Raw genomic sequence first — 56,807 nt, 5'->3', positions numbered from 1 at the left:
AACGTAGTTACGCTGGGTAGCGCCCTTGGTTACGAATTGTACTTTGCCGTCGATCAGTGCGAACAGGGTGTGATCCTTGCCCATGCCGACATTTTCGCCTGGATGCGTCTTGGTGCCGCGTTGACGAATGATGATGCCGCCGGCGTTGATCGCCTGGCCACCGTAGACCTTGACGCCAAGTCGCTTTGACTCTGAGTCACGGCCGTTGCGCGTAGTGCCGCCGCCTTTTTTATGTGCCATTTAAAACTCCTGGTATCTAGTTAAGTCAACCGACGCAATTAAGCGTTGATCGAAACGATTTGAATTTCGGTGTAATTTTGACGATGGCCTTGATGCTTCTGATAATGCTTACGACGACGCATTTTGAAGATCTTGACTTTATCGTGGCGACCTTGCGCCAATACCTTAACCGACACCGTAGCACCTTCGACCAGCGGTGCACCAAACTTGATGGTGTCACCAGCGCCAACTGCGAGCACTTGATCAATAGTGAGTTCGGTGCCAATGTCTGCAGGTATCTGTTCTATTTTAAGTTTTTCGCCGGCAACAATCTTATATTGTTTGCCACCGGTTTTTATGACCGCGTACATATGAAACCTCATCGAAATGATTGAAGACTATTAAAAAAATTTCTTTCCTAAAACACCATATTCAGCGACGGAAAAGCTTGAAATCGCTGGGCGGAATCGGGAGAACCTGAGATTGTACATGGACTTGGCGCTTTCGTCAAAATCTCTTGACAAGTGCGGAATTCACCACAGTTCCGCACTTTCGCCGGGCAACTCCGGCCGAATATTGCCATGGAACCACCTGCCGCCGCAGACTCACCAGCAGCACAACAGCCTTTTTCATATAATGGCGGTATTCTGAAACTTTTTAAGGTATTGCCATGAGCGATGTACAAGCGTGGATCAAGGAAACCGTGACCAGCAACCCAGTGGTGCTGTTCATGAAAGGAACCGCGCAATTCCCCCAATGCGGATTTTCCGGCCGCGCCATCCAGCTGTTAAAGGCTAACGGCGCCGAAAACATCGTCACCGTCAACGTCCTGGAAGACCCGACCGTGCGCCAAGGCATCAAGGACTACTCCAACTGGCCGACCATTCCGCAGCTCTACGTCAACGGCGAATTCGTCGGCGGCTCCGACATCATGAACGAGATGTCTGATTCCGGCGAACTGAAAACCTTGCTGACGGCCTGAGACCCTACGTGGTCTCGTCCAGCCGCCCAGCTGCAGACGCCAGCCAGCCGCCGCGCCGCCTGATTGTCGGCATCACCGGCGCCACCGGCGTGATTTACGGCGTGCGGCTGCTGCAGCTGTTGCGCGAGATGCCCGGCGTCGAAACCCACCTGATGATTTCCGATGCCGGCGTGCTGAACCTGCACCAGGAACTGGAGATGCGGCGCAAGCAAGTCGAGGCGCTGGCGCACGTGGTGCACAATGTGCGCGATATCGGCGCGGCCATCGCCAGCGGCTCGTTCCAGTCGGACGGCATGATCGTCGCGCCCTGTTCGATGAAAACCCTAGCGTCGGTCGCCAACGGCCTGTCCGACAACCTGATCACGCGCGCCGCCGATGTTGTCCTCAAGGAGCGCCGGCGGCTGGTTCTGATGGTGCGCGAAACGCCCTTCAACCTGGCGCATCTGCGCAACATGACCAGCGTCACTGAAATGGGCGGCATCATCTTCCCGCCCCTCCCCGGCTTTTACCACAGGCCGCAAAGCATTGCGGAAATGGTCGACCATACGCTGGGACGGGTGCTGGACCTGTTCGCCGTGCAGCACACGCTGACACCGCGCTGGAATGGCTTGAAAGCCGATTAAAAAGGCCGGACAAACAGCGCCGGCCTTCTTTTTTCCATCAGATATAACGCTTAACGACCGCTGCGCCCTGCCAGCCAGGCGGTGCGCAGCGCCGGCACCAGCGCCGGTTTTGCTTCCGCCTTCAAACCGATCTGCGGCGTGCTGTCGGCCAGCAGCCTGACCTTGAACGCCATCAGTTCATCGCGCCGGAAAACATGGATGACGACGCTGTCGCCAACCCGGTAGCGCGCCAGCAGCGCCTCCAGGTTATTGCTCGCCCGGATGCTGTCAATCGCTACCAGCAGGTCGCCCGCCGACAAACCGGCGCGATGCGCCGCGCCGCCTTCATAGACGTTCGCCAGCCTGGTGTCGCCGCCATTGCGCGCGGTCCGCACGCCAAGCGACGGTTTACCCGGCTTGCGGCTGTCGGCCAGCACGATGCCGGTCGGCGCCAGCAATTTCGCCAGCGGCAAGTCATCGGTTGCGCACACATAACGATCGAAGAAACGCTTCAACTTGAGGCCGGTCACTTCATCGAACAAGGCTTCGACCGCGGTTTCGCTGACGCCGCGGCCGCTCAATGCATTGCCGGCGTAAAAATCGCGGCCGTACTTTTGCCACAGGGCGCGCATCACGTCGTCCAGCGATTTGCGGCCCTTGGTTTCGCTACGGATCGTCAGGTCCAGCGCCAGCGCCACCAGCGAGCCCTTGGTGTAATAGCTGACAATCGCGTTTGGCGCGTTTTCATCCTGGCGATAATATTTGACCCAGGCGTCAAAGCTGGATTCGGCCACGCTTTGCTTATGCCGGCCGCTGCCGAGCAGCACGCCGTTGATGGTCTTTTCAATCAGCTTGAAATAGGCAGGCTGGTCAATCAGGCCGCTGCGCAGCAGCATCAGGTCGTCGTAATAGCTGGTGAACCCTTCGAACAGCCACAGCAATGGCGTGTAGTTTTCGACCTGCAGGTCATAGGGCGCAAACGCTGCCGGCTTGATGCGCTTGACGTTCCAGGTATGGAAATATTCATGGCTGCAGAGGCCAAGGAAGGTGCGGTAACCGTCGCTCATTTCCGCTTGTCCCTTGACCGGCAAATCGGCGCGCGCGCAAATCAATGCAGTGGAAGCGCGATGCTCAAGGCCGCCATAACCGTCGCCCACCGCCAGCGTCAGGAACACATAACGTTGCATCGGTGCGCGCTTGGCAAACTTGCTGCCGGCAGGTTCGAAGAAGCTGATCTGGGTTTCGCAGATCTTTTTCAGGTCGGCGCTCAAGCGCGCCAGGTCCAGGTTCGGCACATTGCCGGTAATCGCAATTTCGTGCGGCACGCCGTGCGCTTTGAAAGTCGCCAGCTGGAAGGTCCCCATTTCAACCGGGTGATCGATCAGCTCGTCGTAGTTGGCGGCGACATAGCTGCCGAACGAACCGCGCTTGGCTTTCAGCGTCGGCAGTGCGGTGGCGATGCGCCACGCTTCATAGGCGTCGCCTTGCGGACGCTGGATATCCACGATATGCGGCGCATGTTCCTGGCCGACCGCGCGCAGGAATACGCTGGTGCCGTTGAAGAAACCGTGGGTCTGGTCCAGGTGCGCGGTGCGCACCGACAGGTCCCATGCGTACACCTGATAGTGCAAGGTCAGCGGCCCGTCACATGGCGCCGCTTGCCAGGAGTGCTTGTCGAGTTTCTTGAGAGCGATCTTGCGGCCGTTCGACTCGGCGCGGATCTGTACGATATTGCGCGCGAATTCGCGGATCATGTAGCTGCCAGGGATCCAGGCCGGCAAGGCGACGATCTGTCCCACTGCGGCAGGCTCGGCAATGCTCAGGGTCACCGCAAACAGATGGGCGGCAGGATCGGCCGCGACGATGCTGTAGCTCAGGCCGCCGCGGGCGGATTTGGCGATTGCCGGCTTGGCGCCTGGTTTTGCAGTATTTTTCTTCATCATTTATCCTCGGACATTCCCGGCAATCACGGTCAGCATCAGCGCCGCCACCGCCACACATGTCAATCTGAAACGCAATTCAATAAACCAGGCCGGCAAGCCGTACCATGGGAACAAGCGCTTGTCGGCCTGGTAAGCGGCAATGAACCCGGCGATCAGCAAAGCAAAACCGAAACCGCCGGCCATGGTCGAGAACCAGGCGATGCTGGTCGGCGCCACGCCCCAGACCAAGGCTTTCTTTGTCTGGTCGGCCGACAGGTCGGCCCGCAGCACCACCGCGCCCCAGTGGATCCCGCCGAGAAAAGACAAGGCGGCGATGCCATAGGCCAGCTGCCCGCGAATGAAATCGCGCAGCCAGTCGGTGTTGACCAGCCAGCATGCCAGCGTCAGCAGCACGAACGGAATCAATCCGGCATAACCGAGTAAATGAATAATACGTTTGTTCAGGAAATGTGGATTCATCTGGTGACTTCGTCAGGAAGGACAGCGCTGGCTGCGCAAAAAGACGATAGTGTAGCGGGATTGCGCGCTTCAAGCCGGGGATTGTCGTATATCGGCGACGGTATCGATGTCCTGGTGGATGCCCGGATCGTCCACCGCCACTTCGACGACAGGATACGATTGCAACAAGCCGCGCGCGCCCTGGTCGCCCTGCAAAGCCAGCAGCTGCGGCAAGTGCTTGCGGCTGAAGCCCACCGGATTGCCGCGCCGGCCAAGACAGGTCGGCACCGCAATGTCGGCGCCGTGATGCAATGCCAACGCCAGGGCCTGGATGGTTGCTGCCCGCACATAGGGCATGTCGGCCAAGGCGATTACCCAGCCGGCGGCGTCCGCGGTCTGTTCCAGGCCGCACACCAGCGAGGCCGCCATGCCGTCATCCGCGCTTGCGCATGACACCCAGGCATAGCCCGCAACCTGTGCGGCCAGATCCGGCGCGTCGCTGCGCAAGACGACACATGTCGGCAGCGCCGCCGCCAGATTGCCGGCAGCCGTTGCCAGCACCGTCTGGCCGCCAGCGGTCGGCAACGATTGCAGCAATTTGCTGCGCGCGCCGCTGGGATCGAAACGCCGGCCACGGCCGGCAGCCAGCAGCAGGCCGACGATTTGTCCGCTATATGATCGACCGCTCATGACAGGTTACGGAGAAAAGTCGCGCCCGCCGGATGGCAGGCGCCCGGCTCATTTCAAAGTGCTGAATTTGGCTTCCATGGTTTTCGCATCGATCCAGCCTGGCGTGCGGGAGCCGTCGGCAAAAATGATCGTCGGCGTGCCGGTCACGTTCAGCTTCTGGCCGAGCGCCAATACCTTGTCGTTCGGCGCCTGGCAGGCTGCCGGCGCTGCTGTGGCGGCTTTGCCGTCGACCATCAGATCGGTCCAGGCCTTGTTGCGGTCGGTGCTGCACCAGACATTGCGGGCCTTCACCGCGGAATCGTCCGCCAGGATGTTGTACAGGAAGGTATACACGGTAACGTTGTCGACGTCCTGCAAGGTAGTCTTGTGGAAGCGCTTGCAATAGCCGCAGTTGGGATCTTCGAACACTGCGATCACGCGCTTGCCATTGCCCTTGACCTTTTTCATTGCCAGGTCCAGCGGCAAGTCAGAGAACTTGACCTTGCTCAGCTCATTTACCCGCTCGCTGGTAAAGTCGCGCGAGGTCTGCGCGTCCATGATGCGGCCGACGAACACATACTTGGCAGCGGCGTCGGTATAAAAGATATCGTTGCCGACACGTACTTCAAACAGGCCGGAATAAGGGGTCTTGGTTACTTCATCAACCTTGACGTTATCTCCCAGGCGCGGCTCTATCAGCTTCTTGACCGCGGTTTCCTGGGGAGTCTCGGCGCCGGCGGCGCTTACCCACAGTCCCAGCAAAGCCACCAACATCACGCTTGTTTTTTTCATCGTTGTTCCAGTTATTCTTTATCAGCTGTCCGACCCAAGGCGTGGGCCATCAATTGTCTTTTTAAGACCGGCACTTTATCCAGCAAGTTCAACCCGGTATTGCGCAGCAAACGCAACGGCCCGAAATCGAAGCCGAACAGCCGCTCCAATCCATCGGTCATCACCTGCATCAAGAGTATTTCTTCTTTGCGCGCGCGCGCATAATGCGCCAGCATGCCGGCATCGCCGCAATCGCGATGCCCGCCGCGCTCGGCCAGTACCTGGACCAGGGCGGCGACATCGCCGAAACCCAGGTTCATGCCATGTCCCGCCAACGGATGCACCACGTGGCCGGCATCCCCGACCAGGGCGACGCGCGGCGCCACCATCGAATGGGTTTTGAGCAAGGACAATGGAAATGCCTGCGCCAGCTCCGGCTGCAGCGGCAGCAATTGGCCCAGCTTGTCGCCGGCCAGCGCCGTCAGGCGCGCGGCCAGTTCTGGCAAAGGTTGATTCAACAGTTCTAGCGCCAGGGCCTCCGGCGCCGACCAGACCAGGGATACCCGCTGCCCGGGCAAGGGCAGCAAGGCAACGATGCCTTCAGTTTCGGTAAACCATTGATAGGCAACGCCGTGATGCGGCCGCTCACATGCAAAATTGGCGACCACCCCGCGCTGTTTGTACGAACGGTAATCGATCCCGATCTGGCACTGGCCGCGCACCCAGGATTGCGCGCCGTCGGCGCCGACAACCAGCGCGGCGCCGATGGCCTCGCCCGACTCCAGCTGCAGGGACGCCGCATCCGCGTCCACTTGCAGCGCCTTGGCGCGGCCGCTGAGCAGATGCACATTCGAGGAAAATTTCAGCGCCGCATCCAGCGCCTGGTTCAGGTTGCTGTCTTCGACAATCCAGGCCAGCGCATCGACGCGCGCATTGTAGGCGTCAAACGCCAGGTTGCCGGCCGCGCTATCCGTGCCGCCTTTGATCGCCATCCCTTCCACCGCGCTTATCCGCGCCGGATCCAGGGCATCCCACACCTTGACTGTCGACAGCAAGCTGCGCGCCACATGGTTCAGCGCGTACACGCGCGTATCCCAGGCATCGGGCGCCGCGGCTGATGCGGGCGGCGCCGGCATTCCCAGCAAAGCAACGCGCAAACCCGCTTGCGCCAAGGCCAGCGCCGCTGCCTTGCCGACAGCGCCATTGCCCACGATGCAAATATCGTATTTCGCCATCGGCGCGGCGCCAGTATTTTTCGAGATTGATGCGATATCTTTCATTTCGCCATTATAGCGACTACGCCTGCAAAGCCCTGCAGGCCCCGTTAAATATGGTTTTCCAACGATCGGGCATGATGTTGCCGCCCACAAATTGAGCAACGCAAAGTTTTTTCAAGAAGATTCAACAAGGGGCTTTGCGGATCGAAAATGTTTTGCTATACTCCTGTCCCTTGGCCTGGTAGCTCAGTCGGTAGAGCAGAGGATTGAAAATCCTTGTGTCGGTGGTTCGATTCCGCCCCGGGCCACCAAAAACAGAAAAAGGGCTTAGCTTCGGCTAAGCCCTTTTTGCATTTCCGGCGCTCCGCAAAGCGTGGGAATCCGCAGCGCAGGCCGGGCACAGCGGCATGGAAGAACAACAGGCGGGCAGTGCTTTTTTCGTGATCTTCTCCCGAGATTTGGTAAGATCACAAAACAAGACAATATTTTATACACCTTTAAGCAGACTAATAAGCGAACCAATTGCCGCCTAAACGCTCTATAAGCCAATCCGTCAGCACTTTCCGCCTTGGTTGCCCATACACCTCACTGCTTTATGCTCAAAAACAAATCCCGCAAGCCGATTGAAATAAAAATTGCTACCGTGGTGGCCGTATCCGCCATCTTGCATGATTCAGATCCGATGGCTCTGGAAGCCGCTTTGCAGGAAATGACCGGCGGCACCGCCGATTTCTTTGACAACGAATTTGCTGTCATCGATGTTGCCGCATTGGGACCGGACCGCTCGCCCATAGACTGGCCGCAGCTGATAGAGCTGCTGAAAAAATATCGCCTGAACGCAGTTGCCGTACGCAATGCCCCGGCGGAAATGGAAGCCGACATCATTGCCAGCGGCTTGAGCATCGATCATGTCGTTGCCGCCCGCCAGGAGCCGGCGGCCGCCGCGCCGCCGCCAGCAGCGCCGGTTGCCGCGCCGCCTCCCAGGGCTGCCGCCAGCACCATGATCATCGATACGCCGATACGCGCCGGGCAGCGGATTTATGCGCGCGACGCCGACCTGGTCATCACCGCCACCGTCAACAATGGCGCCGAAATCATTGCCGACGGCAGCATCCATGTCTACGCGCCGCTGCGCGGACGGGCGCTGGCCGGCGCCAGCGGCGATACTTCGGCGCGCATCTTTGCCGCCAGCATGGAGGCCGAACTGGTGTCCATCGCCGGCGTCTACCGCACTTTCGAGAATGGCTTGCCGCCTGAACAAAAAGGCCAGCCGGCACAAATCCGCCTGAGCGGCGACCGGATTGACGTACTATCGCTCAATTCCGCTAGCCGTAATTAATCGAATCTAGGATCTTGTAACTTTTTATCTAGTCAGTTGAGGGCAGGGTCGCACGGAAAATGTAATTCGCCACGTTACGGTGGCCCTTGCACTCTGTCCCGCAATGCATAAAGGAGCTCTTCGTGGCAAAAATCATCGTCGTTACGTCCGGCAAAGGCGGAGTTGGCAAGACCACCTCCAGCGCCAGTTTTGCATCGGGTCTGGCCATGCGCGGCCACAAAACGGCTGTGCTCGACTTTGACGTCGGCTTGCGCAACCTGGATCTGATCATGGGCTGTGAACGGCGCGTGGTGTACGATCTGATCAACGTGGTCAACAAGGAAGCCACCTTGACCCAGGCCCTGATCAAGGACAAGCATTGCGAAAACCTGTTCATCCTGCCGGCTTCGCAAACCCGCGACAAAGATGCGCTGACCGAAGAAGGCGTGGAGACCGTTCTTAACGACCTGGTCAAGATGGACTTCGAATACATCATTTGCGATTCGCCGGCCGGCATCGAACGCGGCGCCGTGATGGCGTTGACGTTTGCCGATGAAGCGATCGTCGTCACCAACCCTGAAGTATCGTCGGTGCGCGACTCCGACCGCATCCTCGGCATCATCCAGGCAAAATCGCGGCGCGCGCAGAACGGCGGCGAACCGGTCAAGGAACATCTGCTGATCACCCGTTATTCGGCCAAGCGCGTCGAAGCCGGTGAAATGCTGTCGTACACCGACGTTCAGGATATTCTGCGGATTCCGCTGATCGGCATCATTCCTGAATCGGAATCGGTGCTGCACGCCTCCAACCAGGGCAATCCGGCGATCCACATCAAGGGCAGCGATGTCGCCCTTGCCTACGAAGACGTCGTCTCGCGCTTCCTCGGCGAAGACGTCACCCTGCGGTTTACCTCCTATGAAAAACCGGGTTTCCTGCACCGCATCTTTGGAGGGAAATAACATGGCATTGCTCTCGTTCTTGTTTACCAGCAAGCCTAAAACGGCGTCTGCGGCCAAGGAACGCCTGCAAATCATCATTGCGCGCGAACGGAATGGCCGCCAGGGCCATGACTTCCTGCCGGCCTTGCACAAAGAACTGATCGAAGTGATTTCGAAATACACCAAGGTGAACGCCGACGACATCAAGATTTCCCTGGATCGCCAGGGTAATCTGGAAGTGCTGGACGTGAACGTGGTGCTGCCAGACGCATAAGCCGATACGGCAGGCTGAAGCCGAATTCGGCGCAATGCCGCGCTGGCGGCAATCCGCGCAATGACCAGCCAGGATCGATGGCCTGGGGCAGATTCTCGTTATTCAACACCGCTGGTGGAATTTTACAAATCCCGTCATACACTGTATGACGATTGCATATATCGCCAAACAAATACCGCTTCGGTTAAATTGTTGGCATCGGCTTTGCCAAAAGCATCCGGCACCGCTGAATTATTTATTTTTTTGTGGCAATTGAAAGACACTGGAAATATATAGAATATTTATCTACAGCAATGTAGCAATAAGATTAATATACTCCTTGTACTCGCCACAACACCGATGCCGGCCTCCAGCGCTGAAATCACCTAACATATATAAAATATGAGAATTGCTGTCCTTGATGACGACCCCAGTCAAACCGATCTAGTTTGCCAGGTGCTCACATCCAGTGGGCATATCTGCCATCCATTCCAGAGCGGCAAAGAAATACTGAACCAGCTGCGTCGGGAAAGCTACGACATGCTGGTCCTGGATTGGCAGGTTCCTGATCTCAGCGGCCCGGAGGTGTTGCGCTGGGTGAGAGACAAACTTCCCAAAACCATTCCGGTGCTGTTCATCACCAGCCGTTCCGGCGAGGATGACATTGTCGAAGGCCTGGCCGCCGGCGCCGACGACTACATGATCAAGCCGATCCGCCGCAGCGAACTGGTGGCGCGCGTGCAAGCCTTGCTGCGGCGCGCCTATCCGATCCAGAATTCGAGCGAACAGATCGTATTTAACGATTACCTGTTTGAAACACGCTCGGGCCGCCTGACCCTGGCCGGCAAGCCGATCGAGATCACGCAAAAGGAATTCGACCTGGCGCTGTTGTTTTTTCGCAACATGGGCCGCCCCCTATCGCGCGCCTATATCCTGGAAGCAGTCTGGTCGCGCGACGTCGACATTCCTTCCCGTACCATGGATACCCACGTCTCGCGGGTGCGGAGTAAGTTACAATTACGACCAGAAAACGGCTATCGACTGGCTCCGGTTTATAGCTACGGTTATCGACTAGAACAACTCACAGGATAAGGCGCGTTTCGGTTGCGCTGATAGACAGATATGCGCACCACACTCACCAAAATGGCTTTCCTGGCGCTCTGCCTTGCAGGGCCGCCGCTGTTTGCTGCTCCGCCGGCGCTGGATCCGGCTGCGCTGCAGGTGGGTGCCGCGACGATTACCTATCGCGCGCAGCTTGGCGACACCCTGGGCGTGATCGCCGCACAGCTGACTTCCAGCAAGAACAACTGGGTGCAGCTGGCGAAACTCAACCACATCGGCAATGACCGCACGATCCCGGTCGGCACCGCCATCATCATTCCTGTGGCGCTGCTGCCGGACGATCCGAGCACGGCCCAGGTAGCCGCCATGTCCGGCAATATCGATGCGGTCGCCGCGGATGGCCGGCCGATAGAAATCAACATCGGCACCACATTGAGCGAAGGCGCCATCATCAATACCGGCAGCAACAGCTTCCTGTCGCTCACCCTGCCGGATCAATCGCATGTCGCCCTGCCGTCCAACAGCCAGGTAAAACTGAGCAAGCTGCGCACTGCACGGTACACCAACAGCCCGCGCACTGAAATCACGCTGCTGAAAGGCCGGGTCGAATCCAAGGTCTCGCCGCTGGACAAGAACAAAGGCCGTTTCGAAGTCCATTCGCCGCTGGCGGTGGCCGGCGTGCGCGGCACCGATTTCCGCGTCGACCTGGTCGGCGACAGGGTCATGACCGAAGTGTTGAGCGGCGGTGTCGCGGTGGCGAAGAACAACCAGGCGCCGGCGCTGACCCTGCATCCAGGACAAGGCAACGTCACCAACGCCAAAGGAGTCGGCAAGGCGGTCGCGCTGTTGCCCGCGCCGCAGCTCAGCGGCAGTCCGCAGCTGCAGGAACGGCCCACGGTGCGCTTTAGCGTCAGCCCGGTCGCCGGGGCGCGCGGCTATCGCGCGCAAATCGCCACGGATGCCGATGCGCGCAATATCGTCAGCGAGGCCGAATCGGACAGCACCGAACTCAAGATCAACGGGCTTGAGGATGGCAAGTATTTCGTCCGCATCACCGCGCTCGGCCAGAGCGGCCTGCAAGGGATTCCGCATACCAGTGCGTTTACACTGAAGGCGCGGCCCGAACCGCCTATCTCGATTGAGCCAAAAAACAAATCGCGCGCCGACGATGTGATGTTCAGCTGGGCCGAAGTCGGCAACGCGCAGGCCTACCATCTGCAAGTCGCCAGCGATGCCGAATTCAAGCAGCTGGTGCTTGACCAGCCAGCCGTGGTTGGGCCGCAATTCAATGCCGGCAAACTGGCGCTGGGCACTTACTTCTGGCGCGTGGCGACCATCGTCGAACAAGGCAAGGGCAGCGACCAGGGGCCTTACGGCGATCCGCAGCGCTTCAACCTGCTGCCGGCGCTGCAGGTTCCCAAGATCGCCGACGCGGTCGACGGCGACCTGTCGTTCCGCTGGAGCGCTGAACCGGGACAAACTTTCGTGGTTGAAATCGGCCGCGACGCCGGCTACTCGGCATTACTGCTGACACAAACCACGGCGACGCCGGAGATCGTCGTCCCGCGTCCGGACAACGGTACTTATTTCATCCGCATCAAGGCGATCGATGCCGACGGTTACATCGGTCCCTTTTCACCCTCGCAAAAAGTGTACATCGGCAGCCGCTGGGTCACCAGCGACGGTTCGCCCTTGCTCAATGTCGGCGGCCAGACCCAGACCGGATATTAAGCCTGCCACGACCATGCATCCTCAAGCCGACTGTTCATGATCAAGCAGGTCATCCCGCTCATTAAACGCGTGGCGTTTCGCCAATGGATGGCGATCACCGTCCTGATGCTGATCGTGGCCGGCAGCATGGGCTACGTGAACGGCCTCGGCCGCCTTGACCGGACCTTGTACGACCAGTTCATGCGGGCCGATTCGCGGCCGGCGCGCGACGACATCATCATCGTCGCCATCGACGACTACAGCATCAGCAAGCTGGGCCGCTGGCCCTGGGAGCGCAGCCTGCACGCCAAGCTGCTGAACCGGATCATGCACGCCAATCCGCTGGCGATCGGGCTCGACGTGATCATGCCGGAAGCCGAACAGGGACAGTCTCCCGGCCAGCGCGCCGATGACCGCGCGCTGACCAAGGCGCTTGCGGCCAGCAAGCTGACGGTGCTGCCGATCGTCGTCGCCAGCGCCGGTCCCGGCCTGAAAGCCCTGCCGCCGACGCCGGATTTCCTCAACGCAGCGCGCGGCGTCGGCCACATACATCTAGAGCTCGATCCCGACGGCGTGGTGCGCAGCGTCTTCCTGCGAGAAGGCCAGGACGACCAATGGTGGCCGCATTTTGCGGTAGCGCTGGCCGGCGTCGCCGGCCAAAGGATCACCGGCGCCAATGGCAACTTGCCAGGTGCGCGGTTGAGCGAAACGCCGGTTGAGCCCGGCCCGCACAAGACGGACAGCTGGCAGCGCGATTACCAGATCCAGATCCCGTTCGCCGGCGGCAGCGGCCATTTCCGTTCCGTGCCGTACGCCTCGGTACTGCGCGGCGACGTGCCGGACCAGTTTTTCACCGGCAAATATGTATTGATCGGCGCCACTGCGCTCGGCATGGCGGATACTTTCCCGACGCCGGTTTCGGGCACCTCCGGCGTCATGCCAGGCATCGAGATCAACGCCAACATCCTGGCCGGCCTGCTCGACCACAAATCGATCAGCATCGCCCGCCCGCTGCAGACCGCGCTGTTCAGCATCGTCCCGGTCCTGATCGCGCTCTCCAGCTACCTGCTGTGGACACCCCGCATCTCCTTGCTGATCACCGCCACCCTGATGCTGCTGACGATGGCGGTCAGCTATCTGCTGCTGACGCTGGGAATCTGGATTGCCCCGACCGCAGCCTTGATCGCGCTCGCCATCGCTCATCCCATATGGAACTGGATCCGCCTCGAATCGGCGATTTCCTATCTCGGGCAAGAGTTCATGCTGCTGGACCAGGAGCCGCATCTGCTCCCTGAAGTAAATACGGAACCGGCGCCGCAGCAAGTGGAAGATTTGCTCGAGCAGCGCATCAACGCCATGCGGGTCGCGGCGCGCCGGGTGCGCGATTTGCGCCAGTTCATTTCCGACAGCGTCAACAGCCTGCCGGACGCCACCTTGATCACCACCATCGACGGCCATGTGCTGGTGTCGAACCAGTTTGCACGGGATTATTTCGCCGCCGCCGGCATACGGAATATCGACGGTGCGCTGCTGCCTTACCTGTTCTCCAACATGAGCACGCCGCAGGCCGGCAACACCGCGGCCGGCCATGTCTTCAGCTGGTGGGACCTGATCGATCTCGAGCATGTAGCCACCCTCACCAGCGGCACCACGGTGCAAGACCAGCAAGGGCGCGACCTGCTGATCAAGAGCGGTCCCTGCCACTCCGCGCACCAGGTGCTGACCGGCTGGATCGTCAGCATCGTCGACATCACCATCATCCGCGCCGCCGAACGCAGCCGGGATGAAACCCTGCGCTTCCTGTCGCACGACATGCGCGCGCCGCAAGCCTCGATCCTGGCTCTGCTCGAACTGCAAGGCAACCCGTCCTCGGCGCTGCCGCAGAAGGAATTTTTCGCGCGGCTGGAACAGGCGGCGCGCAAGACATTGGGGCTGGCGGACAACTTTGTCCAGCTGGCGCGCGCCGAATCGTCCGAATACCGGCTGGAAGAAGTGGATTTCCAGGATGTGCTGTATGACGCCGTCGATGAAATGTGGAGCCTTGCCAACAACAAGAAGATCGAGCTGATCACGGATATCGAAGGCCAGGAATTCCTGACCAACATCGATCGCTCGCTGATGGCGCGCGCACTGTGCAACCTGATTTCCAACGCCATCAGCTACAGCCTGCCGGATACCCGGATTACCTGCACCTTGCGCCTGAAATACGTGAAATTGCTGCCGCAGGTAGTCTGCCGCATCGCCGACCACGGTTTTGGCATTGCCCCGCACGACCAGGCCAGGCTGTTCCAGCGCTACCAGCGCGTCAGCGCCCCGGGCCAGCCGCATTCGGACGGCACCGGCCTCGGCCTGGTGTTCGTCAAAACCGTGGTGGAACGGCATTTCGGCGAGATCTCGCTGGAAAGCACGTTAGGCGAAGGCAGCACTTTTATTGTAACTTTGCCAGCCCTCACCTGAGCTGCGGCCGGCGCCGGCGAAGCTGGAATTTCCTCCTTGGCTACAAAGAGTATAATCTTGGGTTAACAATATTGCCCCAGTTCGTTGCCAACCCTGCTGCCAACCGCATCCATGCACCTGCTAACCGTCGGACTCAACCACACCACCGCGCCCGTTTCCCTGCGCGAAAAGGTGGCTTTCCCGGCTGACCAGATCGGTCAGGCGGTGATGGCGGCGCGCGCCTGGTTCAGCGGCGGCAATGCGGCGAGCATGTCGGATGAAGCGGCCATCCTGTCGACCTGCAACCGCACCGAGCTGTATGCGGCCGCCAATTTCGAGCACGGCGTCGACGCCTCTATCGATTCCACCGCACATTTCCTGGCGCATTACCATCAGCTGCCCTACGCTGATTTACGCCCGCATTTGTACACATTGCCGCAAGATAATGCCGTGCGCCATGCGTTCCGGGTGGCTTCAGGGCTCGATTCGATGGTGCTGGGCGAAGCGCAGATCCTTGGCCAGATGAAGGATGCCGTGCGCCATGCAGAAGCTGCAGGCGGCCTCGGCACTTACCTGCACCAGCTGTTCCAGCGGACCTTCGCGGTCGCCAAGGAAGTGCGCAGCACGACTGAGATCGGCGCCCATAGCGTCTCCATGGCTGCCGCCGCGGTGCGCATGTCGGAACGGATTTTCGATACTGTCGCCGGCCAGCACGTGCTGTTCATCGGCGCCGGCGAAATGATCGAATTGTGCGCCACGCACTTTGCCGCGCAAAATCCGAAATCCCTGACGGTCGCCAACCGTACCCTGGAACGCGCCGAATTGCTGGCCCACCGCTTTAACGGCCAGGCGATCCGACTGGCCGACCTGCCGACGCAGCTGGGCAGGTTCGACATCATTGTTTCCTGCACCGCGTCGAGCTTGCCGATCATCGGCCTCGGCATGGTCGAACGCGCGGTCAAGGCACGGCGCCACAAACCGATGTTCATGCTGGACCTGGCCGTGCCGCGCGATATCGAGACTGAGATCGGCCGCCTCGACGATATCTTCCTGTACACCGTCGACGACCTCGGTTCGATCGTGCAAACCGGCATGGAAAATCGCCAGGCCGCGGTAGCGCAGGCCGAAGCCATCATTGAAACCCGCGTGCAGTCGTTCATGCACTGGGTGGATAACCGCGCGGTGGTGCCGCTGATCCAGGACCTGCAGGAATCAAGCGAAGCCATGCGCCGGCTCGAGCTGGAGCGCGCCCGCAAGATGCTGGCCAAGGGCGAAGATATCGAAGTGGTCCTGGAAGCGCTCTCCAAAGGCCTGACCGCCAAGTTCATGCACGGCCCGCAACAGGCTTTGCACAATGCCCAGGGCGACGAGCGCGCGCGCCTGGCAGCCCTCCTGCCGCAACTGTTCCGCACCAAGCGTTAGCGCACCTGCCCTCCCGCACGGCCGCGAGCAACCGCGCCGCCCTGCGTACTGCTGCACCCATCCATTTTTATTCGCCTTGCCCTGACTGAAACCCGCCATGAAACCATCAATGCTCGCCAAGCTCGACCAACTCGCCAATCGCCTGGTCGAGGTCAGCGACCTGCTGATGCAGGAAGACGCCACCGCCAGCATGGACAGCTATCGCAAGCTGACGCGCGAACATGCGGAGCTGGGGCCGCTGGTCGAGCTGTACCAGGCTTATCTGCAAGCCGACGCCGATATCGCCGCGGCGCAGGAAATGCAGTCCGACCCCGACATGAAGGAATTCGCCCAGGATGAGATCCTGGCGGCGAAAGCGCGCATGGAACAGCTGCAAGGCGACCTGCAGAAGATGCTGTTGCCCAAGGATCCTAACGACGAGCGCAATATCTTCCTCGAAATCCGGGCCGGCACCGGCGGCGATGAGTCGGCGCTGTTCGCCGGCGACCTGCTGCGGATGTACACGCGCTTCGCCGAACGCAACCGCTGGCAGGTCGAAATGGTGTCGGAATCGCCATCGGAAATCGGCGGCTACAAGGAGGTCATCGTGCGCGTGATCGGCTTCGGCGCCTACTCCAGGCTCAAGTTCGAATCCGGCGGCCATCGCGTGCAACGGGTGCCGGCCACGGAAACCCAGGGCCGCATCCATACCTCGGCCTGCACCGTCGCCATCATGCCGGAAGCGGATGAAGTCGGCGACGTCGACATCAATCCGGCCGATATCCGCATCGACACCTATCGCGCCTCCGGCGCCGGCGGCCAGCACATCAACAAGACCGATTCCGCAGTACGCATCACGCATATGCCGACCGGCATTGTGGTCGAGTGCCAGGATGACCGCAGCCAGCACAAGAACAAGGCGTCAGCCCTGAAAGTGCTGGCGGCGCGGATCAAGGATGGCCAGCTGCGCGCGCAGCAATCGCAAGAAGCGGCGACCCGCAAATCGCTGATCGGCTCGGGCGACCGCAGCGAGCGCATCCGCACTTACAATTTCCCGCAAGGCCGGATGACCGACCACCGCATCAACCTGACCTTGTACAAGCTCGATTTCATCATGGACGGCGACCTGGAAGAACTGACCAATGCGCTGGCAGCGGAGCACCAGGCCGACTTGCTGGCGGCGCTGGGCGACGCGCTCTGAATATCTGAAAATCGCATATGCTAACGCCAGGCGCGGAACCAAGCAGCCCAGGCAGCATCAGACGCACGGCAAATAAGCTCTCATCGACTCAACTTCATACCCGAAAATGAAAACATCCAAATCCGTTTTGCTTGCAGTCGCTTTCATCGCCCTTGCCATCCTGGCCGGCGCACTGTATTTGCAGCACTACCAGGACATGCAGCCTTGCCCGCTATGCGTGATACAGCGTTACGCATTCGCAGCGATCGCGCTGATTTGCCTGATTTGCGCCAGCCTGCCGGCCGGGGTCCAAAAAGCCGGTGCGGGGATCGGCATCCTGGCAGGGCTGGGCGGCGCCGGCACCGCCATCTGGCATCTGTGGATCATCGCCCATCCTTCGGTTTCGTGCGGCCGGGATGCGCTGGAAGCACCCATGAACGCGCTGCCGCCAGCCACCTTGCTGCCGTCGGTGTTCAAGGTGGACGCTTATGCGCTCTGCTCGACGCCCTACGACCCTATCCTCGGCCTGTCGATCCCGCAATGGTCGCTGCTCTGGTTTGTGGTGCTGATAGTGATCCTGGTCGCCACGCTGTTCAAACGCAACAGCCGTTACTGAACGACGCGACGCGATGGCCGGGATTTTCGACACGTTTGCAATAAAGGCGGGCGACAGCATCGCCGCGGTATTGAAGCAAGCGCCGCTCAACCCGCTGGAAAACCGCATCCTGCTGATGCATGCGCTGCAGCTGTCGCGGATACAGCTGATTACCCAGGACGAACGGGTTATCGATGCGCAGCAGGCGCAGCAGCTGTCGGCCTTGTTTCAACGGCGCCTGCTGGGCGAGCCGATTGCCTACATTGTCGGCCAGCGCGAATTCTACGGCTTGCAGTTCGAAGTCACCCCGGACGTCCTGATCCCGCGCCCTGAAACCGAGCTGCTGGTCGACCTGGCGTTACAGCATTTGCCCGCTGCCGGCGCCCGGCAGACGCTAAGCGTACTGGACCTGGGCACCGGTTCCGGCGCCATCGCCGTCGCCGTCGCCCATAGCCGTCCCGACCTGCAGCTCACTGCGCTGGATGTCAGCGCCGCCGCGCTGGCGGTGGCCGGCCGCAACGCCGCGCGCCACCTGGCGCCAGGCCAGGCGCCGATGCAGCTATTGCAAAGCAACTGGTATGGCGCGCTGGATCGCCAGCAGTTCGATGTCATCGTCGCCAATCCGCCGTATATCGTTGCCGGCGACAGCCATCTCGCGCAGGGCGACCTGCGCTTCGAGCCGCAGGACGCGCTGACCGACCATGCGGACGGCTTGAGCGCGCTGCGCAGCATCGTCGACGGCGCGGCCGGCCACCTGAAAGATGGCGGCTGGCTGCTGATGGAACATGGCTACGACCAGGCGCCGGCGGTGCGCGGACTGTTGCAGGCGCAACAGTTCGACGCCGTGCAAAGCTGGCAGGATATCGCCGGCATAGAACGTGTCAGCGGCGGCAGGCGCCGGGCCCTAAGCTAGAACGGCAACCGGAAAACAAAAAAGCGCGGCGTGCCGCGCTTTTTACATCCATGCAGGATCAGGACATCACTCTTTCTCGCCCCAGATGGCCGGATACACGATACCCGCGATCACTGCGCCGACCAGCGGCGCCAGCCAGAACAGCCACAGCTGCTGCAACGCCCAGCCGCCGACAAACAGCGCCTGGCTGGTGCTGCGCGCCGGATTGACCGAAGTATTGGTGACCGGGATGCTGATCAGGTGGATCAGGGTCAGGCACAGGCCGATCGCGATCGGTGCAAAGCCGGCCGGCGCACGCTTGTCTGTCGCTCCCAGGATCACGATCAGGAAGATGAAGGTCATCACCACTTCCGAGATCAGGGCCGCATTCATCGAATACAGGCCGGGCGAATGGTCGCCATAGCCGTTGGCGGCGAAATTACCGATCTCCGCGCCCGCTTTGCCGGTAGCAATCAGGTACAGCACGCCGGCAGCGATGATGCCGCCGACGACCTGGGCCACCCAGTAGGGCAGGATTTCACTCTTCGGGAAACGGCCGGCGGTAGCCAGTCCGAGCGTGACTGCCGGATTCAGGTGGCAGCCGGAAATGTGGCCGATGGCGAACGCCATCGTCAGCACGGTCAGGCCGAAAGCCAGGGCGACGCCATGGAAGCCGATCCCGAGGCCCGGGAATCCGGCCGCCAGCACAGCGCTGCCGCAACCGCCCAGGACCAGCCAGAATGTGCCAAGGGCTTCCGCGCCCAGACGTTTAGAAAGATGCATATTTGACTCCCGAAGAAATACTACCGTGTGATTGATGAACGACGGGCTTTAGGTCTTTGCCCCGCCGCATTTGGCCACAAGCATATTTGCTGACTCATCGACAAACAAGAAAAAAATTATCATTTAACAATCTTTTTCATTTACAACCATTTCCCCGCATCTGGCCAGGCTTACCCGGCAGCGATCTATGAAACATGCACGCAGGCAGCGCCCTGGCGGCGTAAATAATACCATTGGGAAACAAAACTATGGTGATATGACAAGCATTTCGGCTGAGCGGATTTTCGGGCCGGGTTCTTTTCTGGCTGTCAAGACTGGCGGAATTATCTGGATTGCGTATGATCCAACGCTTGATTTTCACTCTTAAGATTCCTCATGCTGCCTTCGATCGAACAACGTCTCGCCCTTGAACTTGCCGCCAAGCCGGCCCAGGTCGCTGCTGCCGTCGCCCTGCTGGACGAAGGCGCCACCGTGCCCTTTATCGCACGCTATCGCAAGGAAGCCACCGGCGGTCTCGACGATATCCAGCTGCGCTTGCTGGAAGAGCGCCTGCGCTACCTGCGCGAGCTGGAAGTACGCCGCGGCGCGATCCTGGCCTCGATTGAAGAACAGGGGAAAATGACGCCCGCGCTGCTGCAGGCGATCTCCCTGGCGGAAGACAAGACCCGGCTCGAGGACCTGTACCTGCCGTACAAACTGAAACGCCGCACCAAGGCCCAGATCGCCGCGGAAGCCGGCTTGACCGGATTGGCGGATGCATTGCTGGCGAATCCCGAACTGAACCCGGAACAGGAAGCCGACAAATACCTGAAGCCGGCATTCAGCACCGACAACGGCGACAATCCTGGCGTCGCCGATGCCAAGGCCGCGCTCGACGGCGCGCGCCAGATCCTGATGGAACGTTTTTCCGAAGACGCCGCGCTGCTGCAGGCGCTGCGCGAATACCTGACAGAGCACGGCGTGGTCGAATCCAAGGTAGTGGAAGGCAAACAGGACGCCGGCGAAAAATTCGCCGACTACTTCGATTATTCCGAAACCATCGGCACCATTCCGTCGCACCGGGCGCTGGCGCTGTTCCGCGGCCGCCGCGAGGAAATCCTGAATGTGGTGCTGCGCCTCGACACGGAAGAAGAAAAACCGAAATGGGATGCCCCGCACAATCCTTGCGAAGGACGCATCGCTGCCCGTTTCGGCATCAGCAGCAAAGGCCGCAGCGCCGACAAATGGCTGAGCGACACGGTGCGCTGGAGCTGGCGCGTCAAGGTCTTCATGCACCTGGAAACCGAGCTGATGACGAAGCTGCGCGAAACGGCGGAAGTCGAAGCGATCAACGTCTTCGCCCGCAACCTGAAAGCGCTGCTGCTGGCGGCGCCGGCCGGCCCGCGCGCCACCATGGGCCTCGACCCCGGCCTGCGCACCGGCGTCAAGGTGGCTGTGATCGACGCCACCGGCAAGGTGGTCGACACTACCGCGATTTACCCGCACCAGCCGCGCAACGACTGGGACGGTTCGCTGCACACGCTGGCGCAGCTGGCGGAGAAGCACAAGGTGTCGCTGATTTCAATCGGCAACGGCACCGCATCGCGTGAAACAGACAAGCTGGCGCAAGACCTGATCAAGCTGCGGCCGGAACTCAAGCTGACCAAGATCGTGGTGTCGGAAGCCGGCGCATCGGTGTACTCAGCGTCTGAATTCGCCTCGCGCGAATTGCCGGACATGGATGTCTCTTTACGCGGCGCGGTCTCGATTGCACGCCGCCTGCAAGACCCGCTGGCGGAACTGGTGAAGATCGATCCGAAGTCGATCGGCGTCGGCCAGTACCAGCATGACGTCGGCCAGACCCAGCTGGCGCGCTCGCTGGATGCCGTGGTGGAAGACTGCGTGAACGCGGTCGGAGTAGACGTCAACACCGCCTCGGCGCCGCTGCTGGCGCGTGTCTCCGGACTCAACGCCAGCGTCGCCCAGAGCATCGTCACCTATCGCGACATGAAGGGCATGTTTACCTCGCGCGCCGGACTGCGCGACGTGCCGCGCCTGGGTGACAAAACCTTTGAACAGGCTGCGGGTTTCCTGCGCATCATGAACAGCGACAATCCGCTGGACGGTTCCGCGGTGCATCCGGAATCCTATCCGCTGGTGGAAAAGATCCTGGCCGACATCAAGAAAGACGTCAAAGGCGTGATCGGCGACGACAAGCTGCTGAAATCGCTCAATCCCGCCAAATACGCCGATGAAAAATTCGGCGTGCCGACCATCGCCGACATCCTCAAGGAACTGGAAAAACCGGGACGCGATCCACGCCCGGAATTCACTACCGCGACGTTCAAGGACGGCGTCGAAGAAATCCGCGACCTGCGTCCCGACATGATCCTGGAAGGCGTGGTCACCAACGTGGCGGCGTTTGGCGCCTTTGTCGACATCGGCGTGCACCAGGATGGCCTGGTGCATATTTCGGCGCTCTCGAATACTTTCGTCAAGGATCCGCACAGCGTGGTCAAGGCCGGCCAGGTGGTCAAGGTGAAAGTGCTGGAAGTCGACGAAAAGCGCAAGCGCATCGCGCTGACCATGCGCCTGTCCGACAACGCCCCGGTCGCCGGCGCCAGGCCGGAGCAGCGCGCCGACCGCAACGACGCCAAGCGCCTGTCCCAGCAACGGCAGGCGGCGCCGGCGCCGGCCAGCAGCGCCATGGCCGCCGCCTTTGCAAAGTTAAAGGGATAACAATGTCCGCCGAAACTGGACAGTGCCGTGCCGCGCTTATCGGGCCGGCACTGTCGGGCGGCGCCAATACCAGTTCGGGCCAGAGTCAATTTAGGGGCAACGGGCCCGAATCGTGGCTGTCATCGTATAATCACGGCACAATCGATTTCCAACAGGTTTTATTTTGTCAGCCGCTCCCAACACCTCATCCTCACAATTCATGATGTCCCCGATCGCGGCCGATATGGAAGCGGTCAATGCGGTGATTCGCCGGCAATTGCATTCCGAAGTGCCGCTGGTGAACCAGATTGCCGAATACATCATCAGCGCCGGCGGCAAGCGCCTGCGTCCGGTGCTGGTATTGCTGATGGCCCAGGCTTACGGCTACAGCGGCGAAAAACACCACGAGCTGGCGGCGGTGATCGAATTCATCCACACCGCGACCTTGCTGCACGACGACGTGGTCGACGAATCCTCCCTGCGGCGCGGGCGCCAGACCGCCAATGCCCTGTTCGGCAACGCCGCCTCGGTGCTGGTGGGCGACTTCCTGTATTCGCGCGCCTTCCAGATGATGGTGGCGGTCGACAATGCGCGCGTGATGCAGATCGTCGCCGACGCCACCAACGTCATCGCTGAAGGCGAAGTGCTGCAATTGCTGAACATGCACAACCCGGACGTGTCCGAAGAAAACTACCTGCAGGTGATCCGCTCCAAGACCGCCAAGCTGTTTGAAGCGGCGGCCCAGCTGGGCGTCCTGATTGCGGGCGCCGGCGACGATGTGATCGACGCTGCGGGCGAATACGGCCGCTCGCTCGGCACTGCCTTCCAGCTGATCGACGATGTGCTGGACTATTCCGGCAACGCCAGCGATATCGGCAAGAATGTCGGCGACGACCTGCGTGAAGGCAAGCCGACCCTGCCCCTGATTTACCTGATGGAGCACGGCAGCGCAGAGCAGCGCGCGCTGGTGCGCAGCTGCATCGAAAACGGCGACGAACAGCATTTCGATGAAATCCTCGCCGCCATCACCAGTTCGGGTGCACTGAACTACACCAGGCACGAAGCAGAAAAAGCGGCGCAGCGGGCAGCAGCGGCGATCTCCGGGTTGCCAAATAGTCAGTTCAAGGATTCTTTGCTACAATTATCTGCGTTCGCGGTGGATAGGAACCACTAAGGACTCAGCACGGGGACTGTTGCTTCGCCATGGTGCGAATCCCAGCCCCAAAACCTGTCCAAATCATTGGACAGCTAGATCGGGGTGTAGCTTAGCCTGGTAGAGCGCTACGTTCGGGACGTAGAGGCCGGAGGTTCGAATCCTCTCACCCCGACCATACAACCATAAACAGTTGGGGACAGAGTCGCCCAGAAATGGGTAATTCGCCACGCTACGGTGGCTCTTAAACTCTGTCCCGCAATGAGTTTAATTTTTTACGGTGACCCTTTGGATGCCGTGCCCATATGGGTGCAGATACTTGCACTAGTCGTACTCATTTTCCTGTCGGCTTTTTTTGCAATGGCGGAGACCGCCCTGGTCGCCGCCAACAAGCATCGCCTGCGCCACCTGGCCAAACGCGGCAGCAAGTCCGCCGCGACGACGCTTTGGCTGCTGGAACGGACCGACAAGCTGCTGTCGCTGATCCTGATCGTCAACACCCTGGTCAACGCCCTGGCTACTGCCTTGGTGACGGCGATTGCCATTACGACATTCGGCAATCACCAGAAAGTGATCACCATCGCGACCGCCGCGGTCGCCTTCCTCCTGATCGTATTCGCCGAAATCACGCCAAAAGTGATAGGCGCAACCTATCCTGAACGCATTGCCCTGCCGACCAGTTTCGTGCTCAAGCCCCTGATGACATTGGCCAAGCCGCTGATCTGGTTCGTCAACCTGTTCGTCTCTTCGATCCTCAAGGTGCTGCATATCAAAACCGGCAAGCACGCGCTGGAACAGCGGGTATCTCCGGAAGAACTGCGCTCCATCGTGCTCGAAGGCGGCAATTTCATGCCGCAAAAACACAAAAGCATCTTGCTGAACCTGTTCGACCTGGAAAAAATTTCGGTGGAAGACGTCATGACGCCGCGGGCGCAAGTCGAGGCGCTGAACTTGTCGGCCTCGGTGGACGACATAAAACACCAGCTGACCACCTGTTATCACAACAAGCTGCCGGTGTACGAAGGTGAAATCAACCAGATCGTCGGCATTTTGCATGTGCGCAAGGCGATGGCCTTGCTGAACCAGGAGGAGGAACTGACGGTGGAGCATTTCCGCCAGCTGCTCACTACGCCCTATTTCGTACCGGAAGACACCGACGTTTTCACGCAGCTCCAATATTTCCAGGAAAACCATGAACGGCTCGGCATCATCGTCGACGAATACGGCGAAGTGCAGGGCCTGGTTACCCTGGAAGACATCATCGAAGAAATGATTGGTGAATTCACTACGTCCAAGCCGGGCGCGGCCCGCGCCGACAGTTTTTCCTGGAACGCGCAAGGCCAGTGCCTGCTGGAGGGTGCGACAACCCTGCGCGATATCAACAAGCGCCTCGGCTTGAATTTCCCGCTCGACGGTCCGAAGACCTTGAACGGCTTGCTGCTGGAATGGCTGCAGGACATCCCTGACAACAATGTCAGCCTGAAAATTGCCGGATGCATCATAGAAATCGTGCAAGTGCAAAACCAGGCGATCAAGGTTGCCAAATTGATGCGACCGAATAAACTACAAGAACACTGAAAGAACTGCCCGATGGCAACTTTTACGACACATTTCTTCACAAATCCTTTACAAGTGAGTTTCCCGTAGGGCATCATTGGTCGGTTCGAATGGTTCGGCACATCTTTTGGTATTGACCCCCCTATGGCAGCAGTATTTCCCAACGCAAATTCCACCAGTCCGATCTCCGGACTTGCCCGCGCATTGCTGCAAGCCGGACGTCTTTCCGTCCCCCAGCTCGAGGCCCTGCACAAGAAAGCCAGCGACAGCCAAACGCCGTTTATTTCAGCCTTGCTGGAAAGCGGCCACCTGGATGCGCGTTCGCTCGCCCTGTTTTGCGCCGAGACCTTTGGTTACCCGCAGCTGGACCTGAGCGTGCTCAATCTCGGCATGCTGCCGGAAAAGGCCATCGACGCCAAGCTGATGGAAAGCCATGCGGTGCTGGCGCTGGCCAAGCGCGGCAACAAGATCTATGTCGCCCTGTCCGACCCGACCAATATCCAGGCGCTGGACCAGATCAAGTTCCAGACCGAACTGACGGTGGAACCTATCATCGTCGAGCATCCGATCCTGCTCAAGCAGATCCAGAAACTGGTCAAATCGGCAGAGCAGAGCCTGAGCGAGATGGTCGGCGACGAACAGGAAATCAATTTCGTCGAAGAAGACGCAGTGGCTGTCGCCGATGCGGCGGCCACCGATATCGACGATGCGCCGGTAGTCCGGTTTTTGCAGAAAATACTGACTGACGCCATCAACCAGGGCGCGTCCGATTTGCATTTCGAACCGTTTGAAAAATTCTACCGTATCCGTTTCCGTGTCGACGGCGTCTTGCGCGACATGGCGCAGCCGCCGCTGTCGATCAAGGAAAAACTGGCGTCCCGCATCAAGGTCATCTCCAAGCTGGACATCTCGGAAAAACGGGTGCCGCAAGATGGCCGCATGCGGCTGGTGGTGTCGAAGACCCGCGCGATCGATTTCCGGGTCAGCACCTTGCCGACCTTGTTCGGCGAAAAGATCGTGATGCGTATCCTGGACCCGAGCCAGGCCCAGATGGGGATCGATGCGCTGGGCTACGACCCGGACCAGAAAGAAATCCTGATGGAGGCCATCCAGCGCCCCTACGGCATGGTGCTGGTGACCGGACCGACCGGTTCCGGCAAAACCGTATCGCTGTATACCTGCCTGAACATCCTGAACCAGCCCGGCATCAATATTTCCACCGCCGAAGATCCTGCCGAAATCAATTTGCCCGGGGTGAACCAGGTCAACATCAACGACCGTGCCGGACTGACTTTCCCGGTGGCGCTGAAGGCATTCTTGCGGCAGGATCCTGACATCATCATGGTCGGTGAAATCCGCGACCTGGAAACCGCCGATATCTCGATCAAGGCTGCGCAAACCGGGCACATGGTGTTTTCCACGCTGCATACCAACGATGCGCCGTCGACGCTGACACGCCTGATGAACATGGGCGTGCCGGCCTTCAATATCGCTTCGTCGGTGATCCTGATCACTGCGCAACGGCTGGCGCGCCGCCTGTGCAACTGCAAGCAGCCGATCACGATCCAGGAAGAAGCCTTGCTTGAAGCGGGTTTCACCGAAGACGATCTCGACGGCACCTGGATGCCGTACAAGGCGGTCGGTTGTGAACGCTGCAACGGCACCGGCTACAAAGGGCGGGTCGGCATCTACCAGATCATGCCGATTACAGAAGAAATAGAACGGATTATCCTGGCGCACGGCACGGCGCTGGAAATCGAAGCGCAGGCAAAGCGCGAGGGCGTCAAGACCCTGCGCTTATCAGGATTGATGAAGGTTAAACAAGGGTTGACCAGCCTCGAAGAAGTGCTTGGCTGCACCAATATCTAATTAGGGGAATAGTTCATGGCAACTGCAGCACGCAGCGCCGCAAGCGCACGTCAGGTCAAGGAGTGGGTGTACCTCTGGGAGGGCCGGGATAAAAAAGGCAAGATGGTGCGCGGCGAGCTGCGCGCCGGCAGCGAGACGGTGGTCAACGTCACCATGCGGCGCCAGGGGATCCTGGTCACCAAGGTCAAAAAGAAGACCTTCCGCAGCGGGAAGAAGATTTCCGACAAAGACATTGCCCTGTTTACCCGCCAGCTGGCGACCATGATGAAGGCTGGCGTGCCTTTGCTGCAATCTTTCGATATCGTGGCCAAGGGCCATGCCAATCCATCGGTATCGAAACTGGTCAACGATATTCGCGGCGACGTGGAAACCGGCACCAGCCTGAGCCAGGCATTCCGCAAATTCCCGCTGTACTTCGACCCGCTGTTCTGCAACCTGGTCGGCGCCGGCGAACAGGCCGGCATTCTTGAAGACCTGCTGGAGCGGCTGGCGATCTATAAGGAAAAGACCCTAGCCATCAAGAGCAAGATCAAATCCGCCATGTTCTATCCGGTGTCGATTTTGGCAGTGGCGTTTATCGTCACCATGGTCATCATGATTTGGGTGGTTCCAGCGTTCAAGCAGGTTTTTGCAAGTTTCGGCGCCGACTTGCCGGGTCCGACGCTGGTGGTAATGGCGATATCGGATTTTGTGGTTTCTAACTGGTACATCATCTTCGGCGTCCTGTTTGGCGGCTTATACCTGTTCTTTCAATCTTGGAGGCGCTCGCTCAAGGTGCAGCGCTTCATGGACCAGTTGTTATTGAAAACGCCGATTTTTGGCCAGGTCATACGCAAAGCCACGATCGCGCGCTGGACTCGTACTTTAGCCACAATGTTTGCCGCCGGCGTGCCATTGGTCGAATCGCTTGACTCGGTAGGCGGCGCATCCGGCAATGCGGTCTACCTTGACGCAACGAAGAAGATCCAGAGCGAAGTCAGCACCGGCACCAGCTTGACCGCGGCAATGGAAAACGCCAATGTATTCCCGAACATGGTCACACAGATGGTCTCGATCGGCGAAGAATCGGGTTCGCTGGACAACATGCTGGGCAAGGTCGCCGATTTCTATGAAGCCGAAGTGGACGATGCAGTGGCTTCCTTGTCCAGCCTGATGGAACCACTGATCATGGTGATCCTGGGTGTGCTGATCGGCGGCCTGGTGATCGCCATGTACCTGCCAATTTTCAAACTGGGTTCGGTGGTCTGATGCAAGACGGGATTTTTTTCCTGGCGGCGGGGAGCCTGCTCCCCACCGTCCTGGCAGCCGTTTTTGGTTTGTTGATAGGCAGTTTCTTGAATGTAGTGATTCACAGGCTGCCGATCATGATGCAGCGTGAATCGGACAATTATGTCGCGCATGAAAGCGGCAAGCCGCTGCCGCATACCGAGCGCTACAACCTGGTGGTGCCGCGCTCGGCCTGCACGCAATGCAAACACCAGATCGGCGCGCTGGAGAATGTGCCGATACTGAGTTACCTGGCCTTGCGCGGCAAATGCGCAGCCTGCAAAACCCCCATCTCGATACGTTATCCAATGGTCGAAGCATTGACCGGAGCGTTGTCGGCCCTGCTCATCTGGCACTTCGGCAGCGGCTGGGTCGGCCTGTCGACCCTGGTCTTTGTCTATCTGCTGATTGCGATGACGTTTATCGACGCCGATACCCAGCTGCTGCCGGACGACCTGACCTTGCCCCTGCTCTGGATCGGCCTGCTGCTGAACCTGTCCGGCCTGTTCGTGCCCTTGCACGACGCCGTCATCGGCGCCGCCGCCGGTTACCTGAGCCTGTGGACGATCTACTGGGCGTTCAAGCTGCTGACCGGCAAGGAAGGCATGGGCTACGGCGATTTCAAGCTGCTGGCGGCGCTCGGCGCCTGGCTGGGCTGGAAGATGCTGCCCATCATTATCTTGTTTTCATCGCTGGTGGGCGCCGTGGTCGGGATCATATTGATCGTTTTTGCCCGCCGCGGACGCGACAAACCTATCCCCTTCGGCCCCTACCTGGCCGCCGCCGGCCTACTGGCCCTGCTCTATGGCCAGACAATTCTGGAAACTTATTTCGGTTTTGCTACCTAACGTCGTATGAACCAGCACGATGCGGCTAACCACGACCAGCCGCCGCAAGCCAAACCCAGATTCAGCGTCGGCCTGACCGGCGGGATCGGCAGCGGCAAAAGCACCGTCGCCGACATGTTTGCCGCGCACGGCGCCGCTGTCATCGACACCGATGTCATCGCCCACCGGCTGACTGCGGCGGACGGCGCTGCCATTGCACCGATTACCGCCGAATTCGGCAGCACCTTCATCGATACCGGCGGCGCCATGGACAGAGCCAAGATGCGCGCCCATGTTTTCTCGGACCCGTTGGCGAAACGGCGCCTGGAAGCGATCCTGCATCCTTTGATCCGGGCCGAAACCGCCCGCGCGTCGGAAAGCGCCGAAGGGTCGTACCTGATTTTCGTGGTGCCGCTGCTGGTTGAATCAGGCAACTGGAGAGAACGGGTGCAGCGCATACTGGTCGTGGATTGCGACGAACAGGTCCAGCTGGAACGCGTGATGCGGCGCAACGCGATGACCCTGTCGCAAGTGCAAGCCATCATGGCGACCCAGGCCTCCAGGCAGCAACGCCTGCAGGCCGCCGACGATGTGATCGTCAATGACAGCGGGCCTGCGGCGCTATTGCCGCAAGTGACGCGCCTACACGCGTCATATCAGGCATTGAGCCGATCGCTATAATGGTATAAAGCTTTATATATATCAGCAGGAAACCTCCGCCCAACGTCGAAAACAGGGGGGCATTTGTAATTTCTGTTCGCATCGTTCAGAATCATGTCTTATCCGGCTCAAATTTTTAAGGGATGTCACTTTGATCGTCTACGAATATCCTTTCAACGAGCGCATTCGCACCCTGTTGCGGCTGGAAGACCTGCATGAACGATTCGGCTTTTTCGTGCAGCAGGAAAGTCCGCTGCAACACCATATCGCGCTATCCACCATTTTCGAGATGCTGGAGGTCGCCGGGCGCGCTGATTTGAAGTCTGATTTGCTGCAAGAACTGGAACGACAAAAACAAACCCTGCTCGGCTTTAAATCCAATCCCAACGTTGCGCCCGACATGCTGGACGCCATCCTGCAGGAAATCGACAGGATCAGCACGGCGCTGATGGCGACCCAAGGCAAAACCGGCCAGCATATCCGCGAGAATGAATGGCTGATGAGCATACGCGGCCGCACCATCATTCCCGGCGGCGCCTGTGAATTCGACTTGCCTTCCTACTATGCCTGGCAGCAACACCCCGCCGAACAGCGGTTTGCCGACATCATCGGCTGGTTCGCGCCGCTGGCGCCATTGTTCGACGCTATCAGCATCGTATTGCGACTGCTGCGAGAAACCGGAAGTTCAGTAAAGATAGATGCACAAAACGGCAGTTACCAGCAAATGCTGCAAGGAAAGTCTTACCAGATGCTGCGCTTGATCATCGACGAGCGGCTCGCGGCCATCCCTGAGATATCGGCCAACAAGTACATGCTGTGGGTACGTTTTACCACCCAGGGCGGCGACCTGAAGCCGAAAGCCTATGAAGGCGATGTGCCGTTCGAGCTGACTCTTTGCAATTTTTAAATGTTTTTTGAATAGATTTGTATGACTACTACCGTCGATTGCCCGACTTGCGGCACAAAAGTTGAATGGATTGCCGCCAACCGGTTCAGGCCGTTTTGCTCGGAGCGTTGCAAGCAGATCGACCTGGGCGCCTGGGCTGAAGAAAAATATGCGATTCCGGCTGTCAATCCGCCGGATGAAATTGACGATGACGGCAAGCTGCCGCAATAGTCGCCGATTTCACCGGGCAGCTTAGACGCTTTCCTGCCGCAATTCATCCAGCCATTCAATTAACGGAATCGCCGCCGGCAGCAAAGGCCCGACGTCGACACTGCCTTGCCACGAGAACGCCTGCCCTTCCAGGCTTTGCGGTTCGCCGCGCCATTCGCGGCTGATGTAGAAATGCAGCCGTACGTGCGCATGGGCATATTGATGCTCGATCCCGCACCAAGGCTCGGCCGAAGCGATCTCGACCCCCAGCTCTTCCAGCAGTTCGCGTTTGAGCGCGTCGAAAATCGACTCGCCCGACTCTACCTTCCCTCCCGGGAATTCCCAGTAACCGGCCATCGGCTTGCCCGCGGGCCTCTGGCCCAGCAGCACGTCGCCGTTGGGCTTCATCAGGATGCCGACGGCTACATTGACCGGTTCCCGCTCAAGAAGGCTCATGGCGGCGTCATCCGGCCGGCGTAATCGCGGGCGAACTGCCACGCCACCCGGCCCGAACGCGAGGCCCGCTGCAGGGCCCAGCGCAAGGCATCGCCGCGCGCCTCGGCAATCTGCTCCGCATTGCAGCCGAAATGGCTGAGCCAATGGCCGACGATATCGAGATAATCGTCTTGCTTGAACGGATAAAACGACACCCACAGTCCAAAACGCTCTGAAAGTGAAATCTTTTCTTCGACGGTTTCCCCCGGATGCAAATCACCGTCCTCGGTGGTTTTGTAGCTGGCGTTATCGGACATCCGCTCCGGCAGCAAATGACGCCGGTTGGAAGTGGCGTAAATCAGCACATTGTCCGACTGCGCGGCAATGCTGCCGTCGAGCGCCACCTTGAGCGCCTTGTAGCCGCTCTCGCCCTCTTCGAACGAGAGGTCGTCGCAAAAGATGATGAAGCGCTCCGGGCGGTCAGCCACCAGGTCGACAATATCGGGCAACGCCGCCAAATCGTCCTTATCTACCTCGATCAGGCGCAAACCCTGGGGGGCGTACTGGTTCAGGCAAGCTTTGATCAAGGACGACTTGCCGGTGCCGCGCGCGCCGGTCAACAGCACGTTGTTGGCCGGCCGGCCATCCACGAATTGGCGCGTGTTCTGGTCGATTTGCTGCTTCTGCACTTCGATATTGTGCAAATCCGATAGCGCAATATCGGAGATATGGCCCACCGCCTGCAGGTAACCGCCAGCCGCGCCGCCCCGATGGCGCCAGCGGAAAGCGGTAGCCGCCTGCCAGTCGGGAGCCGCCTTGGCTTGCGGCAGGATGGATTCAAGCCGCGCCAGCAGGGCTTCGGCACGGGTCAGGAATTGATCTAATTGAGTCATGGCTGGTTCTGTGACAAATGGAATTTCTTCCATTCTGACGCAAAGCAAAACGCTGCTGGGTGAATATTATTTGTCGGAGCAAATGCGCCGCCTTGGCCGGCAACCGGCCTTGGAAGGCATTTTCCCCGGAAAACCATCCGCTCAAGAACGATAGTCGGCATTGATCGATACGTAATCGTGCGACAAATCGCAAGTCCAGACAGTCGCCTCGGCATCGCCGCGCGCCAGCTGCACCCGCACCGTAATCTCGCTTTGTTTCATGACGCGCTGGCCGTCGGCCTCCTGGTATTCAGGATTGCGGCCGCCGTTTTTGGCAACCAGCACGTCATCCAGGTACAGGTCCAGTTTGCTGACATCCAGGTCGTCGACGCCGGCATAGCCAATCGCCGCCAGGATCCGGCCCAGGTTCGGGTCGGAAGCGAAGAAAGCCGTCTTGACCAGCGGCGAGTGCGCGATCGAATAAGCGATCTTGCGGCATTCGGCAACGCTCTGCCCTTGCTCCACGGTGACCGTGATGAACTTGGTGGCGCCTTCGCCGTCACGGATGATCATCTGCGCAAGATGCTGCGAGATATCGGTGACGGCCGCCGCCAGCTCGGCATATTCGGGGCTGTCGACACTGCCGACTTCCAGCTCGCCGGCGCCGGTGGCGATCAGCATGAACGAGTCGTTGGTCGAGGTATCGCCGTCGATGGTGATGCAGTTGAACGAACGGTCGGCAGCCTGGCGCACCATCTTTTCCAGCACCGGCTGCGCCACTTTCGCGTCGATCGCCAGGAAACCGAGCATGGTCGCCATGTTCGGCTTGATCATGCCGGCGCCCTTGCTGATGCCGGACAGCGTCACCTTCTTGCCGGCGATAACCAGGCTGCGCGAAGCGGCTTTCGGCTGGGTATCGGTGGTCATGATGGACTCGGCGGCATTGAACCAGTTGTCGCTTTGCAGATTCTGTATCGCCTGCGGCAGGCCGGCAGTGACGCGCTCCACCGGCAGCGGCTCCAGGATCACGCCAGTCGAGAACGGCAGGATCTGCGCAGCGTGGCAGCCCAGCAACTCCGCCAGCGCGTCGCAAGTAGCGTTGGCTGCCGCCAGGCCGGCTTCGCCGGTGCCAGCGTTGGCGTTGCCGGTATTGATCAGCAGCGCGCGGATAGGCTCGCCGGAAATCTCGGCAGCGGCCAGGTGCGCTTTGCTCACCTGCACCGGCGCGGCGCAAAAGCGGTTTTGCGTGAACACCCCGGCTACCGTCGCCGTCGGCGCCAGTTTCATCACCAGCAAATCCTTGCGATTCGCTTTGCGCACGCCGGCTTCGGCGTGACCAAGCTCGATGCCGGCCACAGGCAACAGGTCAGCGGCGACAGGAATGGGGGAATTGACGGCCATGAGAATCCTTAACTAGGTAGAGATGTTGGCGGCGCTGGTATGCCGAAATTAATGGGTGTCGGATCGCCCGGTCCAGCGGACCGGCAGGTAATCCAGGTGCTTATTTTAAGGGGTATTAACGGGTAATGCGGAGACCGCGTGCACATCTGCCGCAACAAAAGCAAAGGGCGGGTTTCCCCGCCCTGCTTTAACTTGCTGCCTGCCATTGGCGTTTACATCAATTGGCCGTGGCACTGCTTGTATTTCTTGCCGCTGCCGCAAGGGCACGGATCGTTGCGGCCGACCTTGGGCACGCTGCTGCCCGGCTGCTGCGAATCATCGCTATGCGCGGTGGGCGCCAGCAAGGCTTCCGGCGCCGCGCTCGGATCGAAGTCGGCGTGCTGGTAATGCACGTTTTCCACGTGGGACTGCGCCATTTCCTCTTCAGCCGCGGCAATTTCCTCGCGGTTTTCGATACGCACCGTCATCACTACCTTGACCACTTCGTTCTTGATCAGGTCCAGCATCTGGCCGAACAGCTCGAACGCTTCACGCTTGTATTCCTGCTTCGGATTCTTTTGTGCGTAGCCGCGCAGGTGGATCCCCTGGCGCAGATGATCGAGCGCCGCCAGGTGTTCGCGCCAGTGGCTGTCGACGCTTTGCAGCATGACGCTGCGTTCGAAGCCGGCGAACGACTCCTTGCCGACGATTTCAGTCTTGGCCTCATAGGAAGCATTGGCAGCGGCAAGCACGCGCTCCAGCAGCTGCTCATCGGTCAGGTTCGGCTCTGACTTCAGCATCTCGCCAAGCGGCACTTCCAGATGCAGGTCGTTGGCCAGGGCGGCTTCCAGCGCTGGGATATCCCATTGTTCTTCGAGCGATTCTTCCGGTACATGGGTACGGAAAGTGTCGTCCAGCACGCCTTCGCGCAGCGACGCCACCGTCTCGGAAACGCCTTGCGATTCCAGCAACTCGTTACGCTGCTGATAGATCACCTTGCGCTGGTCGTTGGCGACATCGTCATATTCCAGCAGCTGCTTGCGGATATCGAAGTTGCGCGCCTCTACCTTGCGCTGGGCCGATTCGATCGAACGCGAAACGATGCCAGCCTCGATCGGCTCGCCTTCCGGCATTTTCAGCCGGTCCATGATGGCGCGCACGCGGTCGCCGGCAAAAATGCGCAGCAAGGCGTCGTCCAGCGACAGGTAGAAACGCGATGAACCCGGATCGCCCTGGCGCGCGGCACGGCCGCGCAGCTGGTTATCCACCCGGCGCGACTCATGCCGCTCGGTGCCGACGATATGCAAGCCGCCCGCATTGACCACGTGGTCATGCAGCGATTGCCACTCGTCGCGCAGCTTGTCGGAGCGCAGTTGTTTTTCCGTGTCGCTGAGCGCGTCGTCGGCTTCAATGAACTGGATCTGTTTCTCGACATTCCCGCCCAATACGATGTCGGTGCCGCGCCCGGCCATGTTGGTGGCGATAGTGATTGCTTGCGGACGGCCTGCCTGGGCGATGATTTCCGCTTCCCGCGCATGCTGCTTGGCGTTCAGCACGTTGTGCGGCAGCTTGGCCTTGGTCAGGATCCCGGACAGCAATTCCGAGTTTTCGATCGAGGTGGTGCCCACCAGCACCGGTTGCCCGCGCTCGTAGCAATCCTGGATATCCTTCAGCATCGCATTGTATTTTTCCTGCGAAGTCTTGTAGACCTGGTCCTGCCGGTCCTTGCGCTGGTTCGGCCGGTTTTGCGGAATCACCACGGTTTCCAGGCCGTAGATTTCCTGGAATTCGTAGGCTTCGGTATCGGCAGTGCCGGTCATGCCGGCCAGCTTGCCGTACATGCGGAAATAGTTCTGGAACGTGATCGAGGCCAGCGTCTGGTTCTCGTTCTGGATCTTGACGCCTTCCTTGGCTTCCACCGCCTGGTGCAAGCCGTCCGACCAGCGACGGCCGGTCATCATGCGGCCGGTGAATTCGTCGACGATGACGATTTCGCCGTTTTGCACCACGTAATGCTGGTCCTTGAAGTACAGCGAGTGCGCGCGCAATGCTGCGTACAGGTGATGGATCAGGCTGATGTTGGCAGCGTCGTACAGCGACGCGCCTTCTGCCAGCAGGCCCATGTTGGTCAGGATCTGCTCGGCTTTTTCGTGGCCGGCTTCGGTCAGCAGGACCTGGTGCGCTTTTTCGTCCTTGGTGTAATCGCCAGGGACTTCAACCTTGCCCTTGCCGTCCGGCGTTTCTTCGCCGATCTGCTGAGTCAGCAGCGGCGGCACTTCATTGATCTTGTAATACAGGTCGGTATGATTCTCAGCCTGGCCGGAAATGATCAGCGGCGTCCGCGCTTCATCGATCAGGATCGAATCGACTTCATCGACGATGGCGAAGTTCAAGGTGCGCTGCACGCGGTCAGCGGCGTCGTACACCATGTTGTCGCGCAGGTAATCGAAACCGAATTCGTTGTTGGTGCCGTATGTAATGTCGGCAGCATAAGCCACCTGCTTGGCGTCATGCTCTACCGACGACAGGTTAACCCCGGTCGTCAGGCCCAGCCAGCCATACAGGCGCCCCATCCATTCGGCATCGCGCTGCGCCAGGTAGTCATTGACGGTCACCACGTGCACGCCCTTGCCGGACAGCGCATTCAGGTAGGCCGGCAATGTCGCCATCAGCGTCTTGCCCTCGCCGGTGCCCATTTCGGCAATTTTCCCGTAATGCAACACCATGCCGCCGATCAGCTGCACATCGAAATGGCGCATTTTCAAGACGCGCTTGCCGGCTTCGCGGCAGACGGCAAAAGCTTCCGGCAGCAAGGCATCAAGCTTTTCGCCGTCGGCAATGCGCTGCTTCAGCTCCGGCGTTTTCGCCTGCAGCTCAGCATCGGACAGTTTTTCGAACGCCGGTTCAAGTGCATTAATTTGTCGGACGACTTTTTTATATTGCTTAAGCAGGCGCTGGTTGCGGCTACCGAAAATCTGGGTCAGTAATGACATGCTTGGATTCTAAAAAAAGCGCCGGCGGCATTCCGTGGCATCTTGTGGATGGCCCCGAAACCGGGCTGTGGCTAAATAATCGGAGAATTTTATCATGCAGTCCCCGACACATTGGGGTTATGCGCCAGGAAACAATAGCAAGTTGCGCAAATTGTGCCCGCTTCCAGCCTATCCTGCTTGCATTACAACAACATCCATTACTTCCCTGCCAATGTTGCCATTTTCGCCAAGTCGGTGCCGGCATTCAGAAACTTGCGCGGATCCTGCGCCACGCCCTTGATCCTTACCTCGAAATGCAGGTGCGGCCCGGTCGAACGTCCGGTGGTGCCGATATCGGCAATGTGCTGGCCGCGCTGCACGATGTCGCCCACTTTGACCAGCAGCCTTGATGCATGCGCATAACGGGTGATGATATCGTTGCCGTGGTCAATATCGAGCATATTGCCGTATTGCGGATGGTATTCGGCGGCAATCACTACGCCCGCGGCGGCGGCGACGATGTTGGTGCCGACCGAGGCCGGGAAATCCAGTCCTTCATGAAATGCGCTGCGGCCGGTAAAAGGATCGAGCCGCCAGCCGAAACTGGAAGAGTTGTAGTTGACGTTGACCGGCTGGTTGGTTGGCAACAGCTTGGATTTGATCCGGTCGCTCATCAGTACGGTTTCGACCACGTTCAGGTAATCGGTGCGATAACCCACGTCGCGCGACATGGCGTCCAGCGCCTGCTGGAATTCGCTCATGCTCATGTCGTGCGAGCGCCTGTCGTACAGGCTGCTCGATTCGGCGCCGCCGCGTCCCGGCGCTTCCTTGAAATTGAATTCTTCCGGCTTGACGCCGGCCAAACCCTGGACCCGCTCCCCCAAGGCGTCCAGGCGCATCAGCTGCGCCTGCATTTCACCGAGCTTGATGGCCATCGCCGCCAGGTTTTCCTTCAGGTACTTGTCTTTATCCTGCACCCCGGCCACGGAGTTGCCGGGCGCCTTGCCGGCAAACGGCAAGCCAACCGCGTAGCGGGCCGTGAGGAAATACAATAGTCCGGTCGCCAGCAATACCGCCAGTAAAAAACCGGCGATCATCAGGATGATGTGCTTGGCGCCTAGGGTGATGGATTTTGCGCGATTAAAACGCGGGTGCAACAGAATTACCTGCATTGCAGCTCCGGTGACGCCCTGAGCGGGTCACAGGTGTGATATGGTTTCACCATCATGCGTAGACTCTCACCTTCTTCTTACCGGCCAGCGACAACGGGTTCCAGGCCTCAAACTCAAAAAGCCGTTGCCGATTTCTTACGGGGGAATGACAAGATGGCGGCTTTGCTGCCCGCTGTCACACGCATGGCGGCATTGCAAAAACAATGCGCCGCCGAATTGCCTGCCATGTTCAGTACCTGCGAAGTATTGCAATGCGAAGCCGGGCAGCTGGTACTGTCAGCGCCCAACGCGGCCCTGGCCAGCAAACTGAAGCAGCAACTGCCACGCCTGCAAAACCAATTGCTGGCAGGAAATTGGCAGATTAATGCAATCCGAATCAAAGTGCAAGTAAGCCAAAACCTAATGAAAGCGCCTGCTGTCAAGCAGGCATTACTTTCATCCAAAGCTGTTTCGGCATTCTCTTCGTTGATGGAAGAACTGGAGCCATCGGCTGCAAACGAAGCGCTGAAAAATGCTATCGCTGCGATGGTCAGGCGCTATAGCGACAAGAAATAAACCGCCACAGCCAAGAAAACGCCATCTTGCAAAAATGGCATTATACATAAACCCTTAATTCAAAGCCCATTCCTGCCCGACCTGGCGCTGGTAGGCGCCCGGTGCTTCGGCCAGTTCATCGAAGCTGACTACCTCATACGCATCCGGCTGCGCCAACAGCGCGCGCAGCAGCTGGTTGTTCAAGCCATGGCCCGACTTGTGGGCGGTGTAGCTGGCCAGGAGCGGATGGCCGATCAGGTACAGATCGCCGATGGCGTCCAGGATCTTGTGGCGGACAAATTCGTTTTCGTAGCGCAAACCGTCGCTGTTGAGGATGCGGTACTCATCCATCACGATGGCGTTTTCCAGCGAACCGCCGCGCGCCAGCCCCAGCCCGCGCATGGTTTCCACATCTTGCATGAAACCGAAAGTGCGGGCGCGCGCCACTTCTTTCACATACGACTGGATGCTGAAATCGACTTCCGCAGTCTGGCCGGTGCCATCCACCGCAGGGTGATTGAATTCGATAAAGAACTTCAGTTTGAAACCGTTGCAAGGATCCAGCCGCGCCCATTTTTCGCGGTCGCCCTGGCCTTCACGCACTTCGACGGATTTCTTGATGCGGACAAATTTCTTGGCGGCGTTTTGTTCTTCCAGCCCGGCTTGCTGCAGCAGGAACACAAATGACGACGCCGAGCCGTCCATGATCGGGATTTCCTCGGCCGTCACATCGACATACAGGTTATCGATGCCCAGTCCCGAGCAGGCCGACATCAAATGCTCGATGGTCGAGACGCGCACGCCATCCTTGACCAGCACCGAGGCCATGCGGGTATCGCCGACTTCGGTGGCCTTGGCCGGGAAGTCGACAGCAGGGTCAATATCGACACGGCGGAAAATGATGCCGGTGTCCACGGCCGCCGGGCGCAGGGTCAGCTCGACTTTGGTGCCGGAATGGACGCCAATGCCTGTCGTCTTGACAATTTTTTTGATGGTGCGTTGTTTCAACATGATGACATTATAAGTCTGACTGATAATTATTCTGTAGCGATGTGTAATCACTGTGGGGTAAAAAACACGGCCAGGTGTTTCTGCGCGCACACAAAAGCGGCGCCCTGGGGCGCCGCCTTGTTTACCGACAATTGCCAGCTGTTACGCCAGTTGCGCCAACAGGGTTTCTGCATTGGACACTTCGAACTTGCCGCCCTGCTCCACGTTCAGCTGCTTGACCACGCCATCTTCGACCAGCGCCGAGAAGCGCTGCGAGCGCACGCCCATGCCGAACTTGCCGAAGTCGGCATCCAGGCCCAGCGCCTTGACGAAATCGGCGTTGCCGTCAGCCAGCAAGCGCACGATGCCGGTGGCTTTCTGGTCACGCCCCCAGGCGCCCATGACGAACGCATCATTGACGGAAATCGCCCAGATTTCATCGACGCCCTTGGCCTTGAATTCCGCCGCGTGCTGGATGTAGCCAGGCAAATGCTTGGCGGAGCAGGTCGGCGTGAAAGCGCCCGGCACTGCGAACAAGGCGATTTTCTTGCCCTTCACCAGCTCGCTCACATTGAACGAATTTGGTCCGAGCGCGCAGCCTTCGGTCTCGGTTTCGATGAATTCTGCTAATTTGCCTTCCGGCAGGCTATCGCCGATCTTGATGGTCATGATTAAGTCCTTGTCTGGATGATGAAGCCTCTAAAAATGCAGCACGGAACTGAGCCACATGCCGGATTTTCGGAGGAACTGGAGGTTAGCGGATATTACAAAAGTACAAAAGAAAACGCCGCGCCTGTCGACGCGGCGTGGAACCCGCAGTATGCCTTGTTCCGCAAATTCATGCAGGACGCCGGCGATGATAGCGGGTATCAGCACCCGCCATCATTATTGCTCACGACAGCCTAGGCTCAGTCAGCTTGCTTGCGCAGGAAAGCCGGAATGTCGTAGGTTTCCATGCCGTTCTTTTCCAAAGCCCGCACCGTATCGGAAGCCGACTCGCGACGCCATACCGCCGGCGCCTTCATGCCTTCGAACGAAGAGCTGCCGTGTCCCACCGAAGCCTGGCCGTGCATCATCGGCTCATTGTGGGTACCGGTACGCATCATCGGCGCCTGCACCAGCTGCACTGCCTTGCGCGCACGGCCCAGGCCGGTCGCCACCACGGTGACGCGGATATCGTCACCCATGGTTTCGTCGTAGGCAATGCCTTGGGCAATCGAAGCATCCGGCGCCGCAAACGCACGCACGGTCGCCATCACTTCCTTGATTTCCTTACCCTTCAGGCTGCGGCTGGCGGTAACGTTGACCAGCACGCCACGGGCGCCGGACAGGTCGATGCCGTCCAGCAGCGGCGAGGCGACTGCCTGCTCCGCAGCCAGGCGCGCGCGGTCGACGCCGGATGCCGTGGCGGTCCCCATCATGGCCTTGCCTTGTTCGCCCATGATGGTCTTGACGTCGTTGAAGTCGACGTTGATGTGGCCAGGCACATTGATGATTTCGGCGATCCCCGCAACAGCGTTGTTGAGAACGTCGTCGGCATGCTGCAGCCATTCCATCATGCTGTCGTCTTCATAAATCTCTTCGAGCTTTTCGTTGAGAATGATGATCAGCGAATCGACATGCTGGGACAGGGCTTCCAGGCCTTCATCGGCGATGTCCATGCACTTCTGGCCTTCATATGAAAACGGCTTCGACACCACCGCCACCGTCAGCGCGCCCAGTTCCTTGGCGATCTGCGCCACCACCGGCGCAGCGCCGGTGCCGGTGCCGCCGCCCATGCCGGCGGCGATGAACACCATGTGCGCGCCGCGCAATGCGTCTTCAATCCGGCCGCGCGATTCCTCGGCCAGCTGACGACCCACCGACGGCTTCATGCCGGCGCCCAGGCCGGTCTCGCCAATCTGGATCACGTTGTGCGCCTTCGACTGCTTAAGCGCCTGCGCATCGGTGTTGGCAGCGATGAACTCCACTCCCGAGACACCCTTGTTGATCATATGTTGGACCGCGTTGCCGCCGGCGCCACCGACGCCGACAACTTTAATCACGGTGCCCAAAGTTGCATTGTCAAGCATATCGATTTCCATGATATTTCCTCATAAAGATGCAGCATCCAGTCAATAGGCATCACGCTGTGTGAGGCCTAGCAACTGACAACTGCGTGTTGCACAAACAACGTTAAAAACAAATCTCGTATTAAAGTTCTTAAAAATTACCCAGGAACCATTCCTTCATGCGCTGCCAGATCGCCTTCGCCGAACCTTCCTGGCGTGTCACGATGTAGCCGCGCAGGTATTGCTTCTTCGCTTCCAGCAGCAAACCCAGCACAGTCGAATAACGCGGGCTGCGCACCACGTCGGCCAGCTGGCCGCGATAATCCGGCGTTCCCAGGCGGGCGGGCTTGAGGAAAATATCCTCCGCCAGTTCAATCATGCCGGGCATCATCGCGGAGCCGCCGGTCAGCACTACTCCGCTCGACAGCACTTCTTCGTAACCCGACTCGCGCACCACCTGGTGCACCAGCGCAAACAGCTCTTCGACGCGCGGTTCGATCACCGCCGCCAGCGCCTGGCGCGACAGGGTGCGCGGATTGCGGTCGCCCAGGCCGGGCACTTCCAGCGTCTCGCCCGGATCGGCCAGGATCTGCTTGGCCACCCCGTAGCGCAACTTGATTTCTTCCGCCTCGTTGGTCGGCGTCCGCAGCGCCATCGCGATGTCGTTGGTAATCTGGTCGCCGGCAATCGGGATCACCGCGGTATGCCGGATCGCGCCTTCGGTGAACACCGCCACATCGGTGGTGCCGCCGCCGATATCGACCAGCACCACGCCCAGCTCTTTCTCGTCCGAGGTCAACACTGCATCGGCCGAGGCCAGCGGCTGCAAGGTCAGGTCCGACACTTCCAGCCCGCAGCGCCGGATGCACTTGACGATGTTCTGCACCGCCGAAACCGCTCCGGTGACGATGTGCACCTTGACTTCCAGTCGGATGCCGCTCATGCCGATTGGTTCACGCACATCTTCCTGGCTGTCGACAATAAATTCCTGCGGCACGGTATGCAGCAATTGCTGGTCGGTAGGAATGTTGACCGCCTTGGCCGTTTCTATAACGCGCGAGACGTCGGCCGCGCTGACTTCCTTGTCCTTGATCGCCACCATGCCGCTGGAATTGAAGCTGCGGATATGACTGCCCGCGATCCCGGTGTACACGTTGCGGATCTTGCAGTCGGCCATCAGCTCCGCTTCTTCCAGTGCGCGCTGGATGGATTCGACGGTGGCTTCGATGTTCACCACCACGCCCTTTTTCAGCCCCTTGGACTCAGCCTGGCCCAGGCCGATGACTTCATGGCGCCCGTCGGACAATACCTCGGCTACCACGGCCACCACTTTGGAGGTGCCGATGTCGAGGCCGACGATCAAGTTTTTTGCGTCTTTTGTCATAGTGTTTCGCTTATTTTTTCTTGCTTCCCAATCCGGCCGACAAACCGCTCACCTTCAGCGCCAAGCCATTCGGATACCGCATATCCACACTCTCGATCCGGTTCTGCAAACGCGACAGCAGTTGCGGATAAATCTGCACCAGTCGTTCCACGCGGTCTTTCAGCGTGTTCTTGTTTTGCTCACGCCCCAACTCCACCGTCATGCCGTTGTCCAGTTTTACGGTCCACGCATAACGACTCGATAAATCCACTTCTACCGGGTTCAGCTTCAGCGGCGCAAACCAGGCACGAAAATCCGCCAGGCGCGCCGTCACATCTTTTTCACTGCCTTTCGGGCCCGACAAGCGCAGCAGCTCGCCATCCTCTTCCGCCTCGTCCAGGTTGGCGGTAAACAAATCGCCGTACACCGACAGCAAGCGGCCGTCGTCGTCCCAGGTCGCCAGCGGCTGGTGCTCTTCCACCGTCACGATCAGCGTGTCCGGCCATTCGCGCTGCACCGCCGCCTTGCGCACCCAGGGCACCGATTCGAACGCGCTGCGCACCGTATCCAGGTTGGCGGTGAAAAAATTGCCCTTGATGCGAGGCAGCGCGCTGGCGCGGATGATCAATGGATTGACACGCCGCAGTTCGCTCTGCCCCGCCCCCTCGATCCTGATCGTCTTCAGCGTGAACATGGGACGCTGCGCCAGCCACCAGACGCCTGACGCCAGCAATGCGAGCGCAGCCAGTCCCAGCAAGGTGCCGGAGATTGCGTTCAACATTTTGATGTCTTGCCACATGGTTATCGACTTTATCGCTTGGATCGTTAAGGTTTTCTATTCACGCTTTCTGTATTCCGCCCGGATCAGTCCGGTTTCCAGTCTTTCGACGGCTTCAGGTCCAGCGAAGCCGACTTCAGTATGTCGACGCACAGGTCTTCGTAGCTGACGCCGTCCGCCTTGGCCGCCATCGGCACAAGCGAATGGCCGGTCATGCCCGGCGAGGTATTGATCTCCAGCAGGAACGGCTCGTTATCGGACGAGCGCAGCATGAAATCGACCCGCGCCCATCCTTCGCATCCGATCGCGTTGAAGGCCTGTACCGCCAGCGACTGTATGCGCTGGGTCAATGCCTCATCCAGCGGCGCCGGACACAGGTACTTGGTGTCGTCGGTAAAATATTTGTGCTGATAATCGTAATTGCCTTCCGGTGCGCGGATCTCGACGATAGGCAAAGCCCGCGCGTTGCGGCCGGCGCCCAGCACCGGCACCGTCAGCTCGCGGCCGGCGATGAATTCTTCCGCCAGCACTTTTTCATCGAACTTGGCGCACAGGGCAAACCCTTCGTTCATGTCGGAATAACCGACGACCTTGCTGATGCCGATGGTCGACCCTTCATGCGGCGCTTTCAGCATCAGCGGCAAGCCCAGCACGTCCGGCACCTGGCGCAACTCTTCGCGGGTCGCGCTGTGCGCATCCAGCACGATGAAGCGCGGCGTCGGCAAAGCCATGCTTTGCCAGATGCGCTTGGTCATGACTTTGTCCATCGCGATCGCCGACGCCATCACGCCCGGCCCGGTGTAAGGAATGCCGAGCTGCTCCAGCGCGCCTTGCAACGTCCCGTCTTCGCCATAGCGGCCGTGCAGGGCGATAAACACGCGGTCGAACTTTTCCGCCGCCAGTTCCGCCAGGCTGCGCTGTGCCGGATCGAAAGGATGGGCGTCGACGCCGCGGCTTTTCAGCGCCTGCAGCACGCCCGCTCCGGACATGTTGGAGACTTCGCGCTCGGCTGAACGTCCGCCGAACAGCACGCCGACTTTTCCGAATTGATTGGCCACCATTTTTTTGCTCATTTGTATCTCGATATTTGGTCTGACTGTTTTTTACTGCTCTACCAGCTGCGCAAGCTTGCCGGGCACGCCGCTGATCGAGCCGGCGCCCATCGTCATCACTACATCGCCGTCGCGCACCAGATTCAAGACCGACGCCGGCATGTCATTGATATCTTCCACAAATACCAGCTCAGCCATGCCAGCCACCCGCAAGGCGTGCGCCAGGGCGCGTCCATCGGCGGCGACAATCGGCGCTTCGCCGGCGGCGTACACTTCCGCCAGCACCAGCACATCCACCGTGGACAGCACTTTCACAAAATCTTCAAACAGGTCGCGGGTACGGGTGTAGCGGTGCGGCTGGAACACCAGCACCAGGCGCCGCCCGGGATACGCGCCGCGCGCCGCCGAAATGGTCGCCGCGGTTTCCACCGGATGGTGGCCATAATCGTCGACCAGGGCGAATTCGCCGTTTGCCTTGCCGGCGGCGTCCTGCAGCTTGATTTCACCGTAGCGCGTGAAGCGGCGGCCGACGCCGTTGAATTCGGTCAGCGCCTGCTGGATCGCGGCATCGGCGACGCCCAGCTCGCGCGCAATCGCAATCGCGGCGCAAGCGTTCTGGACATTGTGCATGCCGGGCTGGTTCAGGCTGATCGGCATCGCCGCATAACCCTTCTGGATCACCGTGAACTGCATGTGGCCGGCGACGGCCTTGGCGTCGATCGCGCGCACATCGGCGTCGGCGTGGAAACCGTAGGTGGTGATCAGCTTGGAAATCTGCGGCATGATTTCGCGCACGTTGGCGTCATCGATGCACAGCACCGCCACGCCATAAAACGGCAAGCGCTGGGTGAACTCGACAAAAGCCTGCTTCAGCTTGCCGAAATCGTGATCATAAGTATCCATATGATCGGCATCGATGTTGGTGATCACTTCGATCACCGGTGACAGGTTCAGGAACGATGCATCCGATTCGTCGGCTTCGGCCACGATAAAATCGCCCGAACCCAGCTTGGCGTTGGCGCCGGCGCTGGTCAGGCGGCCGCCGATCACGAAAGTCGGATCGAGGCCTCCCTGCGCCAGCACGCTCGCCACCAGGCTGGTGGTGGTGGTCTTGCCATGGGTGCCGGCAATCGCGATGCCGCGCTTGAGCCGCATCAGCTCCGCCAGCATGACCGCGCGCGGCACGATGGGGATATGTTTTTCGCGCGCAGCGACCACTTCCGGGTTATCGGCCTGCACCGCCGTCGATGTCACGATCGCGTGCGCCTGGTCGATATTCGCGGCTGCGTGGCCACGGCTGACTTTGGCGCCGAGGCCGGCCAGCCGCCGCGTCGCGGCATTGTCGCCGAGATCGGAGCCGGAAATCGTATAACCGAGGTTGAGCAGCACTTCAGCGATGCCGCTCATGCCGCTGCCTCCGATGCCTACGAAATGGATATTTTTTACTTTATGTTTCATGGTCGTCACTCACTGCGCACCTGCCAATTCTTCAAGAACCTGCGCGATCGCCTGGTTGGCGTCGCGCCGGCCGTTTTCATATGCTGCCTGCGCCATCGTCTGGCAGTCCTGGCGCGAGATCCGCGTCAACAAGGCGGCCAGGCGCTCTTTGCTCAAATCTGTCTGCGGCAAATGGATCGCCGCTTTCTGCGTCGCCATCCAGCGCGCATTGTCGCGCTGGTGCGATGTGGTCGACGCCACCAGCGGCACCAGCACGCTGGCGACGCCGGCCGCCGTCAATTCCGAAATCGTGATCGCGCCGGCGCGGCAAATCACCAGGTCGGCGTCGGCATAACGACGCGGCATGTCGTCGATGAACGCCACTACCTCCGCTGTCACGCCGGCTGCCGCATACGCGCTGCGCAAGGCATCGATATGCTGCTTGCCGGATTGATGCGTGATGCTGGGCCGCAGGTCGGCAGGGATCAGGGCCAGCGCCGCCGGCAAACAATCGTTGAGCGCCTTCGCGCCCAGGCTGCCGCCCACCACCAGCAAACGCAAAGGACCGATGCGGCCGCCATAGCGTTCTGCCGGCAGCGGCAGCGCCAGGATTTCCTTGCGCACCGGATTGCCGGTGACCAGCGCCTTGCTGGCGGCCCGGCCGAAATCGGCCGGAAATCCGAACAGCACCCGCTGCGCCAGCGGCGTCAAGGTCTTGTTCGACAACAGCAACGCCGCATCGGCATTCACCAGCACCAGGGGCACGCCGCGCAAGCGCGCCATCGCTCCGCCCGGCACCGTCACATAGCCGCCCATGCCCAACACCACGTCGGCCTGGCGCCGGCCCAGTATGCGGAAGCAGGCTGGAAAACTCGCCAGCAAGCGCCACACGCCGCGCAAGGTATGCGCCAGGCCTTTGCCGCGCAAGCCGGAGAAAGTGATCTGGTCCATCTCGATGCCGTGCTGCGGCACCAGGTCGCGCTCCATGCCGTGGGTAGTGCCCAGCCAGCTCACTTGCCAGCCGCGCGCGCGCATGGTGTCGGCAATCGCCAGGCCGGGAAATATGTGGCCGCCGGTGCCTGCGGCCATGATCAATAAATGTTTCATACCCGGTTTCATGCCCGGCCTCCGCGCATCAGAACCCGGTTTTCGTAATCGATGCGCAGCAGGATCGCCAGGCCGACGCAATTGATCAGCACGCCGGAACCGCCGTAGCTCATCAGCGGCAAGGTCAGGCCCTTGGTCGGCAGCAAACCCAGGTTGACGCCCATGTTGATGAAGGTCTGGACACCGATCCAGATCCCTATGCCCTTGGCGGTCAAGCCGGCAAAAGTCTGGTCCATGGCGATCGCCTGGCGGCCGATTTCAAAGGAGCGCTTGATGATCCAGTAAAACAGCATGACCACCACCAGCACGCCGGCAAATCCGAGTTCTTCGCCGATTACCGCCAGCAAGAAGTCGGTATGCGCTTCCGGCAGATAATGCAGTTTCTCGACGCTGGCCCCGAGGCCGACGCCAAACAGTTCGCCGCGGCCGAAGGCGATCAGCGAATGCGACAGCTGATAAGCCTTGCCCAGGGCATTTTCTTCCGCCCATGGATTCAGGTATGCGAAGATCCGCTCGCGCCGCCATGGCGACAGCCAGATCACCAGCGTGAACATGCCGGCCAGCATCGCCCCTATGCCGCCGAACCAGACGCCGTTGATCCCGCCCAGGAACAGGATGCCCATCGCGATGCAGACGATCACGCCGAGCGCGCCGAGATCCGGCTCCAGCATCAGCAGCAGGCCGACCAGCCCGACCGCGGCGGTCATCGGCAGGAATCCCTTGGTCAGCTTGTGCATCACTTCCTGCTTGCGCACCGTGTAGTTGGCGGCATACAGGACAATGAACAGTTTCATCAATTCCGATGGCTGCAAATTGAATACGCGGAACGACAGCCAGCGCTTGGCGCCATTGACGCCGCGCCCAAGGCCCGGCACCAGCACCATCGCCAGCAGGATCAAGGTGACCACGAACAGGTATGGCGCCCAGCGCTGCCAGGTGGCAATCGGGATGCGGAACGTCACCAGTCCTGCCAGCAGCGAAACGGCGATAAAGATCGCTTGCCGCACCAGGAAGTGGCCATTCGTGTAATTCGAATACTTGGGTGAATCCGGCAGCGCGATCGAAGCCGAATACACCATCACCAGCCCGAACAGCATCAGCAGCACGACCACCCACACCAGCGGCTGGTCGTACTCCATCATTTTCGAACGCTGGACGCCAGGTTTCTGGCTATCAAGCGTGCGCGGCCGCGCCGGCGCTTGGTCCGCCGGCTTGCCTGAAAATGATGGAAAGGCGAATTTCATAGCCCGACCTCGCCACGCGACAAGGCCAGTTCACGTACGGCATCGACGAATACTTGCGCGCGATGGGCGTAATTGCGGAACATGTCGAAGCTGGCGCAAGCCGGCGACAGCAATACCGCATCGCCCGCGTGCGCAAGTTCGGCGGCACGCGCGACCGCCTCTTCCAAGGTCGCGCAATCGATCATGGCGATGCCGGCTGCCTGTTTTTCGACCGCAGCGCGGATCGCTGGAGCGTCGCGGCCGATCAGCAGCAATGCGCGGCCATAGGCGGCCAATGGCGCGGCCAGCGGCGCAAAATCCTGTCCCTTGCCTTCGCCGCCGGCGATCAGCAGCAGGCGACTGGCGTTGCCGTCGCCGTCGCAGCCGCGTCCCAATCCGTTCAATGCCGCCACCGTGGCGCCGACATTGGTGCCTTTGCTGTCGTCGTAGTATTCCACGCCGCCAATCGTCGTCACCAGTTCGACCCGGTGCGGTTCGCCGTGATACTCGCGCAAGCCGTGAAGCAGCGGCGCAAAAGGCAAATCGATGGCGCGACACAAGGCTAGCGCGGCCAGCGCGTTGGCTGCATTGTGGCGGCCGCGGATCCGCAGCGCGTCGGCCGGCATCAGGCGTTTCACCGAAACCGGCAGCAAGGCCAGCTGTTCTTTCTTGTTGCGCCGCTTCCTGTTTCCGTCTGCGGCGCGTTCCTCTTCGTCGCCCGGCACCGCCACCGACAGCCATTGCATGCCGTTGTCGCTCACCAGGCCGAAACAATCGCCGTCCAGCGGTTCGTCAAAGCCGAAACTGATGCTGTTGCCGTTATTGAACTGCATTGTCAAAGGATCGTCGCGATTCAGCACCCGTACCGTATCGGCACCGAAAATGCGCGCCTTGTCGGCGACATAAGACTCCATGTCGCCGTGCCAGTCGAGGTGGTCCTGGGTAATATTCAGGATGGTGGCCGCATCGGCTTGCAGATTGCAGGTTGAATGCAATTGGAAGCTGGACAGCTCCAGCACCCAGACCTGCGGCAAAGCATCTTTTTCCAGCGCGCTGCGCAATACGTCCAGCGCGGCCGGGCTGATATTGCCGGCCACCTGCACCGTCAGGCCGGCGCGTTCGCACAGCAGGCCGATCAGGCTGGTGACCGTGGTCTTGCCGTTGGTGCCGGTGATGGCGATGACTTTCGGCGCATATGCGCGGCTCTCGCGCAATGCCGCCAGGGCTTGCGCAAACACTTCGATTTCACCCCATACCGGGATGTTGCGGTCGGTCGCCGCCGACAGGATTTCCTTCAGCTCGCCGGCGGGCGCCAGGCCGGGGCTGGTGACGGCAAAATCGATGCCGTCCAGCAGGCTGGCGTCAAAACCCTCGCCCGAGCCGAAGAATTCCACCGCCGGAATCGCCTGTTGCAGCAGCGGCAAGCGTTCCGGCGCGCTGCGCGTATCCGCCACGCGCACCGTCGCACCGCAGTGCGCCAGCCACAATGCGGATGCCAGGCCCGATTCTCCAAGCCCTAATACCAGAACATGTTTACCCGTATAGTCCATTCCCGCCTTACCTGCCTACCTTAACTTCAGAGTTGAAAGCCCAAACAGCACCAGCATCATCGAGATGATCCAGAAGCGCACCACAACCTGCGTTTCTTTCCAGCCTTTTTGTTCATAGTGATGGTGCAAAGGCGCCATCAGCAATACCCGGCGACCCACGCCGAAACGTTTTTTCGTGTACTTGAAATACACTACCTGCAACATGACCGATAAAGTTTCGACTACGAAAATACCGCCCATGATGAACAGCACGATTTCCTGCCGCACGATGACTGCTACGGTGCCCAAGGCGCCGCCCAAGGCCAGTGCGCCGACATCGCCCATGAATACCTGGGCCGGATAGGCGTTATACCAAAGGAAAGCGAGGCCGGCGCCGGCCATCGCGCCGCAGAAAATCAGCAGTTCGCCGGCGCCCGGGATATGCGGGATCAGCAGGTATTTGGCGAAAGTGACGTTACCGGTCAGGTAGGCGAACAAACCCAGCGCGGCCCCTACCATCACGGTCGGCATGATCGCCAGGCCGTCCAGGCCATCGGTCAGGTTGACCGCATTGCTGGTGCCGACGATGACAAAATAGGTCAAGGCCATGAAACCCCAGACCCCCAGCGGATAGCTGATGGTCTTGAAAAAAGGCACGATCAGGTCGGCCTTGGGCGGCAGGTCGAGGCTGAAGCCGGATTCGACCCAGGCTACGAACAGGTCCCAGACCTGGGTATTGTTCGGCGCCGAGACCGAGAACGCCAGGTAGATCGCGGCGACGACGCCGATCACCGATTGCCAGAAATACTTTTCGCGCGAACGCATGCCGTTCGGATCCTTGTAGACCACCTTGCGGTAATCGTCGACCCAGCCAATGGTGCCGAAACCCAGCGTCACTACCAGTACGATCCAGACAAAACGGTTGCCCAGGTCGCTCCACAGCAAGGTCGAAATGCCGATCGCAATCAGGATCAGCACCCCGCCCATGGTCGGCGTGCCGGATTTGATCAGGTGCGTCTGCGGACCGTCGGTGCGCACCGCCTGGCCTACCTTCAGGCGCGCCAGCATGCGGATCACGCCAGGTCCCGCGATCAGGCCGATCATCAGCGCCGTCAACGTCGCGAACACGGCGCGAAACGTGATGAAGTTGAAGACGCGCAGGAAACTGAAATCCTGCTGGAAATTTTGTGCCAGCCATAGCAGCATGTTAGTGAATCCCCTCAGATGTTGTACCGGCCAGGTGCTGGACAGCGCGTTCCATTTTCATGAAACGCGACCCTTTGATCAGCACCGTGGTGTCCGGCGTCATGGTCGCATCGAGCGCGGCTAGCAACGCTGCGATGTCGTTAAAGTGTTGTGCTTGCGGACCGAAGGCAGCGCTGGCGTCGGCCGCCAGCTCGCCCAGGGTGAAGAGCCGGCTGATGCCGCGCTGCTGCGCGTAGGCGCCGATCTCCTGGTGAAACTTGCTGCCTTCGTTGCCGACTTCGCCCATGTCGCCCAGCACCAGCAGACGCGGCGCGCCTGCTTGCGCCAGCACATCGATGGCGGCCCGCACCGAATCCGGGTTGGCGTTGTAGGTGTCGTCGATCACCAGCGCCCCGGCGCAGCCGGCGACTGTCGCCAGCTTGCGCTGCAGGCGGCCGCTGACCGGCACGAATGTTTCCAGGCCGCGCTTGATCGCCGCGACGTCGACGCCGATCGCCAGGGTGCAGGCGATCGCGGCAAGCGCATTGCGCACATTGTGTTCGCCGGCGGCAGCCAGCTGCAATGCAAATATTTGCGGACCTCCCGCGGTGGCGAAGGTAACGATCAGGTCGCTGCCGAAACCATGCGCCGCGCTAGCGTAGCTGCAGCTGACATCGGCATCAGGCGTGAGGCCGAAACTGATGCTGCCGGCCTTGCCGGCGGCATAACCGCGCCACAGGCCGGTATATGGGTCGTCAGCCGGAAACACCGCGATGCCGCTGGCCGGCAGGCCGCGGATCACGCTGCCGTTTTCCTCGGCCACCGCCGCCACGCTGGCCATGAATTCCTGGTGCTCGCGCTGGGCATTGTTGACCAGCCCCACCGTCGGCTCCGCCAATGCCGTCAGCAGCGCAATTTCGCCGGGATGGTTCATGCCAAGCTCGATCACGGCGGCCTGGTGGCCGGCTTCAAGCCGCAGCAAGGTCAGCGGCACGCCGATCTCATTGTTGAAATTGCCGCGTGTCGCCAGCGACTTGTCGACGCCGAAAGCCGCGGCCAGGATCGCGGCAATCATTTCCTTTACCGTGGTCTTGCCGTTGCTGCCGGTGACGGCAATCAGGGGCAGCGTGAATTGCTGCCGCCAGCACTGTCCTATCCTGCCCAGCGCAGCCCTGGTGTCGCTTACCACCAGCGCCGGCGCCGCCAGCGTGCCTGGGTCGCGCTCCACCACCACTGCAGCGGCGCCCTGGGCCACTACCTGCTCCAGGAAATCATGGGCGTCGAAGCGCTCGCCGCGCAAGGCGACAAACAGTGAACCTGGCGTCACCGCACGGCTGTCGGTGCACAAGCCGTTCAGCGCGACCTGGCTGGCGGCGCCTGCCGGCGGCAATCCCAGCCACGATTGCAATTGCTGCAATGAAGTCTTCATATGCTGCCGCCTTTCATCGTGGCGCGCGCAGCCAGGGCCAGCGCGGTATGGTCGGCATCTAGAAACGGCAATTTCTTTCCTTTTATTTCCTGGTAAGTTTCATGTCCTTTGCCTGCCAGCAAGACCACGTCGGCCTTGGCCGCATGCCGCACCGCCCATAAAATCGCGGCAGCGCGGTCTTCCAGCGCCTGCGCTGCCTGCGGCGCTTTCATCCCGGCCAGGATCTGGCTGATGATGACGGCGGGTTCTTCGCTGCGGGGATTGTCGCTGGTGACGATGACGTGGTCCGCGCGTTCCGCCACGGCGCCCATCTGCGGCCGCTTGCCTGGATCGCGATCGCCGCCGCAACCGAATACGCACCACAACTCGCCATTGCGCTGCTGCGATACTTGCCGCAAGGTATTCAAGGTTTTTTCCAGCGCATCAGGGGTATGTGCATAATCGATCACTATCAGCGGCGCGTCCTGGCCGCCGAACTGCTGCATTCGACCCGGCACCGCAACCAACAGTTCAATCGCATTCAGCGCGGCGTCCCAAGCCACGCCTTTTGCCAGCAGCACGCCCAGGATGCCCAGTGCATTGCTGACATTGAACTGTCCCACCAGCTGCGTCTTGACTTGCGCCGAACCGAAAGGCGAATCGACATGGAACGCCGTGCCGTTGGCATTGGTGCGGATCGCCGAGGCGCGCAGCACCGGGGCGCCGGCCGCCGGGGCCCCGGCCTCAGAAACGCCCGACGGCGCTTCCAGTTCCTCGCAGCTATAGCCGATCACCGGAATTGCCGGTTGCTTCTGCGCCAGATGCTTCACCAGGCGCAAACCCATGGCGTCGTCGAGATTGATCACCGCGTGCTGCAGTCCGGGCCAGTCGAACAACATGCGCTTGGCGGCTTCGTAGTGCTGCTCGTCGCCGTGGTAGTCCAGGTGATCGCGCGTGAAATTGGTGAACAGGGCGATGTCGACATGCAAGCCGTTCAGGCGTCCCTGCTCCAGGCCGATCGACGATGCTTCGATCGCCAGTGCGGTCGCGCCTTGCCGCCGCATGCCGTTGAGCGTTTGCTGCAGCAGCAGCGCGTCCGGCGTGGTGTTGCCGGTTTCCTCGAATTCGCCGCGCTCGCCTTGTGTATAGATCCCTGTGCCCAGGGTGCCGATCACACCGGTAGCCTGGCCCAGGTGCGACAGCGCATGGCCCAGCCATTGGCTGCACGAAGTCTTGCCATTGGTGCCGGTGACGGCCACCACCAGCATGCCCTGGTCCGCCTGGCCGTAATAACCGTGGGCGATCTCGCCGCTGAGCTGCTTGAGCCCGCTCACTGCGCGATGCGGAGCGCGCCAGGTTGTGTCCCAGGCAAATTTCTCTTTCTCGTACAACACCGCGCAGGCGCCGTTTTCCAGCGCCTGTGCAATATAGGCGCGGCCATCCGCGGCATCGCCCGGATAGGCAAAGAACACGTCGCCGGCTTTCACCTTGCGCGAGTCCGACACCAACTCCGCACCTGCCGGGGCAACGCTGTCCAGCCATTGCTGGATTTCTGGCAACTGCTGTAGCTTAGGCTTCGTCACAAGCCCTCCTGCGGACCGTCGGTCGGGATGATGATGTCGGTGACGGTGGAATCCGGCGACACGTTCAGCGCCCGCAAGGCATTCGCCGCAACCGTCGCGAATACCGGTGCCGCCACATCGCCGCCGAAATGCGAACCGACGCTAGGCTCGTCCACCATCACCGCAATAATCAGGCGCGGGTCGGAAGCCGGTGCAAAACCGACGAAATCGGCGATATATTTTTTGACATATTTGCCGCCTTCTATCTTGTAGGCGGTGCCGGTTTTGCCGCCCACGCGGTAACCCGGCACTTGCGCTTTAGGCGCAGTGCCGCCCGGTGCGGTGACCCGCTCCAGCATGGCGCGCATGGTGAGCGCGGTCTTTTCAGAAACCACGCGCTGGCCGACCGGAGGATCGTTGACTTTCTGGAACGACAGCGGGATCAGGTCGCCGTTGCGCGCAAAGATCGTGTAAGCGTGCGCCATCTGGATCAGGGATACCGAGATGCCATGGCCGTAGCTCATGGTGGCCTGTTCGATCGGCCGCCATGACTTGAAAGGACGCACCCGGCCGGCGACAGCGCCGGGGAAGCCGAATTTCGGCTGCTGGCCGAGGCCGACCGTGGTGAACATTTCCCACATTTCCTCTGCCGGCATTTGCAGCGCGATCTTGGCGGTGCCGATATTCGAGGATTTCTGGATGATCTGCGCAACGCTCATGGTCCACACCGGATGCGGATGGGAATCGCCCACGGTCGCGGTGCCGATGGTCATCTTGTCGGGCACCTGGAAGGTGGTGGTGGCCTGCACCCGGTTGGTGTCGAGTGCGAGCGCCACGGTAAACGGCTTCAGGGTCGAGCCCGGCTCGAAGGTGTCGGTCATCACGCGGTTGCGCAATTGCGCGCCGGTCAGCACCGAGCGGTCATTCGGGTTATAGCTGGGCAGGTTGGCCAGCGCCAGCACCTCGCCGGTCTTGGCGTCGACCACGACGATGCCGCCCGCCTTGGCCTTGCTCTTGGCCACGGCTTCTTTTAATTGGGTAAACGCGATGTACTGGATCTTGCTGTCGATCGACAGCACCAGGTCCTTGCCGTCATGCGGTTCCTTGACCGCTTCGATATCCTCGACAATGCGGCCCAGGCGATCCTTGATGACGCGCCGGCTGCCGGTAGTGCCAGCAAGGTTTTTCTGCTGCGACAATTCCATGCCGTCCTGGCCGGCGTCTTCCACATTGGTAAAACCGACCACGTGCGCCATCACCTCGCCTTCCGGATAGAAGCGCTTGTATTCCTTGCGGGTCTCGATGCCGTCGATGCCAAGCTTGACGATCTGGTCGGAAACGTCTTGCTCTACCTGGCGCTTGAGGTAGACGAAATTGCGGTCGGAATCGAGTTTCTTGCTGAGTTCGGCGTAGCTCATGTCGAGCAGTTTCGCCAACGCTTGCAGCTTTTCTTTCGGCGCGGCCTGCACATCTTCGGGAATCGCCCAGATCGCCTTGACCGGCACCGAAGATGCCAGCACCTGGCCGTTGCGGTCGGTGATCTTGCCGCGCGTGGCCGGCAGCTCCAGGGTGCGCGCATAGCGCGAAGCGCCTTGCTTCTGCAGGAAATCGGTGGAAATGCCTTGCAGCCACAGAGCGCGCACGATCAGCGCCAGGAAGGCCGCAAACATGGCGAACAAGACTACCCGCGAGCGCCATGCCGGCAGCTTGACCTTGAGCATGGGGCTGGCCGAAAACGGCACTCCCTTGCCGGCGGCAATCCGTCCTGTGTGCGAGCTGCGCGGGGGATTACGCGTCATTTTTCCCCCACCGTCAGGTATTGGGTGCGGGCAGCAGTCAGCGGCACCATGTTCAGGTCGCGCGTGGCGCTGGCTTCGATCCTGGCGTTCTTGCCCAGCGTCGACTGGTCAAGTTGCAGTTGGGCCCATTCGATGTCCAGCTGGCGCGACTGGCTGGCGGCCCGTTCCAGTTCAATGAACAGCTGGCGCGCCTGGTACTGGGCGTTGACCAGCGCCAATGCGCATAGCACCAGCGCCAGGGCCAGGACAAAATTGAGGCGCCCGCTCACGGCTGGACTCCGGCAGGTGCGGCCAGGCGCTCGCCGACCCGCATGATGGCGGAGCGCGCGCGCGGATTGTCGGCGACTTCGGTGTCGGACGGCTTGATCCTGGCCACCAGCTTCAGTTCCGGCTGCGGCAGGTCAACCGCGCGAATCGGCAGGCGACGGTCGGGCTGCGGCAGCCTGGCCTTGGAAGCCATGAACTGCTTGACGATCCGATCTTCCAGCGAATGAAAGCTGATCACGACTAATCTCCCTTGCTGGGCCATCTGCCGAAATGCCTGATCCAGTACTATCTCGAGTTCTTCAAGCTCTTGATTGATGAAAATCCGTATAGCCTGAAAGGTGCGAGTGGCCGGGTCTTTGCCTTTCTCGCGGGTCTTGACGGCGTTTGCCACGATCTGGGCAAGCTGTCGTGTGCCAGTAATGGGCTGGACTTTCCGGCTAGCAACAATCGCCTTTGCAATCTGAACAGCAAACCGTTCTTCCCCATAATCACGTACCACCTTTCCGATTGTTTGTTCATCTGCGACTGCCAGCCAGGCTGCTGCCGACATGCCGCGCGTCGTATCCATGCGCATGTCGAGCGGGCCGTCGGCGCGGAAACTGAATCCGCGGCTGGCGTCGTCCACCTGCGGCGACGAGATGCCCAGGTCCAGCAACACTCCGTCGACTTGTTGTATGCCTCTTTCCTGCAATGCCTGCGCCATCGTCGCAAAACTGTCGTGCACGATCTCGAAACGCGGATCGGCAATCTCGGCCGCGGTAGCGATGGCCTGCGGATCCTTGTCGAAAGCGATCAGGCGGCCGCGCGGCCCCAGGCTCTGCAAAATCTTGCGGCTGTGGCCGCCGCGGCCGAAAGTACCGTCGACATAGATGCCGTCCGCACGCGCACCGACGATCGCCAACGCACTGACAGCCTCATCCAATAACACGGTGCGGTGCTGGAACTCGGGCACCACTGGTTCACTCATGGCCGGCCCGTCAGAACGAAAAATTGCTTAACACTTCGGGCATGCCAGCCGCAACTGCTTGCGACTCGCTCTCAGCCAGCTTGGCTGCATCCCAAATCTCGAAATGGCTTCCCATGCCCAGCAGCATCACCTCGCGCGTCAGGCCGACGGCCGAACGCAGCTCCGGCGCCACCAGGATCCGGCCGGCGGA

At 60.2% G+C, this 56,807-nt stretch carries 53 protein-coding genes and 2 tRNA genes (2 of these 55 cut by a window edge); 25 read left to right on the top strand and 30 right to left on the bottom strand.

The window, feature by feature from the left end:
• Both rpmA and rplU read right to left on the bottom strand, forming a co-directional pair.
• On the bottom strand, window positions 1-240 hold the 5' portion of the coding sequence (gene rpmA / locus AC07RZ_RS12145) for a 50S ribosomal protein L27 (protein WP_014007873.1). It extends 18 nt beyond the left edge of the window; the window shows 240 of its 258 coding nt (coding positions 1-240); it begins with the start codon at window positions 238-240; its stop codon lies off the left edge, out of view.
• Window positions 241-278: 38 nt separating this feature from the next.
• The gene (rplU, locus tag AC07RZ_RS12140) at window positions 279-590 is read right to left on the bottom strand and encodes a 50S ribosomal protein L21 (protein WP_038493216.1); all 312 of its coding nucleotides are present in this window, start codon (window positions 588-590) and stop codon (window positions 279-281) included.
• Between the two features lie 299 nt (window positions 591-889).
• On the opposite strand from rplU, the gene grxD reads away from it, so the two are divergent.
• Complete coding sequence (gene grxD / locus AC07RZ_RS12135; RefSeq protein WP_014007875.1) at window positions 890-1,201, top strand: Grx4 family monothiol glutaredoxin; 312 nt, start codon at window positions 890-892, stop codon at window positions 1,199-1,201.
• 8 nt (window positions 1,202-1,209) lie between these two features.
• Window positions 1,210-1,824 carry a UbiX family flavin prenyltransferase gene (locus AC07RZ_RS12130; RefSeq protein WP_494668086.1) on the top strand — a complete coding sequence of 205 codons (615 nt, stop codon included), beginning with the start codon at window positions 1,210-1,212 and terminating at the stop codon, window positions 1,822-1,824.
• 50 nt (window positions 1,825-1,874) lie between these two features.
• Here the strand turns inward: AC07RZ_RS12130 and AC07RZ_RS12125 are convergent, their stop codons facing one another.
• The 5 genes from AC07RZ_RS12125 to AC07RZ_RS12105 all read right to left on the bottom strand — a co-directional run bounded on the left by AC07RZ_RS12125 (window position 1,875) and on the right by AC07RZ_RS12105 (window position 6,904).
• On the bottom strand, window positions 1,875-3,743 hold the full coding sequence (locus tag AC07RZ_RS12125) for a M61 family metallopeptidase (protein ID WP_494668085.1): 1,869 nt from the start codon (window positions 3,741-3,743) through the stop codon (window positions 1,875-1,877).
• A 3-nt stretch (window positions 3,744-3,746) separates the two neighbouring features.
• Window positions 3,747-4,205, bottom strand: coding sequence for a DUF3429 domain-containing protein (locus AC07RZ_RS12120; RefSeq protein WP_144739386.1), 459 nt, complete (start codon window positions 4,203-4,205; stop codon window positions 3,747-3,749).
• Between the two features lie 69 nt (window positions 4,206-4,274).
• On the bottom strand, window positions 4,275-4,874 hold the full coding sequence (locus AC07RZ_RS12115) for a nucleotidyltransferase family protein (protein WP_494668084.1): 600 nt from the start codon (window positions 4,872-4,874) through the stop codon (window positions 4,275-4,277).
• 48 nt (window positions 4,875-4,922) lie between these two features.
• Entirely contained in the window at window positions 4,923-5,645 is a 723-nt protein-coding gene (locus AC07RZ_RS12110) for a DsbC family protein (RefSeq protein ID WP_494668083.1), read from the bottom strand.
• Window positions 5,646-5,656: 11 nt separating this feature from the next.
• Complete coding sequence (locus AC07RZ_RS12105; protein WP_494668082.1) at window positions 5,657-6,904, bottom strand: FAD-dependent monooxygenase; 1,248 nt, start codon at window positions 6,902-6,904, stop codon at window positions 5,657-5,659.
• Between the two features lie 172 nt (window positions 6,905-7,076).
• On the opposite strand from AC07RZ_RS12105, the gene AC07RZ_RS12100 reads away from it, so the two are divergent.
• The 11 genes from AC07RZ_RS12100 (at window position 7,077) to prmC (ending at window position 18,647) form a co-directional block, all read left to right on the top strand.
• A tRNA-Phe gene (locus tag AC07RZ_RS12100) sits at window positions 7,077-7,152 on the top strand.
• 284 nt (window positions 7,153-7,436) lie between these two features.
• The gene (gene minC, locus AC07RZ_RS12095) at window positions 7,437-8,180 is read left to right on the top strand and encodes a septum site-determining protein MinC (RefSeq protein WP_144739390.1); all 744 of its coding nucleotides are present in this window, start codon (window positions 7,437-7,439) and stop codon (window positions 8,178-8,180) included.
• A gap of 122 nt (window positions 8,181-8,302) precedes the next feature.
• Window positions 8,303-9,118: a septum site-determining protein MinD gene (gene minD, locus AC07RZ_RS12090; RefSeq protein ID WP_014007883.1), complete on the top strand. Its 816-nt coding sequence runs from the start codon at window positions 8,303-8,305 to the stop codon at window positions 9,116-9,118.
• Window position 9,119: 1 nt separating this feature from the next.
• Window positions 9,120-9,371: a cell division topological specificity factor MinE gene (gene minE, locus AC07RZ_RS12085; protein WP_092397013.1), complete on the top strand. Its 252-nt coding sequence runs from the start codon at window positions 9,120-9,122 to the stop codon at window positions 9,369-9,371.
• A gap of 381 nt (window positions 9,372-9,752) precedes the next feature.
• The gene (locus AC07RZ_RS12080; RefSeq protein ID WP_494668081.1) at window positions 9,753-10,442 is read left to right on the top strand and encodes a response regulator transcription factor; all 690 of its coding nucleotides are present in this window, start codon (window positions 9,753-9,755) and stop codon (window positions 10,440-10,442) included.
• 30 nt (window positions 10,443-10,472) lie between these two features.
• Complete coding sequence (locus AC07RZ_RS12075; RefSeq protein WP_494668080.1) at window positions 10,473-12,143, top strand: FecR family protein; 1,671 nt, start codon at window positions 10,473-10,475, stop codon at window positions 12,141-12,143.
• Window positions 12,144-12,179: 36 nt separating this feature from the next.
• Entirely contained in the window at window positions 12,180-14,579 is a 2,400-nt protein-coding gene (locus AC07RZ_RS12070; protein ID WP_494668079.1) for a CHASE2 domain-containing protein, read from the top strand.
• A gap of 111 nt (window positions 14,580-14,690) precedes the next feature.
• Window positions 14,691-15,980, top strand: coding sequence for a glutamyl-tRNA reductase (gene hemA / locus AC07RZ_RS12065; RefSeq protein ID WP_144739394.1), 1,290 nt, complete (start codon window positions 14,691-14,693; stop codon window positions 15,978-15,980).
• 97 nt (window positions 15,981-16,077) lie between these two features.
• Window positions 16,078-17,160, top strand: coding sequence for a peptide chain release factor 1 (gene prfA / locus AC07RZ_RS12060; protein ID WP_494668078.1), 1,083 nt, complete (start codon window positions 16,078-16,080; stop codon window positions 17,158-17,160).
• Between the two features lie 106 nt (window positions 17,161-17,266).
• Complete coding sequence (locus tag AC07RZ_RS12055; RefSeq protein ID WP_494668077.1) at window positions 17,267-17,755, top strand: disulfide bond formation protein B; 489 nt, start codon at window positions 17,267-17,269, stop codon at window positions 17,753-17,755.
• A gap of 13 nt (window positions 17,756-17,768) precedes the next feature.
• Window positions 17,769-18,647, top strand: coding sequence for a peptide chain release factor N(5)-glutamine methyltransferase (gene prmC / locus AC07RZ_RS12050; protein ID WP_494668076.1), 879 nt, complete (start codon window positions 17,769-17,771; stop codon window positions 18,645-18,647).
• Between the two features lie 66 nt (window positions 18,648-18,713).
• Here the strand turns inward: prmC and aqpZ are convergent, their stop codons facing one another.
• On the bottom strand, window positions 18,714-19,409 hold the full coding sequence (aqpZ, locus tag AC07RZ_RS12045; protein WP_092397026.1) for an aquaporin Z: 696 nt from the start codon (window positions 19,407-19,409) through the stop codon (window positions 18,714-18,716).
• A gap of 187 nt (window positions 19,410-19,596) precedes the next feature.
• Between aqpZ and AC07RZ_RS12040 the strand changes: the two genes are divergently transcribed.
• The 11 genes from AC07RZ_RS12040 to yacG all read left to right on the top strand — a co-directional run bounded on the left by AC07RZ_RS12040 (window position 19,597) and on the right by yacG (window position 30,555).
• Entirely contained in the window at window positions 19,597-19,776 is a 180-nt protein-coding gene (locus AC07RZ_RS12040) for a hypothetical protein (RefSeq protein WP_494668075.1), read from the top strand.
• Window positions 19,777-19,784: 8 nt separating this feature from the next.
• The gene (locus AC07RZ_RS12035; RefSeq protein ID WP_144739398.1) at window positions 19,785-22,127 is read left to right on the top strand and encodes a Tex family protein; all 2,343 of its coding nucleotides are present in this window, start codon (window positions 19,785-19,787) and stop codon (window positions 22,125-22,127) included.
• A gap of 202 nt (window positions 22,128-22,329) precedes the next feature.
• Window positions 22,330-23,280, top strand: coding sequence for an octaprenyl diphosphate synthase (gene ispB, locus AC07RZ_RS12030; RefSeq protein WP_092397181.1), 951 nt, complete (start codon window positions 22,330-22,332; stop codon window positions 23,278-23,280).
• 80 nt (window positions 23,281-23,360) lie between these two features.
• Window positions 23,361-23,437, top strand: a tRNA-Pro gene (locus AC07RZ_RS12025).
• Between the two features lie 110 nt (window positions 23,438-23,547).
• Entirely contained in the window at window positions 23,548-24,837 is a 1,290-nt protein-coding gene (locus AC07RZ_RS12020) for an HlyC/CorC family transporter (protein ID WP_494668074.1), read from the top strand.
• 123 nt (window positions 24,838-24,960) lie between these two features.
• Window positions 24,961-26,685 (top strand): type IV-A pilus assembly ATPase PilB, encoded by a 1,725-nt coding sequence (pilB, locus tag AC07RZ_RS12015; protein WP_494668073.1) that lies wholly within the window; start codon window positions 24,961-24,963, stop codon window positions 26,683-26,685.
• Window positions 26,686-26,700: 15 nt separating this feature from the next.
• Window positions 26,701-27,933 carry a type II secretion system F family protein gene (locus AC07RZ_RS12010; RefSeq protein WP_494668072.1) on the top strand — a complete coding sequence of 411 codons (1,233 nt, stop codon included), beginning with the start codon at window positions 26,701-26,703 and terminating at the stop codon, window positions 27,931-27,933.
• Window positions 27,933-28,799, top strand: coding sequence for a prepilin peptidase (locus AC07RZ_RS12005; RefSeq protein ID WP_494668071.1), 867 nt, complete (start codon window positions 27,933-27,935; stop codon window positions 28,797-28,799). Before AC07RZ_RS12010 ends, AC07RZ_RS12005 begins: the two co-directional genes overlap by 1 nt.
• Window positions 28,800-28,805: 6 nt before the next feature.
• Entirely contained in the window at window positions 28,806-29,459 is a 654-nt protein-coding gene (gene coaE / locus AC07RZ_RS12000; RefSeq protein ID WP_494668070.1) for a dephospho-CoA kinase, read from the top strand.
• A gap of 130 nt (window positions 29,460-29,589) precedes the next feature.
• Window positions 29,590-30,345 (top strand): cell division protein ZapD, encoded by a 756-nt coding sequence (gene zapD, locus AC07RZ_RS11995; RefSeq protein WP_092397040.1) that lies wholly within the window; start codon window positions 29,590-29,592, stop codon window positions 30,343-30,345.
• Window positions 30,346-30,366: 21 nt separating this feature from the next.
• Complete coding sequence (yacG, locus tag AC07RZ_RS11990) at window positions 30,367-30,555, top strand: DNA gyrase inhibitor YacG (RefSeq protein WP_014007902.1); 189 nt, start codon at window positions 30,367-30,369, stop codon at window positions 30,553-30,555.
• A gap of 21 nt (window positions 30,556-30,576) precedes the next feature.
• Here yacG and mutT read toward each other — a convergent pair whose 3' ends face one another.
• The 5 genes from mutT to AC07RZ_RS11965 all read right to left on the bottom strand — a co-directional run bounded on the left by mutT (window position 30,577) and on the right by AC07RZ_RS11965 (window position 37,365).
• Window positions 30,577-30,990, bottom strand: coding sequence for an 8-oxo-dGTP diphosphatase MutT (gene mutT, locus AC07RZ_RS11985; RefSeq protein ID WP_494668069.1), 414 nt, complete (start codon window positions 30,988-30,990; stop codon window positions 30,577-30,579).
• A complete protein-coding gene (locus AC07RZ_RS11980; RefSeq protein WP_494668068.1) occupies window positions 30,987-31,862 on the bottom strand; it encodes an ATP-binding protein in 876 nt (291 codons plus the stop codon). Before AC07RZ_RS11980 ends, mutT begins: the two co-directional genes overlap by 4 nt.
• 141 nt (window positions 31,863-32,003) lie before the next feature.
• Window positions 32,004-33,242 carry a bifunctional glutamate N-acetyltransferase/amino-acid acetyltransferase ArgJ gene (argJ, locus tag AC07RZ_RS11975; RefSeq protein WP_494668067.1) on the bottom strand — a complete coding sequence of 413 codons (1,239 nt, stop codon included), beginning with the start codon at window positions 33,240-33,242 and terminating at the stop codon, window positions 32,004-32,006.
• A gap of 212 nt (window positions 33,243-33,454) precedes the next feature.
• On the bottom strand, window positions 33,455-36,214 hold the full coding sequence (gene secA / locus AC07RZ_RS11970; protein ID WP_494668066.1) for a preprotein translocase subunit SecA: 2,760 nt from the start codon (window positions 36,212-36,214) through the stop codon (window positions 33,455-33,457).
• Window positions 36,215-36,411: 197 nt separating this feature from the next.
• Entirely contained in the window at window positions 36,412-37,365 is a 954-nt protein-coding gene (locus AC07RZ_RS11965; protein ID WP_092397052.1) for a M23 family metallopeptidase, read from the bottom strand.
• Window positions 37,366-37,518: 153 nt separating this feature from the next.
• Here AC07RZ_RS11965 and AC07RZ_RS11960 point away from each other — a divergent pair, with 153 nt between their 5' ends.
• Window positions 37,519-37,920 carry a hypothetical protein gene (locus AC07RZ_RS11960; protein ID WP_236904444.1) on the top strand — a complete coding sequence of 134 codons (402 nt, stop codon included), beginning with the start codon at window positions 37,519-37,521 and terminating at the stop codon, window positions 37,918-37,920.
• A gap of 54 nt (window positions 37,921-37,974) precedes the next feature.
• On the opposite strand, the gene lpxC is transcribed toward AC07RZ_RS11960, so the two are convergent.
• From lpxC to mraZ, 17 genes are all read right to left on the bottom strand, one after another.
• Window positions 37,975-38,910, bottom strand: coding sequence for a UDP-3-O-acyl-N-acetylglucosamine deacetylase (gene lpxC / locus AC07RZ_RS11955; RefSeq protein ID WP_494668065.1), 936 nt, complete (start codon window positions 38,908-38,910; stop codon window positions 37,975-37,977).
• Between the two features lie 141 nt (window positions 38,911-39,051).
• Complete coding sequence (locus AC07RZ_RS11950) at window positions 39,052-39,558, bottom strand: peroxiredoxin (protein WP_144739410.1); 507 nt, start codon at window positions 39,556-39,558, stop codon at window positions 39,052-39,054.
• Between the two features lie 239 nt (window positions 39,559-39,797).
• Complete coding sequence (ftsZ, locus tag AC07RZ_RS11945) at window positions 39,798-40,973, bottom strand: cell division protein FtsZ (protein ID WP_014007911.1); 1,176 nt, start codon at window positions 40,971-40,973, stop codon at window positions 39,798-39,800.
• Window positions 40,974-41,091: 118 nt separating this feature from the next.
• The gene (ftsA, locus tag AC07RZ_RS11940) at window positions 41,092-42,324 is read right to left on the bottom strand and encodes a cell division protein FtsA (RefSeq protein ID WP_092397060.1); all 1,233 of its coding nucleotides are present in this window, start codon (window positions 42,322-42,324) and stop codon (window positions 41,092-41,094) included.
• A 10-nt stretch (window positions 42,325-42,334) separates the two neighbouring features.
• A complete protein-coding gene (locus tag AC07RZ_RS11935; RefSeq protein WP_494668064.1) occupies window positions 42,335-43,102 on the bottom strand; it encodes a cell division protein FtsQ/DivIB in 768 nt (255 codons plus the stop codon).
• A 65-nt stretch (window positions 43,103-43,167) separates the two neighbouring features.
• A complete protein-coding gene (locus tag AC07RZ_RS11930) occupies window positions 43,168-44,154 on the bottom strand; it encodes a D-alanine--D-alanine ligase (protein WP_494668063.1) in 987 nt (328 codons plus the stop codon).
• 30 nt (window positions 44,155-44,184) lie between these two features.
• Window positions 44,185-45,591: a UDP-N-acetylmuramate--L-alanine ligase gene (gene murC, locus AC07RZ_RS11925; protein WP_494668062.1), complete on the bottom strand. Its 1,407-nt coding sequence runs from the start codon at window positions 45,589-45,591 to the stop codon at window positions 44,185-44,187.
• Between the two features lie 9 nt (window positions 45,592-45,600).
• Window positions 45,601-46,677, bottom strand: a complete 1,077-nt coding sequence (murG, locus tag AC07RZ_RS11920) for an undecaprenyldiphospho-muramoylpentapeptide beta-N-acetylglucosaminyltransferase (RefSeq protein ID WP_494668061.1) — start codon at window positions 46,675-46,677, stop codon at window positions 45,601-45,603.
• An 8-nt stretch (window positions 46,678-46,685) separates the two neighbouring features.
• Window positions 46,686-47,921, bottom strand: a complete 1,236-nt coding sequence (gene ftsW, locus AC07RZ_RS11915) for a putative lipid II flippase FtsW (RefSeq protein WP_144739416.1) — start codon at window positions 47,919-47,921, stop codon at window positions 46,686-46,688.
• Complete coding sequence (murD, locus tag AC07RZ_RS11910; protein ID WP_494668060.1) at window positions 47,918-49,450, bottom strand: UDP-N-acetylmuramoyl-L-alanine--D-glutamate ligase; 1,533 nt, start codon at window positions 49,448-49,450, stop codon at window positions 47,918-47,920. Before murD ends, ftsW begins: the two co-directional genes overlap by 4 nt.
• Window positions 49,451-49,465: 15 nt before the next feature.
• Window positions 49,466-50,635: a phospho-N-acetylmuramoyl-pentapeptide-transferase gene (gene mraY, locus AC07RZ_RS11905; RefSeq protein WP_144739420.1), complete on the bottom strand. Its 1,170-nt coding sequence runs from the start codon at window positions 50,633-50,635 to the stop codon at window positions 49,466-49,468.
• Window position 50,636: 1 nt separating this feature from the next.
• Window positions 50,637-52,043 carry a UDP-N-acetylmuramoyl-tripeptide--D-alanyl-D-alanine ligase gene (locus AC07RZ_RS11900; RefSeq protein WP_144739422.1) on the bottom strand — a complete coding sequence of 469 codons (1,407 nt, stop codon included), beginning with the start codon at window positions 52,041-52,043 and terminating at the stop codon, window positions 50,637-50,639.
• A complete protein-coding gene (locus AC07RZ_RS11895; RefSeq protein ID WP_494668059.1) occupies window positions 52,040-53,605 on the bottom strand; it encodes a UDP-N-acetylmuramoyl-L-alanyl-D-glutamate--2,6-diaminopimelate ligase in 1,566 nt (521 codons plus the stop codon). Before AC07RZ_RS11895 ends, AC07RZ_RS11900 begins: the two co-directional genes overlap by 4 nt.
• Complete coding sequence (locus AC07RZ_RS11890) at window positions 53,602-55,383, bottom strand: peptidoglycan D,D-transpeptidase FtsI family protein (protein ID WP_144739426.1); 1,782 nt, start codon at window positions 55,381-55,383, stop codon at window positions 53,602-53,604. The genes AC07RZ_RS11895 and AC07RZ_RS11890 overlap by 4 nt, the downstream gene beginning before the upstream one ends.
• Window positions 55,380-55,652 (bottom strand): cell division protein FtsL, encoded by a 273-nt coding sequence (gene ftsL / locus AC07RZ_RS11885; protein WP_014007924.1) that lies wholly within the window; start codon window positions 55,650-55,652, stop codon window positions 55,380-55,382. The genes AC07RZ_RS11890 and ftsL overlap by 4 nt, the downstream gene beginning before the upstream one ends.
• The gene (rsmH, locus tag AC07RZ_RS11880; RefSeq protein WP_494668058.1) at window positions 55,649-56,617 is read right to left on the bottom strand and encodes a 16S rRNA (cytosine(1402)-N(4))-methyltransferase RsmH; all 969 of its coding nucleotides are present in this window, start codon (window positions 56,615-56,617) and stop codon (window positions 55,649-55,651) included. Before rsmH ends, ftsL begins: the two co-directional genes overlap by 4 nt.
• Window positions 56,618-56,627: 10 nt before the next feature.
• On the bottom strand, window positions 56,628-56,807 hold the final stretch of the coding sequence (gene mraZ / locus AC07RZ_RS11875; protein ID WP_061534628.1) for a division/cell wall cluster transcriptional repressor MraZ. Its footprint extends 249 nt past the window's final position; only the last 180 of its 429 coding nucleotides appear in the window; its start codon lies beyond the right edge, outside the window — the gene reads right to left on this strand; the stop codon is at window positions 56,628-56,630.

This window comes from Collimonas sp. GW821-FHT07E08 (genome assembly GCF_059418905.1).
This window is presented reverse-complemented; position numbering and strand designations above follow the sequence as displayed.

What these genes read in the sequence shown, in the direction of transcription:
- rplU (WP_038493216.1), bottom strand. Translation starts at nt 590, where the DNA reads ATGTACGCGGTCATAAAAACCGGTGGCAAACAATATAAGATTGTTGCC.
- grxD (WP_014007875.1), top strand. Translation starts at nt 890, where the DNA reads ATGAGCGATGTACAAGCGTGGATCAAGGAAACCGTGACCAGCAACCCA.
- AC07RZ_RS12125 (WP_494668085.1), bottom strand. Translation starts at nt 3,743, where the DNA reads ATGAAGAAAAATACTGCAAAACCAGGCGCCAAGCCGGCAATCGCCAAA.
- AC07RZ_RS12120 (WP_144739386.1), bottom strand. Translation starts at nt 4,205, where the DNA reads ATGAATCCACATTTCCTGAACAAACGTATTATTCATTTACTCGGTTAT.
- AC07RZ_RS12115 (WP_494668084.1), bottom strand. Translation starts at nt 4,874, where the DNA reads ATGAGCGGTCGATCATATAGCGGACAAATCGTCGGCCTGCTGCTGGCT.
- AC07RZ_RS12110 (WP_494668083.1), bottom strand. Translation starts at nt 5,645, where the DNA reads ATGAAAAAAACAAGCGTGATGTTGGTGGCTTTGCTGGGACTGTGGGTA.
- AC07RZ_RS12105 (WP_494668082.1), bottom strand. Translation starts at nt 6,904, where the DNA reads ATGAAAGATATCGCATCAATCTCGAAAAATACTGGCGCCGCGCCGATG.
- minC (WP_144739390.1), top strand. Translation starts at nt 7,437, where the DNA reads ATGCTCAAAAACAAATCCCGCAAGCCGATTGAAATAAAAATTGCTACC.
- minE (WP_092397013.1), top strand. Translation starts at nt 9,120, where the DNA reads ATGGCATTGCTCTCGTTCTTGTTTACCAGCAAGCCTAAAACGGCGTCT.
- AC07RZ_RS12080 (WP_494668081.1), top strand. Translation starts at nt 9,753, where the DNA reads ATGAGAATTGCTGTCCTTGATGACGACCCCAGTCAAACCGATCTAGTT.
- AC07RZ_RS12075 (WP_494668080.1), top strand. Translation starts at nt 10,473, where the DNA reads ATGCGCACCACACTCACCAAAATGGCTTTCCTGGCGCTCTGCCTTGCA.
- AC07RZ_RS12070 (WP_494668079.1), top strand. Translation starts at nt 12,180, where the DNA reads ATGATCAAGCAGGTCATCCCGCTCATTAAACGCGTGGCGTTTCGCCAA.
- hemA (WP_144739394.1), top strand. Translation starts at nt 14,691, where the DNA reads ATGCACCTGCTAACCGTCGGACTCAACCACACCACCGCGCCCGTTTCC.
- prfA (WP_494668078.1), top strand. Translation starts at nt 16,078, where the DNA reads ATGAAACCATCAATGCTCGCCAAGCTCGACCAACTCGCCAATCGCCTG.
- AC07RZ_RS12055 (WP_494668077.1), top strand. Translation starts at nt 17,267, where the DNA reads ATGAAAACATCCAAATCCGTTTTGCTTGCAGTCGCTTTCATCGCCCTT.
- prmC (WP_494668076.1), top strand. Translation starts at nt 17,769, where the DNA reads ATGGCCGGGATTTTCGACACGTTTGCAATAAAGGCGGGCGACAGCATC.
- aqpZ (WP_092397026.1), bottom strand. Translation starts at nt 19,409, where the DNA reads ATGCATCTTTCTAAACGTCTGGGCGCGGAAGCCCTTGGCACATTCTGG.
- AC07RZ_RS12040 (WP_494668075.1), top strand. Translation starts at nt 19,597, where the DNA reads ATGAAACATGCACGCAGGCAGCGCCCTGGCGGCGTAAATAATACCATT.
- AC07RZ_RS12035 (WP_144739398.1), top strand. Translation starts at nt 19,785, where the DNA reads ATGCTGCCTTCGATCGAACAACGTCTCGCCCTTGAACTTGCCGCCAAG.
- ispB (WP_092397181.1), top strand. Translation starts at nt 22,330, where the DNA reads ATGTCCCCGATCGCGGCCGATATGGAAGCGGTCAATGCGGTGATTCGC.
- pilB (WP_494668073.1), top strand. Translation starts at nt 24,961, where the DNA reads ATGGCAGCAGTATTTCCCAACGCAAATTCCACCAGTCCGATCTCCGGA.
- AC07RZ_RS12010 (WP_494668072.1), top strand. Translation starts at nt 26,701, where the DNA reads ATGGCAACTGCAGCACGCAGCGCCGCAAGCGCACGTCAGGTCAAGGAG.
- AC07RZ_RS12005 (WP_494668071.1), top strand. Translation starts at nt 27,933, where the DNA reads ATGCAAGACGGGATTTTTTTCCTGGCGGCGGGGAGCCTGCTCCCCACC.
- coaE (WP_494668070.1), top strand. Translation starts at nt 28,806, where the DNA reads ATGAACCAGCACGATGCGGCTAACCACGACCAGCCGCCGCAAGCCAAA.
- yacG (WP_014007902.1), top strand. Translation starts at nt 30,367, where the DNA reads ATGACTACTACCGTCGATTGCCCGACTTGCGGCACAAAAGTTGAATGG.
- mutT (WP_494668069.1), bottom strand. Translation starts at nt 30,990, where the DNA reads ATGAGCCTTCTTGAGCGGGAACCGGTCAATGTAGCCGTCGGCATCCTG.
- AC07RZ_RS11980 (WP_494668068.1), bottom strand. Translation starts at nt 31,862, where the DNA reads ATGACTCAATTAGATCAATTCCTGACCCGTGCCGAAGCCCTGCTGGCG.
- argJ (WP_494668067.1), bottom strand. Translation starts at nt 33,242, where the DNA reads ATGGCCGTCAATTCCCCCATTCCTGTCGCCGCTGACCTGTTGCCTGTG.
- secA (WP_494668066.1), bottom strand. Translation starts at nt 36,214, where the DNA reads ATGTCATTACTGACCCAGATTTTCGGTAGCCGCAACCAGCGCCTGCTT.
- AC07RZ_RS11965 (WP_092397052.1), bottom strand. Translation starts at nt 37,365, where the DNA reads ATGCAGGTAATTCTGTTGCACCCGCGTTTTAATCGCGCAAAATCCATC.
- AC07RZ_RS11960 (WP_236904444.1), top strand. Translation starts at nt 37,519, where the DNA reads ATGGCGGCTTTGCTGCCCGCTGTCACACGCATGGCGGCATTGCAAAAA.
- lpxC (WP_494668065.1), bottom strand. Translation starts at nt 38,910, where the DNA reads ATGTTGAAACAACGCACCATCAAAAAAATTGTCAAGACGACAGGCATT.
- AC07RZ_RS11950 (WP_144739410.1), bottom strand. Translation starts at nt 39,558, where the DNA reads ATGACCATCAAGATCGGCGATAGCCTGCCGGAAGGCAAATTAGCAGAA.
- ftsZ (WP_014007911.1), bottom strand. Translation starts at nt 40,973, where the DNA reads ATGGAAATCGATATGCTTGACAATGCAACTTTGGGCACCGTGATTAAA.
- ftsA (WP_092397060.1), bottom strand. Translation starts at nt 42,324, where the DNA reads ATGACAAAAGACGCAAAAAACTTGATCGTCGGCCTCGACATCGGCACC.
- AC07RZ_RS11935 (WP_494668064.1), bottom strand. Translation starts at nt 43,102, where the DNA reads ATGTGGCAAGACATCAAAATGTTGAACGCAATCTCCGGCACCTTGCTG.
- AC07RZ_RS11930 (WP_494668063.1), bottom strand. Translation starts at nt 44,154, where the DNA reads ATGAGCAAAAAAATGGTGGCCAATCAATTCGGAAAAGTCGGCGTGCTG.
- murC (WP_494668062.1), bottom strand. Translation starts at nt 45,591, where the DNA reads ATGAAACATAAAGTAAAAAATATCCATTTCGTAGGCATCGGAGGCAGC.
- murG (WP_494668061.1), bottom strand. Translation starts at nt 46,677, where the DNA reads ATGAAACATTTATTGATCATGGCCGCAGGCACCGGCGGCCACATATTT.
- ftsW (WP_144739416.1), bottom strand. Translation starts at nt 47,921, where the DNA reads ATGAAATTCGCCTTTCCATCATTTTCAGGCAAGCCGGCGGACCAAGCG.
- murD (WP_494668060.1), bottom strand. Translation starts at nt 49,450, where the DNA reads ATGGACTATACGGGTAAACATGTTCTGGTATTAGGGCTTGGAGAATCG.
- mraY (WP_144739420.1), bottom strand. Translation starts at nt 50,635, where the DNA reads ATGCTGCTATGGCTGGCACAAAATTTCCAGCAGGATTTCAGTTTCCTG.
- AC07RZ_RS11900 (WP_144739422.1), bottom strand. Translation starts at nt 52,043, where the DNA reads ATGAAGACTTCATTGCAGCAATTGCAATCGTGGCTGGGATTGCCGCCG.
- AC07RZ_RS11890 (WP_144739426.1), bottom strand. Translation starts at nt 55,383, where the DNA reads ATGACGCGTAATCCCCCGCGCAGCTCGCACACAGGACGGATTGCCGCC.
- rsmH (WP_494668058.1), bottom strand. Translation starts at nt 56,617, where the DNA reads ATGAGTGAACCAGTGGTGCCCGAGTTCCAGCACCGCACCGTGTTATTG.